Raw genomic sequence first — 56,363 nt, forward strand, 5'->3', positions numbered from 1 at the left:
TTGGGCTTCGTTTCGAACCCCAAAAGTGTTACCTATGTCCCGGTACACGTGTTACCTATGTCTCAGGTCTATACAGCGAAGCAAAGAAAGTGAGCGGCTGCCGGGCCGCCCCCGGCGCTCCCCTCCGACCGAAGAGACAACCCAATAAAGCCAGAGCACCAGAACGCAGCAAAACCAGACTACCCAGAAACAAAAAACTTCAGTTAGTCGCCGCCCCCGCCTCAAACCACTTCCCAATCAACGCCCGTTCCTCATCAGTGATATTGGTCATATTCCCCAAAGGCATGGCCTTGCCCACATACGCCTGCTGATAAATCTGCTGCGCATGTTGTGCAATATGCTCCCGGCTATCGAGCAACACCCCCTTGCCCGGCACCGGCATCAGCGTGGACTTCTCCGCATGGCACTGGATGCAGCGCGCCTGGATCACCTGCTGCACCTGCGCGAAACTCACCCCGCCCGCAGGCGCAGGCTCCGCCGCGGCGCCATCGGCCGCTACCGGTTTCGCCTCTGCCGCGTGATGCAAGGCCGCCGGCACCGGCTTGCTGCGCATCATCGGACTCAGGCCGATCGCCACCGCCAGCAACAGCGCCACCGCCACACCCGGATACCACCAGTTATTCCCCCCCTTGTGCCGCAACACGAAGAACTGCCGGATCAGCGCGCCGGCCGCCATGATCATCAGCAGCACCACCCAGTTATGCGGCGCGGCGTAGGTCATGCTGTAGTGGTTGGACAGCATGGCGAACAGCACCGGCAGCGTGAAGTAGGTGTTGTGCACGCTGCGCTGCTTGCCGCGCTTGCCGTGGATCGGGTCGGGCGCCTGGCCGGCGCGCATGGCCGCCACCATCTTGCGCTGCCCGGGAATGATCCACACCAGCACGTTGGCGCTCATGATGGTCGCCATCGATGCGCCGCTGATCAGGAACGCGGCGCGGCCCGAGAACAGGTGGCAGGCGGCCCAGACCGACACGATCACCTGCAGCCCGACCAGGATATTGACCAGGCGCTCGCCATTGGGACGGTCGCCGATGGTGCTGCAGATGGCGTCGTAGATCAGCCAGTTGAAGATCAGGAAAGCGATCGCCGTGCCGCCGGCCATGGAGCCCGACATGTCGAACACGTTCTTGTCGACCAGGAAGACGTTGGCATTGAACAGGTACAGCAGCGAGAACAGCGCGAAACCGGACAGCCAGGTGCTGTACGACTCCCAATAGAACCAGTGCAGATGCTCGGGCACTGCCTTGGGCGCCAGCAGGTATTTCTGCGGGTTGTAGAAACCGCCGCCGTGCACCGCCCACAGCTCGCCCCCTACGCCCTTTTCCTGCAGTTCCGGATCGCTGGGCTTGACCAGGCTGTTGTCGAGCCAGACGAAATAGAAGGAGGAGCCTATCCAGGCAATCGCCGTGATGACGTGCAGCCAGCGCAGCAGCAGGTTGAGCCAGTCAAAGATATAGGCTTCCATGTTCGGATCGGTTTCCTCAGGGTTGTGATGCGGCCCGCCATGCGCGGCCGCTGGATGTTGTCGGTTCTAGCATAAATAGTGCCGGGTCACGAACACGATATCCGACAAGCGCCGCGCCGGATCGCCGACAGGCGCATGGCCCCGTGCCCATGGCGAATAATGCGCCATTGCCGCCCCGATGATACGGGCAGGGCGGTATTCTCATCATGATTCGCCACAATCGTCGAAAACTCTGTCGACAATATTTTCCAACAGGATCAAGCCGCAAGCGCTCATGATAACTCCCGAATAACCAGTATTGGCGCGGCTTTTCGGCGCGGCCTTGATTCCCGCGCGCAACCGGCGCCTCTCCGGTTTTAGTGCACCGCGTCAAATTCAGTGCATGCAAAGCACCAAGTTGTTGCAAATGGAAAAAATCATTGTCAACAAAATGAGCTTGCGTTGGCAACCCGCAACAAGCGCTATTGTCGAGGAAAAACAACCCGGCCCACGCCGCCCCCGGCAACTGCGCGTCAGCCGGCGCGCCGGAGGCCGCCATCCGGCGCCCGCCCTTACCCGCCAGCCCGCTCCAGCCCTGGATCTTTACATTCACTGCATGGCGCCCGCACCGGCCTCGGCCGCCGGCATGGCGCCAGCGCGCGGCCCGGCTCCGGAAATGGCGCGGGAAATCCCCCCAGCAAACGAAATGGCATTGGCACGATATCTGCTAAACATCCGTTCTGAATCCGTAGCGACGAACGGAACGGGAGAGCAGTAACGCCGTTCGCCTGCGGTGAAGTGATCTGAACTTGCCGGGCAATTTTGTTCGGCGTCTTTTTTAAACAGGGGAGCGTAATGAAGAAAACTCGTTTGGCACTGGCCTTGGCATCCTGCCTGATGGCCGGCAGCGCAATGGCGCAGTCCAGCGTCACCATCAGCGGCCTGGTCGACGCCTTTGTCGGCAACATGAAAAACAGCGGCGACAGCGGCGGCAAGGCGTCGGTCGGTTCCGGCGGCATGACCACTTCGTGGATCGGCTTCAAGGGCACCGAAGACCTCGGCGGCGGCCTGAAGGCGGAATTCGCCCTGACCTCGTTCTTCCAGACCGACACCGGCGCCTATGGCCGCTTCTCGGGCGACAACCTGTTCTCGCGCGACGCCAACATCGCGCTGGCCGGCAGCTACGGCCGCGTGATGCTGGGCCGCGGCCTGGCGCCGAGCTTCCTGCCGACCGTCCTGTTCAACCCGTTCGGCGACTCCTTCACCTTCTCGCCGCTGGTGCTGCACGTCTACACGCCGTCGGGAAACTTCGGCGCCCGCAGCTGGGTCCAGGCCAACGCGGCCGACAGCGGCTGGAGCAATGAAATCATCTACACCACGCCCAACTTCAGCGGCCTGCAGGCCAACCTGCACTACCAGCTGGGTGAAGTCGCCGGCCAGACCGGCAAGAAGAACATCGGCGTGAACGCGCTGTACTTCAACGGCGGCCTGGCCCTGACCGGCCTGTATTTCGACGCCCAGGTCAGCAACCCGAACTCGGGCAGCGCCATCATCGACGCCACCGCGCCGTTCGCCTCGATCACCCGCCAGAAGACTTACATGGTCGGCGCCACTTACGACTTCAAGGTGGTCAAGCTGTACGGCACCTACCAGTCCAGCAAGGACACCACCGCAGGCAGCCCGCAAGCCAAGGACAAGGTCTACAGCGTGGGCCTGTCGGCGCCGGTGGGCAACGGTTCGATCCTGGCCGGCTTCGCCCGCACCAAGCGCACCGGCGACCTGCTGGCCAGCACCAGCGGCGACGTCTCGCGCAACACCACTTCGATCGGCTACGACTATTTCCTGTCCAAGCGCACCGACGTGTATGCGATCGTCATGAACGACAAGATCTCGACCCAAAGCAACGCCGCCTCCTTCGGCGTCGGCATTCGCCATCGTTTCTGATGCGCGGGCAGTGTTGAAGCGCCCCGGCGACGAGGCGCTTTCAACGGGGCCTGCCGCGCGGTCTTCCTTCCCGCGCGGCAGGTTCCGGCAACAGCAGCAACGTAGTGTGCAGTACGGCGAGCCGGCGACTCCTTCTGGGCCGGCAAGCCAAGTCTTGAGGCTGTACTTCGGTGGAAACCGTATTACCGGAATGCGTCGCGAGCCGTTCTGTTTTGCTCGGCCGATCTCCTCCTTGGTGTTGCGCGCATTGCGGTTTCCACCTTCTTTTTCTTTCAATCGCTTTTCGGGAGACTTCCCCATGCGTTCATTCCGCTTCCTCGGCTGCTCGGCGGCACTGCTGCTCGGCCTGGTATCGGCATCGTCCTCCTTCGCGCAAGAGACCAAGATCAAATTCCAGCTGGACTGGCGTTTCGAAGGCCCGTCCGCGCTGTTCCTGGTGGCCAAGTCCAAGGGTTACTTCACCCAGGAAAAACTCGACGTCACCATCGATGCCGGCAACGGCTCGGGCAACGCCGTCAACCGCGTCGCCTCCGGCACCTATGACATGGGCTTCGCCGACATGGCCGCGCTGATGGAGTTCTCCGCCAACAATCCTGACGCGCCCTCCAAGCCGGTCGGCGTGATGATGGTCTACAACGACACCCCGGCGGCGATCTTCTCGCTGAAGAAGTCGGGCATCAGGAAACCGGCCGACCTGGCGGGCAAGAAACTGGGCGCCCCGGTGTTCGACGCCGGCCGCCGCGGCTACCCGATCTTCGCCAAGGCCAACGGCCTGGATGCCGCCAAGACGCAATGGACCAGCATGGACCCGCCGCTGCGCGAAACCATGCTGGCGCGCGGCGACGTGGATGCCATCACCGGCTTCTACTTCACCTCGCTGCTGAACCTGAACGCGCGCGGCATCAAGGATGAAGACATCAGCGTGATGATGTTCCCCGACTACGGCGTCAAGCTGTACGGCAACGCCATCATCGCCTCGGACGCCATGGTCAGGCAGAAGCCGGAAGCCATCAAGGCTTTCTTGCGCGCCTTCGCCAAGGCCACCAAGGATGTGATCGCCAACCCCGAGGCCGCCATCAAGGTGCTCAAGGAACGCGACGGCCTGATCGACGAGAAGCTGGAGCTGCGCCGCCTGAAGCTGGCCATTGCCAGCGCCATCGCCACGCCGCACGCCAAGTCGGAAGGCTACGGCCAGGTGTTCGGCCCGCGCCTGACGCTGATGGCCTCGCAGGTGTCGGATGCCTACGGCACCAAGACCCGCGTCAACGCCGACAAGGTCTGGAACGGTTCCTTCCTGCCGTCCAAGGCCGAGCTGGATGTCTTGCCGAAGTAACGCGCCATGCCATACCGGCCGGCCGCCGCAACGCGGACGGCCGGAAGTTGCAACCCGCGGCGCCTGCCGCAAACACGTACATAAGAACCACCACCCATGAGCGATACCTTCGTCGATTTCCGCCACGTCTACCTGGCCTATGACGGCGCCGCCGAGTTCGCGGTCGAAGACATCGACCTGCAGACCCGGGCCGGCGAATTCATCGCCATCGTCGGTCCCTCGGGCTGCGGCAAGTCGACCTTCATGAAGCTGGCCACGGGCCTGAAGCAGCCCAACCGCGGCAGCGTGGTGATCGACGGCCAGCAAGTCACCGGCCCGCTGAAGTTCGTCGGCATGGCGTTCCAGGCGCCGACGCTGCTGCCCTGGCGCACCACGCTGGAGAACGTGCTGCTGCCGCTGGAAATCGTCGAACCGTATCGCCGCGACTTCAAGCAAAAGAAAACCGAATACGCCGAGCGCGCCCTGAAGCTGTTGAAGACCGTGGGCCTGGACGGCTATGCCGACAAATACCCCTGGCAGTTGTCGGGCGGCATGCAGCAGCGCGCCTCGATCTGCCGCGCGCTGATCCATGAGCCCAAGATGCTGCTGCTGGACGAGCCCTTCGGCGCGCTCGACGCCTTCACCCGCGAGGAACTGTGGTGCGTGCTGCGCGACCTGTGGGCCGAGCGCAAGTTCAACGTCATCCTGGTCACGCACGACTTGCGCGAAGCGGCTTTCCTGGCCGACACCATCTACGTGATGAGCAAGCGCCCGGGGCGCATCGTGGTGCGCCGCGAGAACCCGCTGCCGCGCCCCTGCGCGCTGGAAACCACCTATACCGATGCCTTCAACGCCCTGGTGCACGAGCTGCGCGAGCATATCGGCCACGTGCGCAACACCTGACCCGGCGGAGAACACGACATGAAAACCCCGTTCAACGGCAAACTCAACAAGGCCGCCACCACGCTGGCGCCATGGATCCTGCTGCTGGCCATCCTCGGCGTCTGGCAGTTCATCTGCAGCGTGTGGCAGGTTTCCGACTTCATCTTCCCCAGCCCGATGTCGATCATCCAGGCCATGGTGGAATTCTCCGGCCCGATCACCCACCATGCGCTGTCGACCTTCTGGGTCACCATGGTGGGCTTCGCCATCGCCGTGGCGGTGGGCGTGGCGCTGGGCTTCATCGTCGGCTCCTCGCCGCTGCTGTATGCCGCCGCCTATCCGCTGATGACCGCCTTCAACGCCCTGCCCAAGGCGGCCTTCGTGCCGGTGCTGGTGGTGTGGTTCGGCATCGGCGCCGGCCCGGCCATCCTGACCGCCTTCCTGATCTCGTTCTTCCCGATCATGGTCAACATCGCCACCGGCCTGGCCACGCTGGAGCCGGAACTGGAAGACGTATTGCGCGTGCTGGGCGCCAAGCGCATGGACATCCTGCTCAAGGTCGGCCTGCCGCGCTCCATGCCGTATTTCTTCGCCTCGCTGAAGGTCGCCATCACGCTGGCTTTCGTCGGCTCCACCGTGTCCGAGATGAACGCCTCCAACGAAGGCATCGGCTACCTGCTGGTATCGGCCGGTTCCTCGATGAAGATGCCGCTGGCCTTCGCCGGGCTGGTGGTGATCGGCGCCATGGCCATGGCGATGTATGAATTGTTCGCCATCATCGAACGGCGCACCACGGCCTGGGCGCATCGCGGCAAATAATAGAGACGTTGAGCGACCGTGCAAAAGCGGTTTGCGGCCGGCGCCAATTTGTCTATGATGACGCGCGTGCCGGCAATTCGTTAAAGGCCTTACAAAACTCAGGGGAGCGCGCCGCCGCACAGGCAGCCGCCCATCATGAAACAAGCGAACCACAGGGAAAACACGTGAGCGCAGCTCCACTCCGTCTGGAAATCAAGCATGTGCGCAAGGCCTATCCGGGCGTGCTGGCCAATGACGACGTCAGCCTGTCCGTGGCGCCCGGCGAGATCCATGCCGTGCTCGGCGAGAACGGCGCCGGCAAGTCGACGCTGATGAAGATCATCTTCGGCGCGGTCAAGCCCGACGCCGGCGAAATCCGCTGGAACGGCGAGGCGGTGCAGATCGCCAACCCGCAGGCGGCGCGCCGGCTCGGCATCGCCATGGTGTTCCAGCACTTCTCGCTGTTCGACACGCTGACCGTCACCGAAAACATCGCGCTCGGCCTGGATGCGAAAACCGACCTGAAGGAACTGGCCGCCCGCATCACCCAGACCGGCGAGAAATACGGCCTGGAACTGGAGCCGCACCGCCATGTGCATACGCTGTCGGTGGGCGAGCGCCAGCGGGTGGAAATCGTGCGCGCGCTCTTGACCGATCCGCAGTTGCTGATCCTGGACGAGCCGACCTCGGTGCTCACGCCGCAGGCGGTCGAGAAACTCTTCGTCACCCTGCGCCGCCTGGCCGACGAGGGCTGCAGCATCCTCTACATCAGCCACAAGCTCGACGAGATCCGCGCGCTGTGCCACAGCGCCACCGTGATGCGCGGCGGCCGCGTGACCGGCAACTGCGACCCGCGCAATGAAAGCAGCGCCAGCCTCTCGCGCATGATGATCGGCGACGAACTGGTGCGCCTGACGCGCGAGCGCAATCCGGAATCCCTGCGCAACGAGCGCAAGCTGCACGTCAACCGCCTGTCGCTGCCCAAGGCCCACCTGTTCGCCACCGAGTTGAAGGACATCGAATGCGAGGTGCGCGCCGGCGAGATCGTCGGCATCGCCGGCGTCTCGGGCAATGGCCAGCAGGAACTGCTGGCGGCGCTGTCGGGCGAAGACCAGCGGGCCGCGCCCAACATGCTCATCCTGGGCGGCAGCCCGGCCGGCCACCTCCCGCCCAACCCGCGCCGCGCGCTGGGGCTGGGCCTGGTGCCGGAAGAGCGCCTCGGCCGCGGCGCCGTGCCGACGCTCTCGCTCACCGCCAACATGCTGCTGTCGCACCAGAAGACGCCTTATGTGAAGCGCGGCATGATCGATTTCGGCTTCACCCGCCGCGCCGCCGCCTCCATCATCGAACGCTTCAAGGTCAAGGCGGCCGGCCCCGATGCGCCGGCCAAGAGCCTGTCGGGCGGCAACCTGCAGAAATTCATCGTCGGCCGCGAGATGGAACGCAAGCCTGCGGTGTTCGTGGTAGCCCAGCCGACCTGGGGGGTGGACGTGGGCGCCGCCGCCCAGATCCACGGCGAAATATTGAAACTGAAACAGGAAGGCTGCGCGGTGCTGGTGATCTCGGAAGAACTGGATGAATTGTTCGCGCTGTGCGACCGCCTGCATGTGATCGCCAAGGGGCGGCTGTCGCCCTCGATCCCGATCGAGCAGGCCACGCGCGAACAGGTCGGCGTGTGGATGAGCGGTCTCTGGGATGAGCCCGCTTCCGCCAGGGAGGCCGGCCATGTCTAAGCTGCTGTCGTTGCCCTTCCGCCTTGAGCTGCGCGGCGCGCCTTCGCGCGCGATGACCTACTGTTCGCCGGTGATCGCCATCGCGCTCACGCTGTTGCTGGGGGCCCTGCTGTTTTTGGCCTTGGGCAAGGATCCGCTGGCCGGGCTCAAGGTGTTCCTGGTCGACCCGTTCGCCAGCAAGCGCGCCATCAGCGAGCTGCTGTTGAAATCCATCCCGCTGATCCTGTGCGCGCTGGGGCTGGCGGTGTGCTTCCGCGCCAGCATCTGGAATATCGGCGCCGAGGGCCAGTTCACCGTCGGCGCGCTGACCTCCGGCGCCATGCTGGTGTGGCTGGACGTGCCGGGCCACGGCATCTCCGGCGGCGCCGGCCTGCTGCTGATGATCGCCGCCGGCATCGTGGGCGGCGCCTTCTGGGCGGCCATCACCGCCTTCCTGCGCGACAAGTTCAATGCCAACGAGATCCTGGTGTCGCTGATGCTGACCTATGTGGCGCAGCTGCTGCTGATGTGGGCCGTGAACGGCCCGCTGAAGGATCCCAACGGCATGAACTTCCCGCAGTCCAAGGTGTTCTCCGACGAGTTCATGCTGCCCATGCTGGTGGCCGGCACGCGCCTGCACGTAGGCTTCGTGGTGGCGGTGGTGGCGGCGCTGCTGATGGCGGTGTTCATGCTGCGCAGCCTGCGCGGCTTCTCGCTAACGGTGGGCGGCGTGGCGCCGCACGCGGCGCGCTATGCCGGCTTCTCGGCACGTTCGGCGCTGTGGGTGTCGCTGCTGATCTCCGGCGCCTTCGCCGGCCTGGCCGGCGCCTTCGAGATCGCCGGACCGATCGGCCAGTTGCTGCCGTCGGTGTCGCCGGGCTATGGCTTCGCCGCCATCATCGTGGCCTTCATCGGCCGCCTGCACCCGGTCGGCGCCATCCTCGGCGGGCTGATCATGTCGCTGCTATATCTCGGCGGCGAGCTGGCGCAGTCGCGCCTGGGACTGCCCTCGGCGATCACCGGCGTATTCCAGGGCATGCTGCTGTTTTTGCTGCTGGCCTGCGACACCCTGATCGATTACCGCCTGGCGTGGAAGAAGAAAGCCTAAGACCATGGAACAACTCGCTCCCCTCATCGCCGCCTCGATCAACGCCGGCACCCCGTTGCTGCTGGCGGCCATCGGCTTGCTGATCAACGAACGCTCCGGCGTGCTCAACCTCGGCGCCGAAGGCATGATGCTGGTGGCCGCCATCGCCGGCTTCGCGGTCGGCTATTCGACCAGGAGCCCGTTGCTGGGCTTCATGGCCGGCGCCGTGTGCGGCATGCTGATGGCCACGCTGTTCGCCTGGCTGGCGCTGCGCCTGGCCACCAACCAGGTGGCCACGGGCCTGGCGCTCTCGATCTTCGGCGCCGGCCTGTCGGCCTTCGTCGGCCAGCGCTTCGTCGGCCTGGCGCTGCCGGCGCAAGCCAATTCGGTGCCGCTGCTGGGCGACATTCCCTTCATCGGCCCGGCGCTGTTCCATCAGCACTGGATGAGCTATGTGGCCTTCGCGCTGTGCCTGGCCAGCATCTGGTTCCTGTACCGCACGCGCGCCGGCCTGGTGCTGCGCGCGGTGGGCGAGTCGCCCGAGTCGGCGCATGCGCTGGGCTATTCGGTGCGCGGCATCCGCTACGCGGCGCTGCTGTTCGGCGGCGGTTGCTGCGGCCTGGCCGGCGCCTACATGTCGCTGGTGTACACCCCGATGTGGGTGGAAGGCCTGGTGGCCGGGCGCGGCTGGATCGCGCTGGCCTTGACCGCCTTCGCCACCTGGCGCCCGGCACGGGTATTGCTCGGTTCGCTCCTGTTCGGCGGCGTCACCATCGCCCAGTTCTACCTGCAGGGCATGGGCGTGACGGTGCCGTCGCAGATCCTGTCGATGGCGCCGTATATCGCCACCATCGTGGTGCTGGCGCTGATTTCGCGCAATCCGGACTGGATCCGGCTGAACATGCCGGCGTCGCTGGGCAAGCCGTTCCGTCCTGGCTCCGCATGAACGGCCGGACCGCTGCGCTGGCTAGGCGTGCCGCCGCAGACAGTACGTTCGGTACGGCAAGGCGGTACAACGACGCCAGCACAGCGGTCCGGCCGTTCATTTCGAGTAGATACTTTTCGTAGTCGCAATACGCATTTCAACCAACCTGAGGGAGAACACAATGATCATTTCGCGCAGAGCCTCGCTGGCGATGCTCGCCACCCTGGCCGCGGCAACCCTGATCGGTTGCGGCAAGAAGGAAGAAGCCGCTCCGGCAGCCCCGGCTGCGGCTCCTGCCGCCGCCGCGCCCGCCGCCGATCCGCTGAAGGTGGCCTTCGTCTACATCGGCCCGGTCGGCGACGCCGGCTGGACCTTCGCCCATGACAAGGGCCGCAAGGCGGTCGAAGAGAAGTTCGGCGACAAGGTCAAGACCACCTTCGTGGAGAACATCCCCGAGTCGGCCGCCGATGCCGAGCGCGTGTTCCGCCAGCTGGCCACCGACGGCAACAAGCTGATCTTCGGCACCACCTTCGGCTACATGGAAGCGATGCTGAAGGTGGCCAAGGAATTCCCGGACGTGAAGTTCGAACACGCCACCGGCTTCAAGACCGCCGACAACCTGGCGCAGTACGACGTGCGCACCTATGAAGGCGCCTACCTGGCCGGCGTGGTGGCGGGCAAGATGAGCAAGTCCGGCAAGCTGGGCGTGGTGGCCTCGGTGCCGATCCCCGAAGTGGTCCGCAACATCGACTCCTTCACGCTGGGCGCGCGTTCGGTGAACCCGAAGGCGACCACCGCTGTGGTCTGGGTCAACAAGTGGTTCGACCCGGGCAAGGAACGTGAAGCCGCCACCACCCTGATCGGCCAGGGCGTGGACGTGCTGATGCAGAACACCGACTCCGCCGCCGTGGTGCAGACCGCGCAGGAAAAAGGCGTGTACGCCTTCGGCTGGGATAGCGACATGACCAGCTTCGGCCCCAAGGCCCACCTGGCAGCGTCGATCATCAACTGGGGCGTGTACTACACCGCGCGCGTGCAGGCGGTGCTGGACGGCTCCTGGAAGAGCAGCACCAGCTGGATCGGCCTGAAGGAAAACGGCATCGACCTGGCCGCCTTCAACCCGGACCTGCCGGCCGACGTGAAGGCGCTGGTGGAAGAACGCAAGAAGGGCATCGTCGACGGCAGCGCGCCGATCTGGAAGGGTCCGATCAAGGACAACGCCGGCAAGGAAGTGCTGGGCAAGGACGCCGTGGCTGACGACGGTTTCCTGCATGGCATCAAGTTCTACGTCGAAGGCGTGGACGGCAAGGTGCCGGGCTAAGAACCGGTTCACGATCTCGTTCGGGGCCGTGAACAGGTTCTAATGGCTGAAGATTGATAGCCCCGGCGCGCGTGAGCGCGCCAAGGCAGCCGGCAAGCCAACGGCCGGGAGTGTCGCCAGACGCTCCCGGCCGTTTTTCATGGGCCCGTGCATTTGGCCGCGGCGCCAGGCCGCGATGGAGGGATAATGGCGCATCGCCCCTTCTGGAGAACGCCATGTCCGCCCCGCTGCCGGTTCTTGTCTTGCATGTGACGCTGCCCGTGGCGGCAGCGCAGGCCTACGCCTTTCTGGCCGATCCGCGCAACATGGCGCAATGGGCCTCGGGCCTGGGCCAGGGGCTGGTGCAGGAAGGCGGCGCCTGGGTGGCCGAGGGGGAAACGGGCAAGGTGGCGATCCGTTTCGCCGAGCCCAATCCCTACGGCGTGCTGGACCACGAGGTGACGCTGCCCGACGGCGCGCGGGTGGCCGTGCCGATGCGGGTGGTGGCCAATGGCGACGCGGCCAGCGAACTCACCTTCACCCTGTTTCGCCAGCCCGGCATGGATGACAAGAAATTCACCGAAGACGCCAAATGGGTGATGCGCGACCTGCAGACCCTGCAACAGCTTCTGTCGCCCCCGGCCGACTCCGCGGGGCAAGCGGCCGCACCGGCCCCCTGATCCCGCCGAAAAGCCCTGTCGGCCGCTATCGCAGCGCCGGCCTGCCTGTATAATGCACAGCCAATATTTAAGGGAAACGATGTCCCCCGTTCCAGACCAGACGATTTATGCAAAAAGCCCGCAAACCGATCGAAATCAAGATATCCACCGTCGTTGCCATCTCGGCAATCCTGCATGAAACCGATCCTGCCGCCCTGGAAAAGGCGCTCAAGGACATGACCGGCGGCGTATCCGACTTCTTCGAGGATGAGTTTGCGGTACTCGACATCGGCGCGCTGGAAGGCGCGGCCGCTGCCGATATCGACTGGCAGGCGCTGGTCGGCCTGTTCAAGGCGTTCCGCCTGAACACCGTGGCCGTGCGCAATGCGCCGCAAGACTTGCACGCAGGCATCGTGGCCCATGGTCTGGCGATCGACAGTTCGGCCGTGGCCGGCGCCGGCGCGGCCAATGCGCGCGCCCAGGAAACTGCTGAGCACAAAGCCCCGCCCGCCAAGCCCGCGCAGCAGCCCGAACCTGCTGCTGCGCCCGTGCCCGCTCCCTCAGCCGCAGCCGCCCCGGCGGCCCGCACCATGATCGTCGACACCCCGGTGCGCGCCGGCCAGCGCATCTATGCGCGCGGCGCCGACCTGGTGGTCATGGCGGCAGTCAACAACGGCGCCGAGATCATCGCCGACGGCAGCATCCACGTCTATGCGCCGCTGCGCGGACGGGCGCTGGCCGGCGCCTCGGGCAACACCGAGGCGCGCATCTTCGCCGCCTCGCTGGAAGCGGAACTGGTTTCCATCGCCGGGGTCTATCGAACCTTCGAGAACGGCCCTCCGGCGGAGATCGCGGGCAAGCAGGTGCAGGTACGCCTGAACGGCGAACGCATCGACGTGCTGGCGATGCAGGCGGCCTGAACGCAATACCGAATTAGGCAATACAACCCAATAGGCTGAATCGCATCAGCGCATCTGTTTTTCTTAAGGAGTTTTTTGTGGCAAAAATCATCGTTGTGACTTCCGGTAAGGGCGGCGTCGGTAAAACGACGTCGAGCGCCAGTTTCGCATCGGGCCTGGCAATGCGAGGCCACAAGACGGCCGTGATCGACTTCGACGTCGGCCTGCGCAACCTGGACCTGATCATGGGCTGCGAACGCCGCGTGGTGTACGACCTGATCAATGTCATCAACAAGGAAGCCACGCTGAACCAGGCGCTGATCAAGGACAAGCACTGCGACAACCTGTTCATCCTGCCGGCCTCGCAGACCCGCGACAAGGACGCGCTGTCCGAAGAAGGCGTCGAACGCGTGCTCAACGACCTGTCCAAGATGGACTTCGAATACATCATCTGCGACTCGCCCGCCGGTATCGAACACGGCGCCGTGATGGCGCTGACCTTCGCCGACGAGGCGATCGTGGTGACCAACCCGGAAGTGTCCTCGGTGCGCGACTCCGACCGCATCCTCGGCATCATCCAGGCCAAGTCGCGCCGCGCATCGAGCGGCGGCGAACCGGTCAAGGAACACCTGCTGATCACCCGCTACTCGCCCAAGCGCGTGGAGGGCGGCGAAATGCTGTCGCATACCGACGTGCAGGAAATCCTGCGCATCCCGCTGATCGGCATCATCCCCGAGTCGGAATCAGTGCTGGCGGCGTCCAACCAGGGCAGCCCCGCCATCCACATCAAGGACAGCGACGTGGCCCTGGCCTACCAGGATGTGGTGTCGCGCTTCCTTGGCGAAAATGTCGAGCTGCGCTTCACCAACTACGAAAAGCCGGGTTTCCTGCAGCGCATTTTCGGAGGTAAGTGACATGTCCCTGCTTTCATTCCTGTTCCCGACCAAGCCCAAGAGCGCGGTTGCAGCAAAGGAACGGCTGCAGATCATCATCGCCCGCGAACGCTCCAACGGCCGCCAGGGTCCGGACTTCCTGCCGGCCCTGCACAAGGAACTGATCGAAGTCATTTCCAAGTACACCAAGGTCAATGCGGATGACATCAAGATCTCGCTGGACCGCCAGGGCAACCTGGAAGTGCTGGACGTGAACGTGGTGCTGCCGGACGCCGATTCGGCGCCGGTCTGAGTTGCCTTAAGGCCTCGCATCCCGGCCGTCGTCCTGGCCAGGCTCGGGACGACGGCGACCACGTCCCGGTACGCTGTTTTTCTTTCTTCCTTCCCTGATGCGATGAAGATCGGGATCCTCTCCTCCTCTACCGACTGCGTGGCCCTGCTGCGCCAGCTGCCCGCCGCGCGCAACTGCGCGGCCTATGCCGGCGCGGATGGCTTGCTGGCCGCGCGCATGGAGGGGGTCGTCGTACTGGTCATCGATCTGGACGGACTTGAGGCACAGGCCGCGCCGCTCGAAGCCGGCTTGCGCGCCTGGCGCGAACCGGCGCCGCAAGAGGGCGGCGTCGCGCCCGCCGTGCTATTGCTGGCCGCCCCGGCGCAAAAAACCTTGCTGCAAACGTTGCGCGCCGCCGGCGCCAACGATTACCTGATCAGACCCATCCGCCGCAACGAACTGGCGCTGCGGCTGGAATTGCTGTTGCATGCGGCCGATCCGCAGGCGGTGGGCTGCGTGGTGCACAGCGGCGGCTTCGTGTTCGACCTCGACCGCCTGCGCGTCTCCTGCCCGGGCCGTCCGTCGCTGGATGCCGCGCTCACCCGGAAGGAGTCGGAACTGGCGCTGCTGCTGCTGGAACACCTCGGCCGCCCGCTGTCGCGCGCTTTCATCCAGGAGCGCATCTGGGGCGCCGAGCCCGAGGTGCCCACGCGCACCATCGACACCCACGTCTCGCGCGTGCGCGGCAAGCTCGGCCTGAAACCGGAGCATGGCTACAAGCTGGCCACGGTCTATGGCTACGGCTACCAGCTGGAGCGCATCGAGGTCGGGGTCGGCTGACATGGCCGGCGCCCGGCTGGATCACCTGCTGGCCGCACTGTCGCACCGCCTCGCCGGCGTGCGCGTGCAGACACTGGCCACCCGCGCCGGCCCGCTGCATGTGGCCGATACCGGCGCGCCAGCCGCCCATCCCCTCTCCCCCTGCATCGTCCTCACCCCGGACGGCCCCAATGTCGTCGCCCACTATGCCGAACTGATCGGCCTGCTGGCGCCGCACTACCGGGTGGTGTGTTTCGACATGCCGGGCTTCGGCCATTCGCTGCCAGGGCCGCACTACCGCCATTCACTGGACGAGGGCGCCGATGCCGTGCTGGCGTTGCTGGTAGCATTGGATATCGGGCGCGCGACACTGGCCTTCAGTTGCGCCAACGGCCTGTATGCGCTGCGCGCCGCCCAGCGTTCGCCGCGCGTGGCCAGCCTGATCCTGACGCAAACGCCCTCGCTGCCGGCGATGCAAGCCTGGGCTTATCGCATGATCCCGCGCCCGCTGCGGGTGCCGGTACTGGGCCAGGCGCTGGCCTGGATGGCGCGCCGCAAGATGGCGCACCTGTGGTATCGCAGCGCGCTGCCGCCGGGACGAGATGCGGCATTCCTGCAACAAACGGCAAGCGCCGCGTTCGCCCAGGGAGGATGTTTCTGCCTGGCAAGCGTAGTGCAGGGCTTGTTGCAGGAAAACCAACTGCTGCAATGCACGACCAACCTGCCCTGCACGCTGGTATGGGGCACACGGGACCGCTCCCATCGCGCCACGCCGCCGGATTCGCTGCAGCCATTGCTGCAGCAAGCGGAACTGGTCCGCTTCGACGACTGCGGGCATTTCCCCGACCTGGAGCAACCCGGGCGTTACGCTGCGGTGGTGCTGGCGCATATGTCAAAGCATGATCCATATCAGGGATGAATACCGACTATCGGCCCGTCGCCAAACCCCTTATTGCGCAGCGGGTATAATAGCCGTGTCGTAGAAGGCCGATTTTGGCCCTGAATTCAAGCCCAGCGGCATCGAAAGCCGCGTCATTCCATGCATTTGCTCGCCGTCGGACTCAACCACACTACCGCGCCGGTTTCATTGCGCGAAAAAGTGGCCTTCCCCGCTGACCAGATCGGTCAGGCGGTGGCGGCGGCGCGCGCCTGGTTCGGCGGCAACGACCGCATCATCTCGGCCGGCGAAGCGGCCATCCTCTCCACCTGCAACCGCACCGAGCTGTATGCCGCCGCGGCGGCCGGCCGGGATGGCGTGGATTTCGCCATCGACCGCACCGCGCAGTTCCTGGCCGAGTACCACAAGATTCCCTACGCCGACCTGCGTCCCTTCCTTTATGCGCTGCCGCAGGACAATGCCGTGCGCCATGCCTTCCGCGTCGCCTCCGGGCTGGACTCGATGGTGCTGGGCGAACCGCAGATCCTGGGCCAGATGAAGGATGCGGTGCGCCAGGCGGACGCCGCCGGCGGACTCGGCACCTACCTGCACCAATTGTTCCAGCGCACCTTCGCGGTGGCCAAGGAAGTGCGCACCACCACCGAGATCGGCGCGCATAGCGTGTCGATGGCGGCGGCCGCGGTGCGGCTGTCGCAGCGCATCTTCGATTCCATCTCGGGCCAGAACGTGCTGTTGATCGGCGCCGGCGAAATGATCGAACTGTGCGCCACCCACTTCGCGGCGCAAAACCCCAAGACCCTGACGGTGGCCAACCGCACCATGGAGCGCGGCCAGACGCTGGCGCACCGCTTCAACGGCAGCGCGATCCGCCTGGCCGACCTGCCGGCGCAACTGTCGCGCTTCGACATCGTGGTGTCGTGCACCGCCTCTTCGCTGCCGATCATCGGCCTCGGGCTGGTCGAACGCGCGGTCAAGGCGCGCCGCCACAAGCCCATCTTCATGGTCGACCTGGCCGTGCCGCGCGACATCGAATCCGAAGTCGCGCGCCTGGACGACGTCTTCCTCTACACCGTGGACGACCTGGCCTCGGTGGTGCAAAGCGGCGTCGAGAACCGCCAGGCCGCGGTGGCGCAGGCCGAAGCCATCATCGAGACGCGCGTGCAGTCCTTCATGCACTGGATCGACACGCGCGCCATGGTGCCGCTGATCCAGGACCTGCACGAAACCGGCGAGGCGCTGCGCCTGGCCGAACTCGACCGCGCCCGCAAGATGCTGGCCAAGGGCGACGATGTCGAGGCGGTGATGGAAGCCCTCTCCAGGGGCCTGACCGCCAAGTTCCTGCACGGCCCGCAACAGGCCCTGCATCACGCCCAGGGCGAGCAGCGCAGCCAACTGGTCGAACTGCTGCCGCAACTGTTCCGCACCAAGCGTTAGCGCCCCTCCTCTTCGCGCCCGTGCCCCGCGCATGGGCCACCGCCTTGCCGTCGCCCTGCTTTCCGGCGCGACGGTTCCGCAAGACAGCTTTTCACCCTACCCAAGCACATGAAACCATCGATGCTCGCCAAACTCGACCAGCTCGCCGAACGGCTGGAAGAGCTCAACAGCCTGTTGGCGCAGGAAGACGCCACGGCCAATATGGACAACTATCGCAAGATGACGCGCGAGCATGCCGAACTGGGCCCGCTGGTGGCGCTCTACCTCGACTACGTGCAGTCCGGCCACGACATCGGAACCGCGCAGGAACTGCTGGCCGACCCCGACATGAAGGACTTCGCGCAGGAAGAAATCAATACCGCCAAATCGCGCATGGAAACGCTGGAAGGCGACCTGCAGAAGATGCTGCTGCCCAAGGACCCGAACGACGAGCGCAACATCTTCCTGGAAATACGCGCCGGCACCGGCGGCGACGAATCGGCGCTGTTCGCCGGCGACCTGTTGCGCATGTATACGCGCTATGCCGAGCGCAACCGCTGGCAGGTGGAAATCGTCTCTTCCTCCGAATCGGAACTGGGCGGTTACAAGGAAGTGATCGCGCGCATCGCCGGCTTCGGCGCCTATTCACGCCTGAAGTTCGAGTCCGGCGGGCACCGCGTGCAGCGCGTGCCGGCCACCGAAACCCAGGGCCGCATCCACACCTCGGCCTGCACGGTGGCCGTGATGCCGGAAGCCGACGAGGTCGAGGACGTGGAGATCAACCCGGTCGACATCCGCATCGACACCTTCCGCGCCTCCGGCGCCGGCGGCCAGCACATCAACAAGACCGATTCGGCGGTGCGCATCACCCACCTGCCGAGCGGCATCGTGGTGGAATGCCAGGATGACCGCAGCCAGCACAAGAACAAGGCTTCCGCGTTGAAGGTGCTGGCCGCGCGCATCAAGGACGTGCAATTGCGCGAACAGCAATCCAAGGAAGCGGCCACCCGCAAGTCGCTGATCGGCTCGGGCGACCGCAGCGAACGCATCCGCACCTATAATTTCCCGCAGGGGCGCATGACCGACCACCGCATCAACCTGACGCTGTACAAGCTGGATTTCATCATGGACGGCGACCTGGAAGAACTGACCAATGCGCTGATCACGGAACACCAGGCGGAGTTGCTGGCGGAACTGGGCGATGGCTGAAGCGACGCTCTGGCTGACATTCCGCTGACGTTTTGCAAGGCGCGGGATGCGGCTGCCATGCCAGCCATGGCGGGTATGGAACCAATTGCAGCGGCGGCGGTTCTGAGCAACTGCCACGCACCAACCGCCATGAGGGTGACGGCGTGCAGGCAATCCGATCCCTCACTACAATCCATGCTTGCGTGCGGCAAATGCCGCATGCAACGGTGATGCATTACTCATAACAAAGCGAGCAACTCATGAAATCATCCAAATCCGTTTTCCTGCTGGTGGCGCTGGTCTGCATCGCGCTGCTCGGTTTCGCCATGTACCTGCAGATCGTCGAAGAGATGCAGCCCTGCCCCTTGTGCGTGATCCAGCGCTACATGTTCGTGCTGGTCGCGGCCTTTTCACTGATCGGCTATTTCATGCCGGCCCCGGCACGCCGCGCCAGCGCCGCGCTGGGCTTGCTGGCCGCGCTGGGCGGCGCCGGCACCGCCATCTGGCACCTGTATGTGAAGGCGCATCCGGGCGTGTCCTGCACCACCGACCCGCTGGAAACCGCGCTCAACCAGTTGCCCACCGCCAAGCTCCTGCCGCAGGTGTTCACCGCCGACGGCTTTTGCTCGGCGCCGTGGCCGCCGGTGTTCGGCCTGCAGATCCCGACCTGGTCGCTGATCTGGTTCGTGGTGCTGGGCCTGGTGCTGCTGCGCCCGATGTTCAAGCGCAACTGAACCCCCTTCCCATGAGCGGACATGCATCCAACCTGGCCGGCTGCAGCCTGGCGACGGTGTTGAAGGTAGCGCCGCTGGATGCGCTCGAAAACCGTATCCTGCTGTGCCACGCGCTCAAGCTGACGCGGGTGCAGCTGATCACCCAGTCCGGACGGCGGCTGGACATCGCCGAGGCCGCTGCGCTGGCAACCCTGTTCGAGCGCCGCTTGCGTGGCGAACCGATTGCCTACATCGTCGGCGCGCGCGAATTCTACGGGCTGGATTTTCGCGTCACGCCGGATGTATTGATTCCCCGTCCCGATACCGAACTGCTGGTGGAACTGGCGCTGGAACGCCTGCCGCACAATGGCCGATTGCTGGACATGGGCACCGGCTCGGGCGCCATCGCGGTGGCGGTCGCGCATACCCTTGCGGATGCCGGCGTCACCGCGCTCGATGCCAGTCCGGCGGCACTGGAGGTAGCGCGCGGGAATGCCGCCGCCAATGGCGTCAATGTCCATTTCATATTGAGCGACTGGTATCGGGGACTGGATGCATCCACACCGGCCTTCGATGTCATCGCATCCAATCCTCCCTACATCGTCGACGGCGACGCGCATCTCTCGCAAGGGGACTTGCGCTTCGAACCCATCGACGCGCTGACCGACCATGCCGATGGCCTGTCGGCCCTGCGCAGCATCATCGGCGGCGCACATGCACACCTCAGGCACGGCGGCTGGCTGCTGATGGAACATGGTTACGATCAGGCGGCCGCGGTGCGGGCATTGCTGTCCGGGGCCGGTTTTTCCGAGGTGCAAAGCTGGCGGGATCTGGCGGGGATTGAACGGGTAACCGGCGGCAGGCTGGCTTAGAACCTGTTTACGATCCCGTCCGGGGTCGCTCAAATGCCCTTTCAGGCGGTCTGCGGCGTTGCCAAGCCTCGCCGGGCCCTGGCTTGCGTCAGGGCCCGGCGGCGTTCAACAGCGCATCAAGTCCTCACGCCGCTTTCTTTCCGCCCCCATCCGGCCCGGCCGGCGCATCCGTTACCGCGATGTCCTGCAACGCCGGCTGCTCGATCATCTTCAGCAGCGACGCCTCCTTCTGCTGCGCCGCCTTGAGGTGGCGTTCCTTCACATGGCCATAGCCGCGGATGTCTTCCGGAATGCGCGCCACCGCGATGACCTGCGCCAGGTTGCCCGCAGTGAGCTTGCCCAGCAGCCGCAACATGGTCGCGCAGTATTCCTCGATCAGGGCCCGCTCCTGCTTGCGCTCGGCGGTGTAGCCGAAGGGATCGAAGACGGTGCCGCGCAGGAAACGCAATTTCGCCAGCACGCCGAAGGCCGGCATCATCCATGAGCCGTACTGCTGTTTGACCAGGTGGCCGTTATCGTCATGCCTGGCCAGCAGGGGCGGCGCCAAATGGAATTTGATCCGGTAGTCGCCTTCGAACATGGAAGCGATCTTGTCGCGGAAAGCGCCATCGGTGTAGAGCCGCGCCACCTCGTATTCGTCCTTGTAGGCCATCAGCTTGAACAGGTATTGCGCCACGGCCCGGGTCAGCTTCAATCCGTTCCCCGCCTCGCCCAGCAAGCTTTCCGCCATCTGCACCTGCTGCACGAAGTCGCTGTAGCGGCGCGCGTAGGCGGCGTTCTGGTAAGAGGTCAGGAAGCCGATACGGCTCTCCAGCGTCTCCTCCAGCGTGGGCGCGCGTTTGAACTCGATCACCTGCGCCGTCATGCCGTTGCGCCTGGCGGCATTCAATACCGTATCGATGTCGTGCGCCGCCACGCGGCCCCAGGCGAAGGCTTGCTTGTTGAAGTCCACCTGCAATGCATTGAGCTCGATGGCGCGCAGCAAGGCCGCTTCCGACAACGGTACCCAACCCTTCTGCCAGGCGTAGCCGAGCATGAACATGTTGGTGGCGATGGCGTCGCCCATCAGCGCGGTGGCGATGCGGCCGGCATCGACCAGCGCCAGGTTGTCGCGCCCGCAGGCTTTGGCAATCTCGCCTTCGCTGGAGGCGGCCGGGAATTGCCAGTCGGGATTGCGCACAAAAGCGGCGGTGGGCATCTGGGTCGAATTGACGGCCGCATGGGTGCGTCCTTCGCCCATGCGCGACAAGGCGTCGCGCCCGGCGGTGACGATCACGTCGCAGCCGATCACCAGGTCGGCCGCGCCGGTGCCCACGCGGGTCGAATAAAGATGGTCGGGGCTGTCGGCCACGCGCACGTGCGACATCACCGGCCCGCCCTTCTGCGCCAGCCCGCTCATGTCCAGCACCGAGCACACTCGCCCTTCCACATGCGCGGCCATGGCGATGATCTGGCCGATGGTAATGACGCCGGTGCCGCCCACGCCGGTCACCAGGATGCCGTAGGGATCGGCCAATGACGGCAGCGACGGCTCCGGCAGTTGGGGCATGGCCGGCGCCGCGTCGACGCCCGCGCCCGGCTGCATCCGCGCCGGCTTCTTCAGCTTGCCGCCTTCGACGGTGACGAAGCTGGGGCAGAAGCCGGTGACGCAGGAGTAGTCCTTGTTGCACGAGGACTGGTTGATCTGGCGCTTGCGGCCGAACTCGGTTTCCAGCGGCTCCACCGACAGGCAATTGGACTGCACGCTGCAGTCGCCGCAGCCTTCGCATACCGCCTCGTTGATCACGGCGCGCTTGGCCGGGTCGGGATAGGCGTTGCGTTTGCGGCGGCGGCGCTTTTCCGAGGCGCAGGTCTGGTCGTAGATCATGGCCGACACGCCGGCCACTTCGCGCAATTCGCGCTGCACGGCGTCGAGTTCGCTGCGGTGGCGGATGGTGACGCCGTCGGCCCATTTGATATCGTCCGGATACTTGTCCGGCTCGTCGGTGACGACGATGATCGGGTTGACGTTCTCCGCCGCCAGTTGCCGCGAGATCATCGCCGGATCGAGCGGGCCGTCGAACTCCTGGCCGCCGGTCATGGCCACCGCGTCGTTGTAGAGGATCTTGTAGGTGATGTTGACCTTGGCCGCGACCGAGGCGCGCACCGCCAGCAAACCCGAATGGAAATAGGTGCCGTCGCCGAGGTTGGCGAACACGTGCTTCTCGCTGGTGAACGGCGCCTGCCCGACCCAGGTCACGCCCTCGCCGCCCATGTGGGTGAAGATGCTGGACTCGCGGTCCATCCAGGTCACCATGTAGTGGCAGCCGATGCCGGCCAGGCCGCGGCTGCCGTCGGGCAGCTTGGTCGAGGTGTTGTGCGGGCAGCCCGAACAGAAATGCGGGATGCGGTCTTTATTCGGATCCGGCTTGCTGCTGATGTTGAGCGTGGCTTCCTTGGCTTCGAGGAAGGCGATGCGGGCGCGCACGCGCTGCTCGACCGGATGGCCGGCGAAGTAGCGCGAGATGCGCGTGGCAATCGCGCGCGCGATCTGCGCCGGGTTCAGCTCGTAGGTGGCCGGCAGCAGCCAGTTGCCGTGGCCTTCGCGCTGCGAGCCGCTCCATTCGCCGGTGTCGTCGAACTTGCCGACCACGCGCGGGCGCACGTCGTCGCGCCAGTTGTAGAGTTCTTCCTTCAACTGGTATTCGAGGATCTGGCGCTTCTCTTCCACCACCAGGATCTCTTCCAGTCCCTGGGCGAACTCGCGCACGCCTTCTGCTTCCAGCGGCCAGGTCATGCCGACCTTATAGAGGCGAATGCCGATGTCGCGCGCGACCTGTTCGTCGATGCCGAGGTCGTCCAGCGCCTGGCGCGTGTCGAGGTAGGACTTGCCGGCGGTGATGATGCCGATCTTGGCGTGCGGGCTGTCCCACACGATCTGGTTGAGCTTGTTGACGCGCGCGTAGGCCAGCGCGGCATACCACTTGTAGTTGTTCATCCGCGCTTCCTGCGCGAGCACGCTGTCGGGCTGGCGGATGTTGAGGCCGTCCGGCGGCAGCGCGAAGTCTTGCGGCAACTGGATCTGCACGCGGTCCGGGTCGATCATCACCGACATGCCGGACTCGACCAGGTCGGTCACGCATTTCATCGCCACCCACAGGCCGGTGTAGCGGCTCATGGCCCAGCCGTGCAAGCCGTAGTCGAGGTATTCCTGCACCGAGGACGGATACAGCACCGGGATGCCGCAGGCCTTGAGGATGTGCTCGCTCTGGTGCGCGGTGGTGGAGGACTTGGCGGCGTGGTCGTCGCCGGCGATCACCAGCACGCCGCCGTGCGCGGAGGTGCCGGCCATGTTGGCGTGCTTGAAGACATCGCCGCAGCGGTCCACGCCCGGCCCCTTGCCGTACCACAGCGAGAACACGCCGTCGTGCCGCGCGCCGGGGAACAGGTTGACCTGCTGCGTGCCCCACACACTGGTGGCGGCCAGGTCTTCGTTCATGCCCGGATGGAATTTGACCTGGTGGGCGTCGAGGTATTTCTTCGCCTTCTCGGCGGTCTGGTCGACCGAGCCCAGCGGCGAGCCGCGATAGCCGGTGATGAAGCCGGCGGTGTTGAGGCCGGCGCGGCGGTCGGCCTCACGCTGCAGCATCGGCAGGCGCACCAGCGCCTGGATGCCGGTCATGAAGACACGGCCGCGTTCAAGGGTGTATTTGTCGTCCAGCGAGACGTCGTCCAGCAACAGCCGCTGGCTGGATGGTAGGGGTGCGTTCATGCGGTCTCCGTGCCAAAAATCGTGTTCTTGGTTTCACATGCGCCTGTGCCGCTGAGCTTGGTGTGGGCCTGGCTTCACGGGCGGTCAAAACGCCGGCGCCTTGTGGGCGCAGGTTTGTTTCTATTTATTAATCAAGGTAGCACAACGATGGGTAGCCCGCTACGCGCGTCGCAGCAGGGTTTCCGGCGTTTTTTGGGGTTCTTTTGGCAAGCCGGAAACAATTCCGCACGTCCTGCGGGAAGAGGGAGTTTGCAAAGAAGAAAATGCCGGAAAGAGAAAAACAACAATATTTCCGGCTGTGAAAAAAGAGGCGAGTTGTTACAAGCAAGACGTGAATGTAACAACCGGTAAAAGACATTGGACGGGCTGCGCGGCTGGCGTTTAATAAGAATCACTTGAACAGCGATTGAATGGTATCCACTCCCTGTGCAAGGTTCCTCCCCTCTAGTGTTGAAAGCACCACTAGCTCGCGGATCTGGCCTCCCCTGTCAGATCCGCTTTTTTATTCCCGCTTCCTTTCTGTTCCTTTCCTGCGCGCTCCCGGATCAGCGGTTCGGCGGCAAATCGGTCTCGCCCGCCAGCAGCGTGTCGGCCGGCAGCGCTTGCTGCGTTTTCAGCTGTTCGTAGAACGGCGTGAAATCGGGCTCGGTATCGTTGAACAGTTGCTCGAAATCACGGATCACGAAATAGGTTTCCTGGTACGAGTCGATCTTGTACTGCGTACGCATGATGCGCTCGACCTGGAACGGGATGCGGCGCGGCTGGTCGCTGGACAGGCAATACTCGACCTCGCCGCCCGAGGACAGGATGCCGGCGCCGTAGATGCGCAACCCCTGTTCGCTCTGGATCAGGCCGAACTCGATGGTGTACCAGTACAGGCGCGCCAGATAGGCCAGGCCATCCAGCTTGAGCGCCTTCAGCCCGCCCTTGCCGTATTCCTGCAGGTGGTCGGCGAAGATCGGGTTGAACAGCAGCGGCACGTGGCCGAAGAAGTCGTGGAAAACGTCCGGCTCGACGATGTAGTCGAACTCATGCTCTTCGCGCAGCCAGACGGTGACCGGGAAGCGACGGTTGGCCAGGTGTTCGAAGAAGGTCTGGTCCGGCACCAGGCCGGGCACCGCCACCAGCTGCCAGCCGGTCGCCTGGTACAAGGCTTCGGTGGTGCGGTCGAAACGCGGGATGCCTTGCGAGACATCGAGCGCCTTCAGGCTGTCGATGAAGACATCGCAGGCGCGGCCGGGGATCAGTTTGGCCTGGCGCTCATACAGGCGCCGCCAGCGGGCGTGCTGCTCCGGCGTGTAGCTGTCCCAGTTCTGCGCCACCACGTAGTTGGCGTCGGCCTGGCTGTAGTCGCCGCGCAATGCGCCGCTGTCGGATTTTGTCGCGACCGTGGCGAAAAAGTCGTCGGTGTTGGGATTGGTGCTCATGGCAAATCCGTTGTCAAAGTCAGACGCATATTATGCGCCGCATTGCGCCGCCGGTCATGCCGGCATGCAATGCGCGGGCCGGCTCAGGGCTGGCCGCCGCTCCCTTTGCCCTTGCCGCCGAGGCCAGTCACGCGCGCGCCCCATTTGAGCAAGGCCTTGAAATTGGCCTTGACGATGTAGTCCAGCATGGCGGCCTGTTCTTCCATCGCCTCCTGGAACACGGTGGCCGAATTGGCGGGGCTGATCTTGAGGTAGGCGTCGGCCTCGCCATAGTCGCGGTGGATGTCCATGCCGGCCTTTTTGGCGATATGCATCATCACCTTGTTGGACGACAGGCAATGCATGTAGAGCGTATCGACATCGGCATTGCGGCAACGCATGGCGGCCCGCAGGAACAGCTTGGTGCCCACGCCCAGGCCGCGCGCGGCGGCCGAAACGGAGACGCCGAACTCGGCCACCACCGGCTTGATGGTGGCGCCGCTGATGCGCGAACTCTCGCGCGGCGCGAATGCCAGGTGGCCGACCCCGAGGAGGCGCAACCTGCGGTCATACACGCCGAACACGGTGTCGCGCGCGAAGTCGATGTGCTCCACGTAGCGGGTCACCATGTCGTCCGACAGCTTGGAGCCGAAGCGCAACAGCCGGTCCTTGTCTTCCAGCGCCAGGAAATGGCGCAGCAGGTGGCGGCGCGACTTCGGCGACAACTCCTTGACGAACACCATCGGCCGTTCGGCCTTGTGCTGCGAGTCCGGATGCGGCGCATCGCCGCCGGCCTCCGGCTTGCCGCCCCGACGTTGCAGCCAGGAGAAAAAGGAATTGGCCATCTCTCAACCCTGCGCCGGCGGCCGCCGGGCGGCAACGAAAATCGCCACCTTCTCGCTGCGCGCGGCATGGATCGCCTCCGGGATCTTCTGCGGCTGCGCCTGGTACTGGCCGGCGATGGCGCCGGCATCGATGTCTTGCGCCGCCTTCAATGCCCCTTCCAGATAGGCGGCCTGCGGGAAAGGCCTGGCTTCGAAACCGGTGCGGCCACGGTGGTCGCATTCGGAAGCGTGCAACATGTCGACGAAGCGCTGCGGTTTGCGGAAGGCGTCGCAGCGCGAAAACAGCGTCACCAGCGTGGCCGGGCGCATCTCGAAAGCGCGGCCGACATTGCCATGCTCGCGCGCGGTCATCAGCGCCAGGTCGCGGCAATCGCCCGGCACCTTCAGGCGTGCGCATACCTGCTCTGCCAGCTGTACGCTGCGCGCTTCATGGCCATGGTGGCGCGGCCACATTTCGGGCGGCGTGGCGCCCTTGCCGAGATCGTGCATCAATGCGGCGAAACGCACCGGCAAGGCATGGCCTTGCCCGGCAGCCCAATCGATGACCAGCATCACATGCACGCCGGTATCGATCTCGGGATGCCATTGTTCCGGCTGCGGCACGCCCCACAACGCATCCAGCTCGGGCATGATGCGCGCCAGCGCGCCGCAGCCGCGCAATACCTCGAACATGCGCGAAGGTTTTGCCTCCATCAGGCCGCGCGCGATCTCTTGCCAGACGCGCTCGGGCACCAGCGCGTCGACCTCGCCATCGTCGACCATCCGGCGCATCAGGGCATTGGTTTCAGGGGCTACGCTGAAATCGGCGAAGCGGGCGGCGAAACGCGCCAGGCGCAGAATGCGCACCGGGTCTTCGATAAAGGCGTCGGAAACATGGCGGAAGATGCGGCGCTCGATATCGGCCTGGCCATGATAAGGATCGACCAGCGTGCCGTCCTGGTCCTGGGCGATGGCGTTGATGGTGAGGTCGCGCCGCGCCAGGTCGTCTTCCAGCGTGACGTCGGGCGCGGCATGGAAAGCGAAGCCCTTGTAGCCGGGCGCGGTCTTGCGCTCGGTGCGCGCCAGCGCGTATTCCTCATGGGTATCCGGATGCAGGAACACCGGAAAATCCTTGCCCACCGGGCGGAAGCCCTGGGCCAGCATTTGTTCCGGGGTAGCGCCGACCACCACATGGTCGCGATCCTTCACCGGCAGGCCCAGCAGGCCGTCGCGCACTGCGCCGCCGACGGTGTAGGTTTTCATCATTTGTGGTTGGGAAGGATTTCCTTCTCGGCCAAGGCTTCGGTAATCCAGCGCGCCACGGCGGGATGGGCCTTGACGCGGTCGGCATAGGCTTGCAGCGCCGGCGCCAGCGGCACCTGGTAACTGGTGAAGCGCATCACCACCGGCGCATAGAAAGCGTCGGCAATCGAGAAGTCGCCGAACAGGAATTCATGGTGGCCGAACTGCGACAGGCATTCTTCCCAGATTTCGCAAACGCGGCCGATGTCGGCCTGCGCTTCGGGGGTGCGCCCCTGGCCCGGGTAGCGGCCGCGGATGTCCATGCTCATGGCGCTGCGCAGGCCCATGAAACCGGAATGCATTTCGGCGCTGATGCTGCGCGCGATGGCGCGCGCGTCGGTGCGCTCGGGCCACAGGCCGCGGTCGGGGAATTGCTCGGCCAGGTATTCGCAGATGGACAGCGAATCCCAGATCGCGATATCTCCGTCCAGCAGCACCGGTACCCGGCCGGAACCGGTATAGCGGGCGATCTCGGCGACGGTGTCGGGCTGGTCCAGCAGCACGCGCACTTCCTTGAAGGGGATATCGAACGCGGCCATCACCACCCAGGGACGCATCGACCACGACGAGTAGTTCTTGTTGCCGATCACCAGCGTGGGCAGATGGCGCCCGGCCTTGCGCAGCGTGGCGGACAATACCGGATCGAGTTCTGTATCTTGCATAGGGGCTCTTTTCTTTGGATCGGAACTTTGGATCGGAAAACGGCGCAAATGGAGCGAACGTCTCAGCGCCTTGCGTTGCTGCGGAAAAGGTCGAATTGGCGCTGGGCGTCGCGCGGCGCAAGGCAGGCCGGCGCGACGTCTTCCAGCGCCGTGGGAATCAGTTCCAGCTCCGGCGCGATGGAGCCGGACATGACATTGTCCACCCGCATCGAAGCGACATTGTCGCGGCTCATCAGCTTGCCTGGCAAGTGTTCCAGCGCCCAGGCCTGCAACAGGCCAAGCGCCGGCGGCAAGGCGACGATGGGGCGCATATGCCCGCCATACCAGCCGGCCAGTTGCACCAGTTCGCGCAGGCTGTATTGCGTCGGCCCGGCCAGTTCATACACCTTGCCGCCGATGTGCGGCAGCACGATCGCCCTTTCGAAAGCCTGCGCCACATCGCCCACGTAAATCGGCTGGAAGCGCGCCTCGGCGCTGCCCAGCGGGACCACCGGAAAACGCCGCTGCAGGCCGGCGAACAGGTTGAGAAAACGGTCGTCCTCGCCGAATACGACAGAAGGACGGAAGATGGCGACCTCCAGGCCGGACGCCGCCAGCGCCTCGCGCTCGCCGGCCGCCTTGGAGCGCAGGTACATCGAGGGGCCGTGCGCATCGGCGCCCAGCGCGCTCATGTGCAGGTAACGCGGCACGCCGTGCCGCACGCAGGCGGCGACGATGCGGCGCGGCAGGATCACATGCTGCCGTTCGAAATCCGGGCCGTAGGGCTGGCCGCGGCGCGCCGGCCGCGAATGCAGGATGCCGACAAGGTTGATCACCACGTCCGCCTCGGCCACCAGTTGCGACAGCACGGCATCGTCGTGGATATCGGCCTGCACCACCGATACCACCGGCGACACCAGCAGGCGCTTGGCGCGCTCGTAGCGGCGCGTGGGCACCATGACGCGATAATCGGTGGTGCTGCCCAGCCGCCGCACCAGCCGCGTGCCGATGAAGCCGGAGCCGCCAATCACGAGGATCTTGCGTACTGCCATGTTGCGCCTCCTGTATCCTGTGCCGCCTGCGTTAGCTACATGACAGCGGCCGGTTCGAATCAGGGCAGGTCAGTGGCGACGTTGGAGTTGGGCGCCACCGTGCCCATGCGTTGCTTGAGCGATTGCGGACGGTTCTCGAACATGGCCGCATAGTACGTCGCATTGGACATCACGTTCTTGACATAGCCCCGGGTTTCGTTGAATGGGATGATCTCGGCGAAGATCGCCCCTTCGACCGTGCGCGGCAAGGTCGCGCGCCAGGTGCGCGGGCGTCCCGGCCCCGCGTTGTAGCCGGCGGTGGCCAGGGTTTCGGAACCGTCCAGGTTGTTGAGCACCATGCTCAGATAGCTGGTGCCCAACAGCAGGTTGGTGTTGATGTCGTTGACCTGGTCCGCGGTGAATTCGGTCATGCCGATCTTCTTGGCGACAAACTTGGCGGTGGCCGGCATCAGCTGCATCAGGCCGGAGGCGCCGACATGCGAGCGCGCGCTCTTGATGAAGCGCGACTCCTGGCGGATCAGGCCGTAGATCCAGGCATTTTCCATCCCCTGCGGACGCGTCGCCGCGTTCATCTCCGACAGATGCGGCGCCGGGAAACGCTGGGTGAAGTCGAACTCGGCGCGGGTGCGGTCGGAGGTGTTGACCATGCGATCCAGCACGTCACTCTGGCGCGCGTATTCGGCCGCGGCCAGCAGCTGGCGGTCGGTCATCTTGCGCAGCTCCCAGTTCCATTCGCGGATCGCCTCGAAGCGCAGGTTGAGCTGGTAGAACCGGAGCGAACGCTGGAAGCCGGCATTCTGCGAATAGAGGGCGATTTCGCCGGCCGTCGGCGGCGTCGGCCCCGGCGGAATGGTGATCTTCTGGCCCAGTTCTTCCAGCGCCAGCTGGCCATAGAAGCTGAAGTTGGCGGAGATCGATTCGAACAGGCGGCGCGCGGCGTCGTGCTGGCCGTCTTCCTTCAGCGCGCGGCCGAGCCAGTAGGTCCAGGTGATATCGTTGCGCAGCGCCACCGGCATGCTCTCGATCGTCGTGCGCACGCTCTTCCAGTCGCCCGCGCGCAGCGCCATGCGCACCTTCCATTGCAGCGCATCCTGCGTCAGCAGCGCATCCCTGGTCTTGCGCCAGTAGTCCATGGCTTCCGGCGCCAGCTTGTAGGAAGCGGCCAGCGCGATCTGCGCCCAGCCTTGCGCGACTTCCTGCGCCGTCATCTGGCGCGCGCGGTCGCTGAGAGAGGTGGCGGCCTGGGCCGGATTGCTGCGGGCGACGCGGCCCAGTGCAATGATGTAGAGCTGGTGGTTGGCAACGCCGCTGCCGGGCCCCTTGGCCAGCATCAGCGCCGGCTTGTCCATGACCTGCTGCACGGTGACGTCGCCATTGTCGACCAGCACCGAAGCGCGGCGCGCGACCGTCGTGTTGCCATTCTCGGCAGCCTGGCGGATCTGGAACCAGACATCGGCCTCGGTGAACTGGCCGTTCTGCGCCAGCGTGGCGATCAGGTCGCTGCAGCCCTGGCCGTAATCCTTGGGAGAAACCAGCAGCGCGCGCGCCTCGTCGGCGACGTTGGCGCCTTTGAGCGCGCGCGAGTTGAGGGCGAAGCATTTGACCTGGACGTCGTCGTCCAGGACGAACTTGGGATACTGCTCGTCGAACAGCGCCCAGTTGCCGGTCTTGCCCAGCGCCAGCAGCCAGTCGTTGCGCAGACGGTCGACCAGGGCCTGGCCATCGTAACGGGCCATGAAGTCGCGGATCTCCTGCTCGCTGGCGGAATAGTCACGCACGCGCGGTTTGAGCCGATAATAGTCGACATACGACGGCAGGTCGTAGCCCGACAAGCGCCCTGCCAGATCCTGCGCCAGCGCGCCATTGTCGCTGGCGGCCGCTTGCCGCAGCGCAAGGAAGATGTCATCCGGAGCGGCATCGGGCGCCAGGCGCTTTTGCGCCTGGGCCGCGGGCGCGATGCTCAACCCCGCGCCGATGGCCACGACCAGTGAAACTGCCAGCGGACGCAGGCATTTGCCGAGCAAATAATTCTTCAGGCGCATTCTTGTAGAACCTAGTGTGAATGAAACAGACAACGGAACAGATGACGAAACAGATGACGACGCCAAGCATAGCATGCGACATCCACGCGCCGAACCGGGAAGACGCCTTGGACAAACAGCTGAAAAAGGCCCTGCGCGCCGACCTGCTGGCGCGCCGCAAAGCGCTGGACGCGCATGGCAAGGCGGTCTCGGATGAACTGATCGGCCACCGCGTGCTGGCCTGGTGCCTGGCGCATGGCATCGCCAGCATCGGGGTCTATCATCCCATCCGCAAGGAGCCGGATCTGATTGCCGCCTATAACGCGCTGGCCGCGCGTGGCGTGCACCTGTCCTTGCCGGTGGTGACCGCTAACGATGCGCCGCTGGAGTTTCGCCGCTGGCGGCCGGGCGATGCGCTGCGCAAGGAGGCGCTGGGAACGCTGGTTCCGGGCGAGGAGGCGCCGGTAGTGCAGCCGCAGGCCCTGCTGGTGCCCTGCGTCGGCTTCAATGCCGCCGGCATGCGGCTGGGCTATGGCGGCGGGTTTTACGACCGCACGCTGGCCGGCCCGCACCGGCCGCTGGCCGTGGGGGTGTGCTATGCCTTTGGGCTGGTGGAGTTCGCGGCCGAGCGGCACGACATGCCGCTGGATCTGGTGCTGACCGATGCCATTGAATAAATACAATACATTGAATAAATACTATGCATTGAATAAATACTATGCATTGAATAAATACGATCGCGCCACACCAAGATGTTCCGCACAAACGTAGCGGATCGACAATAAAAAATCCGGATATATGTGTATATCCGGATTTTTTATTATTGCGGCTTTCCAGCCAAGCTTACTTGACCAAGCGCTGCCACACCGCCTGCGTCGGCCCGGCCTGGTTGAGCGAATAAAAATGCAGGCCAGGCGCGCCGCCGGCCAGCAGGCGTTCGCACAATTGGCTGACCACATCCAGCCCGAAGGCGCGGATGGAGTCGACGTCGTCGCCGTAGCTGGCCAGCTTCAGGCGCACCCAGCGCGGGATTTCGGTGCCGCACATGTCCGAGAAACGCAGCAGTTGCGAGTAATTGGTGATAGGCATGATGCCGGCGATGACCGGCACATCGACGCCCAGTTTGGCGGCATCGTCCACGAAGCGGAAATAGGCGTCCGCGTTGTAGAAGTATTGGGTGATGGCCGAATCGGCGCCGGCCTTCACTTTGCGCGCGTAGTTCTGCACATCGTCCTGCGGCGACTTGGCCTGCGGATGCATCTCAGGGTAAGCCGCCACTTCGATGTGGAACCAGTCGCCGGTTTCCGCCCGCACGAATTCGACCAGCTCGTTGGCATAGCGGAATTCGCTGGAGGCCTGGTCCATCGCGCCATAGCCGCTGGGCAGGTCGCCGCGCAGCGCCACCAGGCGCTTGACGCCGTTGGCCTGGTAGTCGTCCAGGATAGCGCGCAGGCTGGCGCGCGAACTGCCGATGCAGGACAGGTGCGGCGCCGCCTCATGGCCTTCGGCGGTGATTTCCAGCACGGTATCGCGCGTGCCCTGCTGGGTCGAACCGCCGGCGCCGAAAGTCACCGAGAAATACTTCGGCTGCAATTCGGCCAGCCTGGCGCGCGTGGCGCGCAGCTTCTCCGTTCCCTCCGGCGTCTTGGGCGGGAAGAATTCAATACTGAAATTATGCTTACTCATTATTTGGACTTCAGCAATAGTGTGGACAAGGCCCAGGACACGATGCTGTAGAGCAGTGCGCCGCCCACCGCCGACCAGAAACCGCCGACATGGAAGCCGCCCACCAGTTGCGCCACCACCCAGAACATCAGGCCGTTGATGATGAGGATGAACAAACCCAGCGTGAGCACGGTCACCGGCAGGGTCAGCACCACCAGCACGGGGCGCACGATGGTGTTGACGAAGCCCAGGATCAGCGCGGCCACCAGGGCGGAGCCGAAACTGTCAACCTGCACCGAGTGCATCAGGTAGGGAACGGCCAGCAAGGCCAGGGCATTGATCAGCCAGGTCAGCAATAACATAAACATGGCACTTCCTTTCGGGCCTTGTCTGAATGGGGCGGGCTGCCGCACGCGCAGCGGCAACGTAACGACAGCCCGGATGGTGCAGGCACGGCACGATCAGGCAGGAGCCCGACCGTGCGCCGCCGATCAGTAACGGTAGTGATCGGCCTTGTACGGACCTTCGGTCTTCACGCCAATGTAAGCCGCCTGTTCTTCGGTCAGCTTGCTCAGTTGCGCATTGAGCTTCTTGAGCTGCAGGCGGGCGACCTTCTCGTCCAGATGCTTGGGCAGCGTGTAGACGCCGATCGGGTAGTTCTTGGTGTTCACGAACAGCTCGATCTGGGCGATGGTCTGGTTGGCGAAAGACGAGCTCATCACGTAGGACGGGTGGCCGGTGCCGCAGCCCAGGTTCACCAGGCGGCCTTCGGCCAGCAGGATGATGCGCTTGCCGTCCGGGAAGATGATGTGGTCGACTTGCGGCTTGATGTTTTCCCAGGTGTATTGCTTCAGCGCGGCGACTTCGATTTCATTGTCGAAGTGGCCGATGTTGCAGACGATGGCCTGGTCTTTCATCTTCTTCATGTGGTCATGCGTGATCACATGGTAGTTGCCGGTGCAGGTGACGAAGATGTCGCCGTGTTCGGCGGCGTAATCCATGGTCACCACGCGGTAGCCTTCCATGGCGGCCTGCAGTGCGCAGATCGGGTCGATCTCGGTGACCCAGACTTGCGCCGACAGCGCGCGCATGGCCTGTGCCGAGCCCTTGCCGACGTCGCCGTAACCGGCGATGACGGCGATCTTGCCGGCGATCATGACGTCGGTGGCGCGCTTGATGCCGTCCACCAGCGATTCGCGGCAGCCGTACAGGTTGTCGAACTTGGACTTGGTGACCGAGTCGTTGACGTTGATCGCCGGGAAGGCCAGCTTGCCTTCCTTGTGCATCTGGTACAGGCGGTGCACGCCGGTGGTGGTTTCTTCGGTGACGCCCTTGATTTCCTTGAGGCGCTTGGAGTACCAGCTGGCATCCTTGGCCAGGTAGCGCTTGATGGAGTTGAACAGGCAGACCGCTTCTTCCGAATCCGGCTTGTCCAGCACCGAGATGTCCTTCTCTGCGCGCACGCCCAGGTGCAGCAGCACGGTGGCGTCGCCGCCGTCATCCAGGATCATGTTGGAATAGCCGCCGTCGGTCCATTCGAAGATGCGGTGGGTGTAATCCCAGTATTGGTCCAGGTTCTCGCCCTTGACCGCGAACACCGGGGTGCCGTTGGCGGCGATGGCCGCGGCGGCGTGGTCCTGGGTCGAGTAGATGTTGCAGGAAGCCCAGCGCACCTTGGCGCCCAGCGCTTCCAGCGTCTGGATCAGCACCGCGGTCTGGATCGTCATGTGCAGCGAGCCGGTGATGCGCGCGCCCTTCAGCGGCTGGGCAGCGGCGAACTCTTCACGGATCGCCATCAAGCCCGGCATTTCGGTCTCGGCGATCTTGATTTCCTTGCGGCCCCAGTCGGCCAGGCCGATGTCGGCGATGATGTAGTCTTGGGATGCGGTAGTAGACATGGCAACGGCGTTGTTCACGCCCTCCTTTCATAGAATCAGAAAAAAAGTAACGTGAGCGCGGTTGCCAGGCGCCCTGGCGGGCGCCTGTTCACCGCAAGCAAGCCTGGCAGGATTTCCCTGTCGCAACGCTCCTTGCCGCGGTGAGGCATTGTGCAATCTTGCTGCCGCCCCCTGCATGCAATGCCAACGTGCAGGAACGGTGCGGAGGAAACCCCGCGGGAGGTGCATTCTAGCGCGCCGAAGGCGATTGGGAAACCCTTGCGGGCTCCCAATTGCGGCGCACCAAGAAGAATTACAGTCCGGCGGCAGCGCGCAGTGCGGCGGCCTTGTCGGTGCGCTCCCAGCTGAATTCCGGCTCTTCGCGGCCGAAGTGGCCGTAGGCGGCGGTCTTGGCGTAGATCGGGCGCAGCAGGTCCAGCATCTGCACAATGCCCTTCGGACGCAGGTCGAAATGCTCGCGCACCAGGTGCCCCAGTTGTTCGTCGCTGATCTTGCCGGTGCCGAAAGTGGTCACCATCACCGAGGTCGGCTTGGCCACGCCGATGGCGTAGGACACCTGGATCTGGCAGCGCTCGGCCAGGCCGGCGGCGACGATGTTCTTGGCCACGTAGCGGCCGGCGTAGGCGGCCGAACGGTCGACCTTGGACGGATCCTTGCCGGAAAACGCGCCGCCGCCGTGCGGGGCGGCGCCGCCGTAGGTATCGACGATGATCTTGCGGCCGGTCAGGCCGCAGTCGCCCTGCGGGCCGCCGATGACGAAGCGGCCGGTCGGGTTGATCAGGTAGCGGGTGTTCTTCAGCCACTCGGCCGGCAGCACCGGACGGATGATCTCTTCGATGGCCGCTTCATGGATAGCGCTTTGCTGCATGTCCGGCGAGTGCTGGGTCGACAGCACCACGGTGTCGATGGCGACCGGCTTGCCATCGACATACTTCAGCGTAACCTGCGACTTGGCGTCCGGACGCAGCCATGGCAGGCGGCCGTCCTTGCGCAGTTGCGACTGGCGCTCGACGATGCGGTGCGCATAGTAGATCGCGGCGGGCATCAGTTCCGGGGTTTCGTTGCAGGCATAACCGAACATCAGGCCCTGGTCGCCGGCGCCTTGCTCCAGATCGACGCCGCGGCCCTCGTCAACGCCCTGGGCGATGTCGGGCGACTGCTTGTCGTAGGCGACCAGCACGGCGCAGCTCTTGTAGTCGATGCCGAAGTCGGCGTTGTCGTAACCGATGCGCTTGATGGTTTCGCGGGCGACATCGATGTAGTCAACATTGGCGCGCGTGGTGATCTCGCCGGCCAGCACAACCAGGCCGGTGTTGCAGAGGGTTTCTGCAGCAACACGGGATTGCGGGTCTTGGGCCAGGATGGCGTCCAGGATCGCGTCGGAAATCTGGTCGGCCACCTTGTCGGGATGGCCTTCGGAGACGGATTCGGAGGTGAAGAGAAATTCGTTGGACATGCTGCAGCCCCTAACAAAAAGTGATTAAACCCAGTCGCGGCCAATCATTTGTCGAGCCTGCGACGCTTTAGCGATATTTATACCCCGTCTCGCAAGTTGTCATTAACTCGACGGCATGTGCTATTTTACGCCTCTTGCAATTTTCTGCAAATTGACGCTTGTTTCTACGGCCCTGTCCCTGTTATCGGCAAGTATGCTCGTTTCTTTATTCCGCCTGTTGTCCTTTTTGCCCTTGCCGGTTTTGCACGCCATCGGGCTGGCAATGGGTTGGCTGGTCTTTCTGGCTTCGCCCGCCTACCGGCGGCGTTTCATCGACAACATCGAACGTGCCGGCCATCGCGCCCATTTATATAAGGCCGTCGGCGAAGCCGGGAAAGGCATGTTCGAATTGCCCTTCATCTGGTGCGCCAACCCGGGCCGGGTGTTGCGCACGGCCCGCGTCGAGGGCTGGGAATTCGCCCAGCAGGCGCTGGATGCCAAGTCCGGCCTGATTCTGCTTACCCCGCACCTGGGATGCTTCGAGATCACGGCGCAAGCCGTGGCGCAGCGCACCCGGCTCAGCGCGCTGTATCGCCCGCCGCGCAAGGCTGCCCTCAAGCCGCTGATCGAGGGGGCCAGGGCGCGCGCCAACCTGCACCTGGCCCCGGCCAGCCTGGCGGGCGTGCGTATCCTGCTCAAGGCCCTGAAGAACGGCCAGGCGATCGGCCTGCTGCCCGACCAGGTGCCGCAGAACGGCGAAGGCGTATGGGCCGATTTCTTTGGAAAACCGGCCTATACGATGACCCTGTCGGCCAAGCTGCACCAGATGAGCGGCGCGCCCATCGTGCTCGTCTATGCCGAGCGGCTGTCGTGGGGGCGCGGTTACGCCGTGCGCTTCGTGCCCTTTGAGAGCGAACTGGGCGATACCCCGCAGCAACAGGCGCGCGCCATCAATGCCGCCATGGAAGCGCTGATCGCCCAATGCCCGGCCCAATACATATGGAGCTATAACCGCTACAAGGTGCCGCCGGGCGTGGCAAAACCGGAGGAGATGCCATGAGGGCCCTGATCGGGCTCATGTGGCTGCTGCATTGGCTGCCGCTCCCCATCCTCGGCCGCCTTGGCGAAGCGCTGGGCTCGCTGCTCTATATGTATATGCGGCCGCGCCGGCGCATCACGCTGATCAACCTGCGGCTGTGCTTTCCTGAAAAAACCGAAGAAGAGCGCCGGCAAATTGCCCGCCGGCATTTCCAGTCCTATGCCCGCAGCGCGCTGGAGCGCGGCATCCTGTGGTGGGCCTCCGAAGCGCGCCTCAAGCGCCTGATCCAGGTCGAACCCGGCGTCCCGTTCGATACGATCGACAGCGGCCCCACCATCCTGCTGTGCCCGCACTTCGTGTGCCTGGAGATTCCCGGCATCGCCCTGGTGCTCAACTCGGATTATTCGGTCTGCACCATCTACGCCCGCCAGCAAAACAAGATCGTCGACGATGCGCTGCTCAAAGGCCGTTCGCGCTTCCGGCCGGTGACGCTGCTGTCGCGCGAGAAGGGCGTCAAACCCATCATCCGCGCCATGCGCGACGGCCTGCCCTTCATCATGCTGCCGGATATGGATTTCGGCATCCGCGACGCCGAGTTCGTCCCGTTCTTCGGCGTCCCCGCCGCCACCTTGACCTCCACCGCGCGCATTGCGGCCGCCACCGGCGCCAACGTGGTGCCTGTCATCACCACCTTCCTGCCCGGCTACCGCGGCTGGAAGACCACCTTCTATCCGGCCTGGACGGATTACCCGGGCGACGACATCGCCGCCGCCACCCGCCGCATGAACGCCTTCATCGAAGAGCGCGTGCGCGAAACCCCTGAGGAATACTTCTGGGCCCACAAGCGCTTCAAGACCCGCCCGCCCGGCGAACCCGATCCTTACCGCCGCGATGCGGCCGGCTGAACAATCTTTCAGCCGGCCCTCCTGTAAAGAAGCGGCTCTGTCCATATAATGTCTTCATGAAGATCAAATTCACCAAGATGCATGGCGCCGGCAATGACTTCGTCGTGCTGGACGCCATCAACCAAGCCATTTTCCTCAGGCCCGACCAGTGGAAGTTCATTGCCGACCGCCGCTTCGGCATCGGCGCCGACCAGATGCTGGTGGTCGAAAAGGCCCGCGGCGATGGCGTGGATTTCCGTTACCGCATCTACAACGCCGATGGCGGCGAAGTTGAGCAATGCGGCAACGGCGCGCGCGCCTTCGTGAAGTTCGTGACCGACAAGGGCCTGACCGACAAGCGCGCGATCCGGGTGGAAACCATGTCGGGCATCATCGAACCCCGGCTGGAAGACGATGGCCGCATCACCGTGGACATGGGCGCCCCGATCCTGGCGCCGGCCGAGGTGCCGTTCGACGGCGCCGGCCTGGAGAGCCGCACGGAAGGCCTGGACAGCCTGTGGCCACTGGAGGTTGCCGGCAAGACCAACTGGATTTCGGTGGTATCGATGGGCAATCCGCATGCCGTGCAGGTAGTGGCCGACACCGAAGCGGCCCCGGTCCTGCAGGATGGCCCGCTGATCGAGCATCACCCGCGCTTCCCGCGGCGGGTCAACGCCGGTTTCATGCAGATCGTCGACCGCCATCATGTGAACCTGCGCGTGTATGAGCGCGGCGCCGGCGAAACGCTGGCCTGCGGCACCGGCGCCTGCGCGGCGGTGGTGGCTGGAATTCGCCGCGGCCTGCTGGATTCGCCGGTCGCGGTGCAAACGCATGGCGGCGTACTCAGCATCGCCTGGCAGGGCGCCGGCCAGCCGGTGCTGATGACCGGCCCTGCGATATCGGTGTTCGAAGGCGAAATCGACTTGCCCGATTGATGCCGGCACCGATGGCCGAAGTCGTCCTGAATAAAAAATGGCTTGCCGGGTGGCAAGCCATTTTTACGCAGGGGAGCGCTTAGCGCTCATTAAACGTCCACACCCCGCTCCTCGGTCTCTTCAACGCCCGATGCAGCATCGGGCACCGCGGCCTTCAAGCGATACAAGCGCTGCCGATAATTGCCCTCGGGACCGGAAGGCCCGCAGTCCACGTCTTCGAACAGGCGGCTGATGCGGTTGAGCGCGCCGCGCTCCTCGCCCGTCTCGACCATGATCAGGCGACGCTTGCTGCGTGCGTACTGGGCGCGGATGTCCACCACCAGGCAATGGCCGCAGTCGGCCTGCTTGAGGTCGAGCAGCAAGGCCTCCGGCCGCGTCAGCTTGAACAGGGTCGCCAACTCGATGCGCGCCGCCAGGAACGGGTAGGCATTGACCAGCTCGCGGGTCAGTTGCGCGCGCGCCTGCAGCGCCCACGGCGCCGTGCCGGGACGGTCGGCGACTTTCTCCAGCAAGGACTGCGCCTGGACGCTGCCTTGGGTAGCCGCCTTTTGCAGCCAGTAAAGGGCGCGCACATCGTTGGCCGGATCATCGCGGCGATTGCGCCAGGCCGTGACGCCGCACTCCAGCTGCGCCGCCATGTGCCCCATCTCCGCCGCGCGCTCCAGGTAATGCTGCACATCGGCCAGGTTGCGCTGGGAAAATTCCGGCTTCAGGTAAATGCGCGACAAGGCATACCAGGCCGCCGCCATGCCCTGCTCCCCTGCCAGCGTCAGCCAGCGGATCGCCTTCTTATAATTAGCCGACCCCCGCCCCGGGAACAGCCGTTCGCCCTGTTCATCCATCCGCCCATATAACAGCCCCAACCCCAATTGGGCATCGCGGTCTCCGGCCAAAGCGGCCAGTTCCAGCAATTGCTGGACATACAGCAGGTTGGGCTGCGCCTCTCCCAGCCGCACCTGGGCCAAACGCCTTAACAGTCGTATGTTCTGCCCACCGAGGCTGGAAGCCAGCATCTCGGCCGGCGCATTCAGTTGGCTGGCCACCGCCTCATACTGCCTGAGCAATACATCGGCCAGAGGCTGGGCGCGCTGCAGGAATCCCGGCATGTCCGATTGGCTCCACGCGGCATCGGCCAAGGCATGCTGGGCCTGCTCGATGCCGGCGTCGGCAGCCCTTTGGGTCCACTGGCGGATTTCATCCTGCGGCCGAACCGCCTGCTGCGCCAGCTCCGCACCGGCAGCAGCCACAGCCTCGCCGCCTTGGGCCAGTTGCTGTTGCACCTCAGGGCTTTGCTGGGCCAACAACCATTGGGCATCGGGGTTGCCCTCGCGCGCCACCACCTCCAGCGCCCGGATCGCCTTCTTTTTAAGATCGGCGCTGATCTGCGCAACATTGCCCAGCACCAGCCTGGCAAACACCAGCCCGGCCTTGCTCAGTCCGGCGTCGAATGCCCGCTCGTACCATAAGGCCGCATCCTGCGGCTTGGCCAGGGGCATGACCACTTCATAAGGAATGTGCTGGGCGATCAGCATCCACGCATCCGCCAGCCCTTGGCGCGCGGCGCGCTCCAGCCAGTGGAATGCCGTCCCCAGACTTTGGGGCAAGCCGTTACCGCCAAACAGGTAACGTTTGCCCAGGGTGAGCTGCGCCTCGGCCTGGCCGGCCCGCGCGGCACGGATGATTGCGAGATCTTCTCGATTTGCCATTAGCCTTCTGCGATAGATCAGAAAACCAAAATTATGCCCTACAAATCACATTTTTTTAAAATTGAGTACAAAACACCATAAATGCATCGTTTTAACAACAATTCAGCACATAAGACGGATAGGATCAAGCTTCTTCTCCAGCGGCCGATAACAGGGTGTACTCCACAAGCGCGAATCTGCCGCACGGCACCCTTCGCATGGAAAGCGTTTGAAAAAAACAACACTCGACAACGAGTTTGACGCTTTCAACCAAAATTCCAGCCGCCAAACGACCAATCTGCGGCCATGCCAAATGAGAACCCTTAATGTCTCACCATCCGACTAGAAGTACGGATCCTCAAGACTATTTTTATAGAAGGATGTCAAATGAAAAAATCTCTGCTGGCACTGGCCGTTCTCGGCGCGTTCGCAGGTGCTGCTCAAGCACAAAGCTCCGTCACTATCTACGGTATCGTTGATACCGGTGTTGTTTACACCAGCAAGGTTGCTAACACCACCACTGGTAACACTGGCAGCAAGTTCAGCCTGAATTCGGGCATCATCCAAGGTTCGCGCATCGGCTTCAAGGGCGTTGAAGATCTGGGCGGCGGTCTGTCGGCAGTGTTCAACCTGGAAGCTGGCTTCAAGAACGACACCGGCGCTCTGGATGACTCCAAGTCCACCAACACCCTGTTCCGTCGTAAGTCTGTCGTCGGTCTGGCTGGCGGCTTTGGTACCGTTTTGCTGGGTCGTCAAACCGACTTCGCTGACACCATCTCCGCATACACCTCGGTTGCCGACTTCGGTGGCGTCACCGGCACAGTCGGTCACAACCTGGATCGCTTGGAAGGTACCCGCACCAACAACTCCATCAGCTACACCACTGCTAACCTGAGTGGCTTCACCGGTAACCTGATCTACGGTTTCGGCGAAACCGCTGGTCAAACTTCGGCCGGCCAAGCTTTCGGTATCGGCGGCAAGTACGACAATGGTCCTCTGGGTCTGGGTCTGAACTACTACCAATCGAAGCAAGGCTCGACTCCTGCAGACACCTCGCTGCTGGTTGGCACTACCGGTGCAGGCGTTGCAGCTAACGCAGGTAACAGCGCTGCTAAGGTTCTGAACGTGGTTGCCAGCTACCAGTTCGGCCCAGCACGCGTGTACGCTAACTACTCGCGTGTCAAGCAAGACCTGAACACTGCCGCGCTGACTGTTGCTACCGCAACTCTGGCTAATTCGAAGAAGGCAGATATCTATGAACTGGGTACTGCTTATTCGCTGAGCCCATCCCTGAAGCTGCTGGCTAGCGTTCAACACACCCGTGCTGATCTGGCTGGCTTCGGTAACAAGGGCAAGCTGACCCAAATCAACCTGGGTACAGACTACTGGCTGTCGAAGCGTACTGACTTGTACGCCTTCGTCTCCAACCTGCGCGCAACCGACATTCAAAACCCGGGCGTGTATGGCGATGCAACTGGCTCTGACGCCAGCCAAACCGCTGTTGCAGTTGGTATCCGCCACAAGTTCTAATTTAAGGATTTGATGCCCGGCATGTAAATGTCGGTCTTCAATACTTGAGTTAAAACCGATTCGGGCTTGCATGAGCAATCATGCAAGCCCGTTTCTTATTCCGCGTCGCTTTTCCGGACTTGTCTCTTCAGCTTTGGCTCTGCATGGCCCCCGCCCCCCCCCATAGACCGCCGGTAAAGCCAGAAGAAGCACTCTCAGCGATTGTCAGCCTTTCCGATAGCGAGGATAATCTCGCGATACTTCAGGCATTGCCTGGTGGCATGGAGCAAACATGATCCCGCCTGACAACACTGCCGTGACACTCATACAAACACACTAGCGATGACCACCCAACTGGACTCCGATCTGATTGCCGAATACCTGCTCGATCACCCTGGCTTCTTCGAAGAGCATGCAGAGTTGCTGTCGAAAATCAAATTGACCAGTCCGGTCATGGGCCGCGCCGTTTCCCTGCAGGAACGCCAGATGGAAATCCTGCGCGAAAAGATCAAGGTGCAGGAGCTGCACATGGCCGACCTGATGCGCATCGCCCAGGAAAACGATGAGATCACCAACAAATTCCAGGCGTGGACACGCGCCCTGCTGTTGGCGCGCAATGAGACCGACCTGCCGCGCACGCTGGCCGATCAGTTGAAAGAAACCTTCCATGTGCCGCAAGTCACCCTGCGCCTGTGGAATGTGGCCGAAACGCATGCCGCGCAATGGTTCACGCAGTCGGTGTCGGAAGATGCGCAGATTTTCGCCAACGGCCTCTCCGCGCCATTTTGCGGCCCCAACAAGGACTTCGAAGCGGCCTCATGGCTGGAAGACGCCGCCTCGGTCAAGTCGGTCGCGATCCTGCCGCTGCGCGGCGGCGCCTCGCCGGACTCGTTCGGCCTGCTGGTGCTGGGCTCGGGCGATCCCAATCGCTTCACTGCGGAGATGGGCACCGACTTTCTCACCCGCATCGGCGAAACTGCCAGCGCGGCATTGGCCTGCCTGCTGCGCTGAAAACGGGCCGCCTGTGCGGCCTTTATCCGCCTCCGCCTTATTTCGCCGCGTCCGGGCAACGCGACACAGCATGAAGAATGAGCGCCGATGGATACCGCCCCGCACTCGCTGATTCAGCACTACCTCTCCACGCTGCGCACCCAGCGCAAGCTGTCCGCCCATACCACGGAAAACTACGGCCGCGACCTGCAGGAACTGCTCGGCCTGCTGTCCACGGCGAGCAATCCGGCCAGCGGCGATGGCGCCCTTGATTTCCGCAAAACCGGCCAATCCCAGATCAGAAAATGCGCGGCGCAATTGCACGCGCGCGGCCTGAATGCCCGATCGATTTCGCGCAAATTGTCGGCATGGCGCGGCTTTTTCGCCTGGCTGTCGATGGAAGTCGAATTGCAGGCCAATCCGGTGGACGGCGTGAAGCCGCCCAAGAAAAGCAGGCCGCTGCCCAAGGCGCTGGCCGCCGATGATGCCATCCGGCTGGTGTCGCAGGGCAATCCGGGCAAGGATCCTTCTTCCACGATGGCCGCATGCAACCGCGCCATGTTTGAACTGCTGTACTCCAGCGGCCTGCGCGTGTCCGAACTGGGAACGATCGACATCGCCGACACCCGGGAAGGCGCTTATGAATCGGCCGGCTGGATCGACCTGGAGAACGCCGAAGTCACCGTCACCGGCAAGGGCGACAAAAAGCGCAAGGTGCCGGTGGGGCAAGCCGCCCGCCAGGCCATCGCCGACTGGCTGCCGATCCGCGCATCGCTGGTGAAAGCGGATGCCGGGCCCGAGCGGCATGCGTTGTTCCTGACCGAGCGCGGCACGCGCATGTCCGCCCGCGTCACCCAATTGCGCCTGAAGATCCACGGCCAGGCGTTGGGCATGGCCAGCGATGTGCACCCGCACATGCTGCGCCACTCCTTCGCCTCCCACGTTCTGCAAAGCTCCGGCGACCTGCGCGCGGTGCAGGAAATGCTGGGCCACGCCTCCATTACCGCTACCCAGGTTTATACCGCGCTCGACTTCCAGCGCCTGGCGCAGGTCTACGACCAGGCGCACCCGCGCGCCAAGAAGAACGGCCCCAAATAGGATCCCTCGGCCTCTGCTGCAAGGCGACAGGAAACCCCACCATGCATCGGCTAGAATAGAGGCTGAATCACCACGTTGATGCCGCCCATGAAAGCCAAAGCCGCCGATATTCCAGCCAGCAGCCACAGCGCCCAAGCCGCCGCCATGACCGCGCTGGCCCAGGCGCAGTTGCGCGAGGCCGGCGTACGCGTGACGCAGGCGCGCGTGAACGTATTGGGCGCCTTGCTGGAAACCCGCAGCGCGGCCTCGCACCAGGATATCCAGGACCGCTTCGCCGGCATGGACCGCGTCACCCTGTACCGCGCGCTGGATTGCCTGACCGAGGCCGGCCTGGCGCACAAGATCTCCAGCGACGACCGCATCTTCCGTTACAGCGCCGGCGCCGACCATCCGGAACACGGCCTGCACGACCACTCGCACGGCAAACAGCACCAGCACGGGCATTTCAAGTGCACGCGCTGCGCGCGCGTATTCTGCCTGGACGCCAGCGACGGCACCGACTTCCTGGCCACCGTGCTGCCGGACGCCGACAAGCACCGCTCCACCGCCGCGCAACTGCAATCAGCCCTGCGCAAGACGCTGGGCAAGGGCTTTCAAAGCCACGAAGTGGAATTGACCATCAAAGGCTGGTGCGCGGACTGCGCGGACTGAGTCCGGCGGCCAACGCCCAATCCCCATCCCCTCGCTCAGCGCCGTGAACGCGCAGCGCCCAGCTTGGCCAGCCGCCGCGGCAGTTGCCGCACCGAACTCACCTTGACGTCGACATAGGAAGGAAGACGGCTGCGCACGCGCTGCGCCGCCAGATGCCCCAGCATCGCATTGCCGATCAGGTACTGGGTCACCCAGGCGGTACGCACGCCCAGCTCGCGGGCGGCCTTCAGGTTGTCCACCGTGTCTTCCACCAGGATGCAGCGGCGCGGGCTGATCTTCTCGCGCGCCAGCAGCTTGCGCAGCATCAGGCGCGAAGGCTTGGGGCGCAGCTGGCGGTGCACGTGCATGGACTCGATCGAGATATGGCGCGAGAAATGCCGGTGCAGCCCAAGATGGCGCAACAACTCGCGGGAATAGCGGCGCGGTGCGTTGGTCAACAGGATCTTGCGCCCAGGAAGCTGCTGCAGCCAACGCCCGATGCCGCGCTCGGCGCGCACCATCCCCGGCAAATCATCGAACAAATGGGCCTCATGCAAGAAGTCTTCGAGGCGCACGTCATGGTGGCGCACCATTCCCAGCAGCGTCGCGCCATACAGTTTCCAGTAATGGCGGCGCAGATGGTTGACCGCCGCCTCGTCGCACGGGTGGCCGCCCTGCTCCAGCACGCGCGTCATATACCGGTTCATGTTGGCATTGATGGCGGGGAAGATCGCGTGCGACGCGTTGTGCAGGGTATTGTCGAGATCGAACAGCCAGAGCGGTGTAGTATTGGGCGCCATAAATCAAACCATCCGCGCCCCGCACCGGGTCGCGGCGATAACGATGCAAGAAAAGAAAGGCAAGCAGTGAAAGGCTTTGCGGGACGACTGATTATAGTGACATTGGCTTTGCTGTCCTGTTTTTATCTGCCGCAGGCGCATGGCGCCGCGCCTTCAGCTGCGGCCGGCCAGGAGCCGCCCAACCGCGGCGCGCTCTACCGGGTTTCCGATGGCCGCCACACGCTGCACCTGTTCGGCACCATCCACGTCGGCGCCAGCGATTTCTATCCGCTGGAACAGCGCATCGCGCAGGCGTTGGGCCAAGCCCCCGTCCTGGCGCTGGAACTGGATCCGCAAAACGCCGGCGCCTTGCAGGCGGCGGTGCAAAAATACGGCATCTACCCGTCCGGCCAGCGCTTCGACGATCATCTCGATCCGGCACTGGCCCAGCGCACGATGGCCGCACTCAAGCGCTACCAGTTGCCCGCGCAACAGATGCAAGGCTTGCGGCCATGGATGCTGGCCATGGCGCTGACCGTACAGGAATACGCCAGCAGCGGCTATCGCCCCGAACTGGCGGTGGACAGCTACCTGGCCGGCGCCGCCCGCGCGCATGGCGCAACCGTGGTGGAACTGGAAAGCGCCAAGCGGCAGATGTCGATCTTCGCCCGGCTCGATGCCGCGCACCAGGCGCAATTCCTGGGCGACACGCTCGATGAGATGGATGACGCCGACACCACCCGCAAGCTGACTGAACTGGTCGACGCCTGGCGCCATGCGAACAGCCGGGGTTTCGAAAACGCCTTGCAGGAAATGGAGCAAGACCCATCCTTCGCCGGCACCTTCACCCGCCAGGCGCTGCTGGACGAGCGCAATCCGGATCTGGCCGACGGCATCGCCGCGCTGCTGGCCGGGCATGACAAGGCGGTTGCCGCCATCGGCATCCTGCACCTGGTCGGCCCGCGCAGCGTGCCCGCGCTGTTGAAAGAAAAAGGGCTCAAGGTGGAGCAGCTTTACTGAACGGCGTGGCACTCAAACCCGCCAGCCGGAAAACGAAAAAGGATGAGCAAGCTCATCCTTTTTCATTCCCGCAACCATTGCACATTGACGCCGGCCGCCGCCAGCGCCTGTGCGTTCCGGTTAGTGCGAACGGATCATCGTGCCGAAAGCCTGTTCGGTCAGCACTTCCAGCAGCAGCGAGTGCTCGATGCGGCCATCGATGATGTGCACGGTGTTCACGCCCGACTTGGCCGCGTCCAGCGCCGAGGAAATCTTCGGCAGCATGCCGCCGGAAATGGTGCCGTCGGCGAACATTTCGTCGATCTCGCGCGCCGACAGGTCGGTCAGCAGGTTACCCGCCTTGTCCTGCACGCCGGCGATGTTGGTCATCATGATCAGCTTTTCGGCATGCAGGATCTCGGCGATCTTGCCGGCCACCACGTCGGCGTTGATGTTGTAGGCCTGGCCGTCGTCGCCGAAGCCGATCGGCGAGATGATGGGAATGAAGGCGTCATCCTGCAGCGCCTTGACCACTGCCGGATTGATCGCCTCGATCTCGCCCACAAAACCGATGTCGAGGAACTGGCCCGGCTTCTCCTTGTCCGGCATCTGCATGCGGCGCGCGCGGATCAGGCCGCCGTCCTTGCCGGTCAGGCCCACCGCCTGGCCGCCGTAGTGGTTGATCAGCATCACGATATCCTGCTGCACTTCGCCGCCCAGCACCCATTCCACCACTTCCATGGTCTCTTCGTCGGTAATGCGCATGCCCTGCACGAAGGTCCCCTGCTTGCCGATCTTCTTCAGCGCGGCATCGATTTGCGGGCCGCCGCCGTGCACCACCACCGGGTTCATGCCAACCAGCTTCAACAGGATCACATCGCGTGCGAAACCGTGCTTCAGGCTTTCTTCGGTCATCGCGTTACCGCCATATTTGACGACGATGGTCTTGCCGTGGAATTTGCGGATGTACGGCAGCGCTTCAGCCAGGATTTCGGCTTTGATCTGTGGTGCAACATTGGTGAGGTCGGTGGTCATGGCGGTGTCCTGTGGCTGGAGGTGGGTTCTTGGGAACGCGATTTTACATGGAAAGAAGGATCCGTTTGCGAAGGCTGTGCGTTAATGGCAACGTGCCTGCAGCGGAATGATCAGGCTGAACAAGCGCGGATTTCCTGGTCCGGGAAGGCGCTCTTGATCTGGTCGAGCGCGGCGCGCGCATCCGGACTCAGGTCGTGCAGCTGGAACACCTGCTTGCCGGCGCCGGAACGGCGGGCAATGATGCGCGCGCTGCGCACGCCCTGCGAAATCAACTGGCCGATGTAGGCCTTGGCCGCTTCCTCGGTACGGAAGATGCCCAGCGAGACGCCGTAACGCAGCGCCGGATTGGGGAAGCTATCGGGAATCACATAGAAGTCGCCGATGCCCAGGCGGCGCAGTTCGGCCGTACGGCGCTCGGCGCCGTCGCGGCCGTCCTGCGGCGGGATGTAGACCATATGGCTGGTGACGTCCTGCGTCAGCTTCTGGACCGCCTTGTCGCCCAGGTTGAGGCTGGCCAGTTGCGACGAAAAGCGGCGCGCATCGGCGGCGCTGAAATTGCCAACCTCAGTGCAGGAAGGCGCGACTGCCGCCGCAGCCCGTTGGGGTGCAGCCGGCGGCGCCCCAGCCGGAGCGGCGGTGGCGAGCGCCGGCGCGGCAGGCGCGGCGCCGGATGCGGGTTCAGGGGTGGGAATGGAGGTGGCGGGCTGGGCCGGCGCGTCCTGTGTACGGACCGGCGGCACCAGCTTCTGGCTGTTGGGCGGCAGGATGGACAGCAACTCCGGATGCAACTGTTCGGCCAGGCGCTGCGGTTCGCGGCGCTCGGAAGCGGTGGCACCCAAATAACCGTGCTGCAATCCGAACAGGATGCCGTTGCCGATCAGCAGTAGCCAAAAAAGCAATTTCAGCTTCATCCGCGCTTCCGTCTTCCTTTGCCTTGTCCAGTGAGACAGCCGGCCGTTCAGCCGCTGTAGACCATGGCCGCATGCAGGCCGGCCAAAACCAGATTATCCACCTTTTCCAGCGGCGTATCGCCCAACTTCAGATGCGCAACCAGCACCGCGCCGGCGCCGCCGGACAGCACGCAGCGCAAGGCGCGCCCCGGCGCCAGGCGGCGGCGCTCGTCCAGCGCATGCTCGATGGCGCCGGCCTGGGCCGCGATGCAGCCGGAGACGATGGCATCCACCGTGTTGTCGGCAAATGGCTGCGCCAGCGGCGAAATGGCTTCGATCTGCGGCAACTGCGCGGTCGACAACGCCAGTGAAGTGGCCATCGTGCCCAGCCCCGGCAGGATCATGCCGCCGACGAACACCCCTTCCGCGCTCACGGCGTCGATCGTGGTTGCCGTGCCGCAAGTCGCAACCACCAATTCCTGCCCCGGAAACAAGGCGCGCGCCCCGATGGCTGCGGCGAAACGGTCGCAACCGAGCTGGCCGGGATTGCGGTAAGCATTGCGCAGTCCGGCGCGCTCCGGCACCGAGGCGAACCATTCGACCGCGACATCGGCGCCGAAGGCCTGCGTCAATATCTCGTCCAGCGTCTCGCGCAAGGCCGGCCCTGCGACATTGGATACGCACACGCGCTTCACCGCCAACCCCGCTTGCTGCCATGCGGCCGCCAGCGACGCGGCCGCGCCGCGCGCCACCGCGCCCTGGTGCAGCCAGCGGCTGGCGCCCCCTGCGGCCGGAATCGCCCATTTGATCCGGGTATTGCCGGCGTCGATCAGCAGCATGTCAGAACTCATGCGTTCTATCCCTGCTTATTCCTGCAACCGCAACGACAGGTCGCCGGCCAGCACCACCACCCGGCCTGCATCGGTATCGATCAGGAAACGTCCCATCGCATCCACGCCGGCAGCAATGCCCTCATGCACGATACGGCCGTTATCGAGTATCTTCACCGGCTGCCCGGCATACGCATCGAACGCTTGCCAGCGCGCGATGAACGCACCGAAGCCATGCCGCTCGAACTCCACCAGCGCATCGGCGAGCGAACTGGCGATGATGGCCAGTACCGTCTCGCGCGGCTGCTTTTGCAATTCAGGCGCGGCGCCGATGGCGCGGCCCAGCTCGAACTCCAGATCGGGCGGCACCCCCAGGTTCAGGCCGATGCCGATGACCGCCCAGGTAGCGGCCCCGGTGCCGCCATCGGCGGCAGTCTCGATCAGCACCCCGGCCAGCTTGGCGCCATCGCGCAGCACATCGTTGGGCCACTTCAGTTGTGCCTGCACGCCCAGCACCTGGAGCGCTTCGGCCAGCGCCACGCCTACCGCCAACGGCAAACCCAGCAGCGCATGCAATGGCCGCTCGAAACGCCAGGCCAGCGAAAAGGTCAGCGAAGTCTGCGGCGCGGTGCGCCACGCACGGCCGGCGCGGCCACGGCCGGCGCTCTGGCGGTCGGCCACGCGCAGCACCGGCAGCGCCAGGGTCGGCAGGCGCTGCATCAGGTCGACATTGGTCGAGCCGGTCTGCGCCACGGCCTCGACGACGATGCCTTGGACGTTGGCATTACCGGAACCGGCCAGCAGCTTGGCGACGCGCTCGCCCTGCACCAGCATCTCGCCGTTCCCCTCACCGTGCTCGCGAGGAACCGGTTCGGGCAAGGCCGCAGCCGACAAATTGGAAGTCTTGTTCATAGGCCGCATTGTAACGGCAGACGGCCACAAAGCGCCGCCTGCGGCGCGCAAGAGGCCCGCCGCGCAACACCGCCGCGTCATGTAAAGAGCCGCGCACGCGGCTGTGGCGGCCGGTGAAATCGGTTACCCTCTGCCCCATGGAAGCCAAGCCTAACATGACAGCGGCGCCGCCCGGCAACCCGCCTCCCGCCGCCCCCATCGCCCCCGCCGCCTCGTCCTTCGCGCGCGTGAGCCTCTTGGTGTACACGCTGCTGATCGTCTATGCCAGCTGGTATCCATTCTCGGGCTGGCGCGACATGGGCCTGGGGCCTTTCGATTATCTGTGGTCGCGCCTGCCGTATTACTGGACCGGTTTCGACATCTGGACCAACATCGCCGGCTACGCCCCGCTGGGCATGCTGCTGGTGTTCGCCATGCATCCGCGCATCGCGCCGGCATGGGCGATCTGGCCGGCCACGGCTACCGGCGTATTGTTGTCGGCCTGCATGGAGGCGGTACAGACTTACTTGCCTACGCGCATCCCGTCCAACCTCGACCTGCTGACCAATTCCGCCGGCGTGTTCGTCGGCGCCTTGCTGGGCGCGGCTTGCAGCCGCTATTTCCTGCTGGAGAGCCGCTTCCTGTCCATGCGGCGGCGCTGGTTTTCCGGCGAGGCCAGCCGCGGGCTGGTGGTCGCGGGGCTGTGGCCGCTGGCGCTGATCTACCCGCAGAACCACCTGTTCGGGCTGGGCCACCTGGTGCCGCCGTTGCTGGCCTTCTTTTCCGACCTGCTCGACACCCCGATCGACCTGGCCACCACCTGGATCAACAACGCCCAGCTCAGCGCCGAACAGTACTGGCTGGCCGACGTCATCGTCACCGCCTGCGGCCTGACCGGCGCGGCGCTGCTGCTCTTGCTGCTGTTGCGCAAACAGGCGCCGCGCCGCGCGCTGGTGATGCTCTACCTGTTGGGCTGCATCGCCGTCAAATCCCTGGCCTGCGCGCTGTTTTTCGCGCCGCAGAATGCCTTCGTCTGGGTTTCCGCCAGTTCGGCCGGCGGCATCCTGATCGGCGCCATGATGGTCACCGGCCTGTCGTTCGCCCCGCCCACCGCACAACGGCGACTGGCCGCGCTGGCGCTGATCATGAGCCTGGCGCTTACCAATGCGGTGCCGGCCAACCCGTACTACATCTCCACGCTGGAGACCTGGGTGCAGGGCAAGTTCCTCAATTTCGACGGCGCCGCGCAGTTCCTGTCGGTGCTGTGGCCGTTCCTGGCGATCTGGTTCCTCTACCACCCGGTGCACCGGAAACAAAAATGAGCGGGGTGTATCATTGAGGTTTTGCCGCGACACCAGGCGCATCAAGGCTGACGAGGCGCTGACACGCCACCCGACCACGGACCCATCCGCATCATGAGCGACCAACCATTCTACGAGCACCACGTCTTCTTCTGCCTCAACCAGCGCAAACCGGGCGAGCGCACCTGCTGTGCCGACAAGGGCGCGCAGGCCGCGCAGGAGCATGCCAAGAAGCGCATCAAGCAACTCGACCTGGCGGGAGAGGGCAAAGTGCGCATCAACAAGGCCGGCTGCCTGGAGCGCTGCGAGGAAGGGCCGGTAGTGGTCATCTATCCGCAAGGCACCTGGTACACCTATGTCGACAATGAAGACATCGACGAGATCATCGACAGCCACATCGTCGGCGGCAAGATCGTCGACCGCCTCAAGATCTGAAGCAGCGCCACACACCGCAACCCCGCACACGCAAGCAATGAACGCACATACCCAGAATTTCATGATCGCAGGCAGCAGCGGCCAGCTCGAATGCGCGCTGGACCTGCCCGATCCCGAGACCTTCGCCGCGCCGGCCGGCCTGGCGCTGGTGGCCCATCCGCATCCCCTGTTCGGCGGCACCATGGACAACAAGGTGGCGCAGACGCTGGCGCGCACCTTCCTCGCGCTGGGCTATGTGGCCGTGCGCATGAATTTCCGCGGCGTCGGCAAATCCGAGGGCGTGCACGACCACGGCGCCGGCGAGACCGACGACATGGCGCTGCTGCTCAAGCACATGCGCGCCCAATATCCCGACCTGCCGCTGGCGCTCGGCGGCTTTTCCTTCGGCACCTTCGTGCAGGCGCAACTGCAACAGCGCCTGCTGCAGGACGATCCCGCCGGCGCCGCCGAACGCCTGGTGCTGGTAGGCACCGCCGCCGGCAAATGGCCGATGCCGCCGGCGCCGGCCAACACCATCCTGATCCACGGCGAGCAGGACGACACCATTCCGCTGTCGGCCGTGCTCGACTGGGCCCGCCCGCAGGAGCTGCCGGTGGTGGTGATCCCCGGATCGGATCATTTTTTTCACCGCAAGCTGCAACATATCAGGAACGTGGTGGTCGAAACCTGGCATCGCCGTCCGGCACAAGCACGGGCCTGAACTTCGGAAGCGCCGGCGGCGATGGCGTAAAACGCCGCCGTGCGGGGATCTTCCGGGGAGTCGATCCATTCGAATTGGGACGCAAGCCGCGCGGCGTTTATAATCCCGGGCGTGCGGTTCGTCATGCGACTCCAGCCAATGGTTTTCCACTGCGTGGCAGCAACCGAACCCGCCCATCTTCTTTTCAAACTACAGCAACGATGTTTCCCTCTGCTGGCATTTTCTCTTTGGCACCGATGAAAAAAATACTCGCGGCCCTCGCCGCCACCGTCCTTTCGATTTCCGCCCTGTCCGCCTCCGCGCAGAGCCTGCCGCCGCCGACCGTGGCCGCCAAGTCCTGGCTGTTGCTGGACGCTTCGGCCAACCAGGTGATCGCCTCCGCCGATGCCGACATGCGCGTCGAACCGGCCTCGCTGACCAAGCTGATGACCGCCTACCTGGCTTTCGCCGCCCTGCGCGACAAGCGCCTGAACGAGTCGCAGGAGGTCAACGTCTCGGTCAACGCCTGGAAGGTCGATCCGAGCAGCTCCAAGATGTTCATCGAACCGAACAAGCCGGTGTCGATCGAGAACCTGCTGTACGGCCTGATTTCGGTCTCGGGCAATGATGCGGCAGTGGCGGTGGCCGAAGCCGTGTCCGGCACCGACGACGCCTTCGTGCAACTGATGAACCGCGAAGCGCAGCGCCAGGGCCTGGCCAATACCCACTTCTCCAACCCGCATGGCCTGCCCAGCCCGGACACGTACACCACCGCGCGCGACCTGGCCATCCTGTGCCGCAACCTGATCAACGACTTCCCCGAGTATTACAAGAAGTATTACTCGGTGAAAAAATTCACTTACAACAACATTACCCAGCCCAACCGCAACCGCCTGCTGTGGCTGGACCCGACGGTCGACGGCATGAAGACCGGTCACACCTCCAGCGCCGGCTATTCGCTGATCACCTCGGCCCACCGCCCGGTGCCCAACGGCGAGCGCCGCCTGATCTCGGTGGTGATCGGCACCGTGTCCGACCAGGTGCGCACGCAGGAAAGCCAGAAGCTGCTGAACTGGGGCTTCCAGAACTTCGACGCCGTGAAGCTGTACGCCAAGGGCCAGCCGGTCGACACGCCTGACGTGTGGAAGGGTTCGCAAGGCAAGATCAAGGTCGGCTTCAAGCACGACGTCTACATCACCATCCCCAAGGGCACCGCCGACAAGGTCAAGACCCACCTGGACCGCAACGACCCGCTGATCGCCCCGATCTCGGAAAACGCCAAGGTCGGCACCCTGAAGGTCACCATCGACGACAAGACCGTGACTGAATTGCCGGTGGTCGCGCTGGAATCGGTCGGCCCGGCCGGCTTCCTGGGCCGCGCCTGGGATTCGCTGCGCCTGATGTTCAAGTAATCAGCTACCTGCTTCAAACGAAAACGCCATCGGGATCCGATGGCGTTTTTTTATTCCCAAATGCTTTCCGAATTCAAATAACGCGCTAGTTCCATCGCATCATGCAACATCCGACCGACAACAATCATGCCGGGTTCCGATCGATAAATCAGAAAATGGCGCGGCTGCCTCACAAGGTCGCCCCCAGCGCGAGCACGTTCCCGGCTCAGGCGCAGATGCCATGATCTGACACCCACACCAAGTTTCGGGCGTTCAATACTGCCGGGCCGGTCAGGCTGTTCTGCAATGTCGAGCAATGCAGCAATAATCAATGCTTCATATCGTTTGCGCGCCGCTTCTCCAAACTGCTCATGCGACCAGGCGAGCGTGCCGAGAATATCGGATTGCGCCGCCTCGGATAATCGATATCGCATCAACCCGATGCCTGTATCTTGCGTGCAGCCCGTACGCCCAACTGTCCGATGAAGTCCTCAATCTGCCGGTCATCAAGATCGGTGTATCGTCCCGCTGCGATATCCGCCCAGCCCTGCTTGGCTGCCTGTTGCAACGCCTTGAGCTTGGCGGCTTCGATGCGTTCACGCTCTTCGATCAAACGCAAACCTTCACGCAGCACTTCACTGGCATTCTGATAACGGCCGGACTGCACCAGCGTTTCGACAAAATCGTGCTGGTAGTCGCTTAGAACTACATTGCGTGTTGGCATATCTGCGCCTCCTGATGATAGCCTGCCTAATCGCAGTAATGGCATATTATGCCAATTTATAGGAATGCACAAAAACAAAACGCCATCGGTCTCCCGATGGCGTTTTGTTGTTACAACTCAATACAGAAATGCTTGCTCAGGCTGCAATCGCTTCCTTGGCAACCGGCGCCTCGTCTTCCACCGACGAGCGGATCAGGTGGTCGAAGGCGGACAGTGCGGCAGTCGCACCCGCCCCCACGGCGATCACGATTTGCTTGTACGGCACCGTGGTCACGTCGCCGGCGGCGAACACGCCGGGGAGCGAAGTCTGGCCACGGGCGTCGATCTCGATCTCGCCATGCTTGGACAGCGCAAGCGTGCCCTTGAGCCATTCGGTGTTGGGCACCAGGCCGATCTGGACGAACACGCCTTCCAGTTCGATGTGCCTGAGCTCGCCGGTTTCACGCTCCTTGTAGCCGATGCCGTTGACCTTCTTGCCGTCGCCGGTGATCTCGGTGGTCTGCGCCGAGGTGATGATGGTCACGTTGGACAGGCTCTTGAGTTTCTTCACCAGCACCGCGTCAGCCTTCAGTTCCGCCGCGAATTCCAGCAGCGTGACATGGCTGACGATGCCGGCCAGGTCGATCGCCGCTTCCACGCCGGAGTTGCCGCCGCCGATCACCGATACGCGCTTGCCCTTGAACAGCGGGCCGTCGCAGTGCGGGCAGTAGGCCACGCCGTGGTTGCGGTATTCGCGCTCGCCCGGCACGTTGACTTCGCGCCAGCGGGCGCCGGTCGACAGGATCACGGTCTTGCCCTTCAACACGCCGCCGTTGGCCAGCTTGACTTCGATCAGCTTGTCGCCCGCCACCAGTTGCTCGGCGCGCTGCACGTTCATGATGTCGACGTCATAGGCCTTGACGTGCTGCTCCAGCGCGGTGGCGAATTGCGGGCCTTCGGTTTCCTTGACGGAGACAAAGTTTTCAATTGCCAAGGTATCTAGCACCTGGCCGCCGAAGCGCTCGGCGACCACGCCGGTACGGATACCCTTGCGCGCCGCGTAGATCGCAGCGGCCGCGCCGGCCGGGCCGCCGCCGACGATCAGCACGTCGTACGGTTCCTTGGCGCTCAGCTCCTCGCCCTTGCGGACGGCGGCGCCGGTATCCAGCCTGGCGAGGATTTCCTCGACGCCGGTACGGCCCTGGCCGAACACTTCACCGTTCATGTAGACGGTCGGCACGGCCATGATCTGGCGCTGCTCGACTTCGCCCTGGAACAGCGCGCCGTCGATGGTCACCGAGCGGATGCGCGGGTTGATGATGGACATCACGTTCAGCGCCTGCACGACTTCCGGGCAGTTCTGGCAAGTCAGCGAGACGTAGGTCTCAAAGCTGTAATCGCCATCCAGGTTCTTGATCTGCTCGATCACCTTGTCGTCGAGCTTGATCGGGTGGCCGCCGACCTGCAACAGGGCCAGCACCAGCGAGGTAAATTCATGGCCCATCGGGATCGCGGCAAATTCGATGCTGATATCGGTCCCGGGGCGGTTCAGTTTGAACGACGGGGTACGTCCGTTCGCGGCGTCGCGTTGCTCGACCAGCTTGATGCGGTCCGACAACTGCGCGATTTCTTGCAG

53 protein-coding genes and 1 riboswitch (1 of these 54 running past the window's edge) are annotated in these 56,363 nt (G+C 64.2%); of the genes, 32 read left to right on the forward strand and 21 right to left on the reverse strand.

What is annotated here, in order from left to right; all coding sequences use genetic code 11:
- Positions 1 to 199: 199 nt before the first annotated feature.
- The gene (locus AC07N6_RS12170; RefSeq protein ID WP_494781718.1) at positions 200 to 1,465 is read right to left on the reverse strand and encodes a urate hydroxylase PuuD; all 1,266 of its coding nucleotides are present in this window, start codon (positions 1,463 to 1,465) and stop codon (positions 200 to 202) included.
- A 382-nt stretch (positions 1,466 to 1,847) separates the two neighbouring features.
- On the opposite strand from AC07N6_RS12170, the gene AC07N6_RS12175 reads away from it, so the two are divergent.
- The 19 genes from AC07N6_RS12175 (at position 1,848) to prmC (ending at position 20,029) form a co-directional block, all read left to right on the forward strand.
- Positions 1,848 to 2,222, forward strand: coding sequence for a hypothetical protein (locus AC07N6_RS12175; RefSeq protein ID WP_494781717.1), 375 nt, complete (start codon positions 1,848 to 1,850; stop codon positions 2,220 to 2,222).
- A 77-nt stretch (positions 2,223 to 2,299) separates the two neighbouring features.
- A complete protein-coding gene (locus tag AC07N6_RS12180; protein ID WP_494781716.1) occupies positions 2,300 to 3,388 on the forward strand; it encodes a porin in 1,089 nt (362 codons plus the stop codon).
- Between the two features lie 298 nt (positions 3,389 to 3,686).
- Positions 3,687 to 4,721, forward strand: coding sequence for an ABC transporter substrate-binding protein (locus tag AC07N6_RS12185; RefSeq protein ID WP_494781715.1), 1,035 nt, complete (start codon positions 3,687 to 3,689; stop codon positions 4,719 to 4,721).
- Between the two features lie 96 nt (positions 4,722 to 4,817).
- The gene (locus AC07N6_RS12190; RefSeq protein ID WP_494781714.1) at positions 4,818 to 5,603 is read left to right on the forward strand and encodes an ABC transporter ATP-binding protein; all 786 of its coding nucleotides are present in this window, start codon (positions 4,818 to 4,820) and stop codon (positions 5,601 to 5,603) included.
- An 18-nt stretch (positions 5,604 to 5,621) separates the two neighbouring features.
- Positions 5,622 to 6,401: an ABC transporter permease gene (locus AC07N6_RS12195; protein ID WP_494781713.1), complete on the forward strand. Its 780-nt coding sequence runs from the start codon at positions 5,622 to 5,624 to the stop codon at positions 6,399 to 6,401.
- Positions 6,402 to 6,565: 164 nt separating this feature from the next.
- Positions 6,566 to 8,113, forward strand: coding sequence for an ABC transporter ATP-binding protein (locus tag AC07N6_RS12200; RefSeq protein WP_494781712.1), 1,548 nt, complete (start codon positions 6,566 to 6,568; stop codon positions 8,111 to 8,113).
- Complete coding sequence (locus AC07N6_RS12205; protein ID WP_494781711.1) at positions 8,106 to 9,200, forward strand: ABC transporter permease; 1,095 nt, start codon at positions 8,106 to 8,108, stop codon at positions 9,198 to 9,200. Before AC07N6_RS12200 ends, AC07N6_RS12205 begins: the two co-directional genes overlap by 8 nt.
- Before the next feature lie 4 nt (positions 9,201 to 9,204).
- Positions 9,205 to 10,125, forward strand: coding sequence for an ABC transporter permease (locus tag AC07N6_RS12210; protein ID WP_494781710.1), 921 nt, complete (start codon positions 9,205 to 9,207; stop codon positions 10,123 to 10,125).
- Between the two features lie 160 nt (positions 10,126 to 10,285).
- Positions 10,286 to 11,425, forward strand: coding sequence for a BMP family ABC transporter substrate-binding protein (locus AC07N6_RS12215; protein WP_494781709.1), 1,140 nt, complete (start codon positions 10,286 to 10,288; stop codon positions 11,423 to 11,425).
- A gap of 215 nt (positions 11,426 to 11,640) precedes the next feature.
- Complete coding sequence (locus tag AC07N6_RS12220) at positions 11,641 to 12,084, forward strand: SRPBCC family protein (RefSeq protein WP_494781708.1); 444 nt, start codon at positions 11,641 to 11,643, stop codon at positions 12,082 to 12,084.
- Positions 12,085 to 12,191: 107 nt separating this feature from the next.
- Positions 12,192 to 12,983, forward strand: coding sequence for a septum site-determining protein MinC (gene minC / locus AC07N6_RS12225; protein ID WP_494781707.1), 792 nt, complete (start codon positions 12,192 to 12,194; stop codon positions 12,981 to 12,983).
- 77 nt (positions 12,984 to 13,060) lie between these two features.
- Positions 13,061 to 13,876, forward strand: coding sequence for a septum site-determining protein MinD (gene minD / locus AC07N6_RS12230; RefSeq protein WP_494781706.1), 816 nt, complete (start codon positions 13,061 to 13,063; stop codon positions 13,874 to 13,876).
- A gap of 1 nt (position 13,877) precedes the next feature.
- Complete coding sequence (gene minE, locus AC07N6_RS12235) at positions 13,878 to 14,147, forward strand: cell division topological specificity factor MinE (protein WP_050470573.1); 270 nt, start codon at positions 13,878 to 13,880, stop codon at positions 14,145 to 14,147.
- A gap of 102 nt (positions 14,148 to 14,249) precedes the next feature.
- Entirely contained in the window at positions 14,250 to 14,966 is a 717-nt protein-coding gene (locus tag AC07N6_RS12240; protein ID WP_494781705.1) for a winged helix-turn-helix domain-containing protein, read from the forward strand.
- Positions 14,920 to 15,864 (forward strand): alpha/beta fold hydrolase, encoded by a 945-nt coding sequence (locus AC07N6_RS12245; protein ID WP_494781704.1) that lies wholly within the window; start codon positions 14,920 to 14,922, stop codon positions 15,862 to 15,864. The genes AC07N6_RS12240 and AC07N6_RS12245 overlap by 47 nt, the downstream gene beginning before the upstream one ends.
- Before the next feature lie 120 nt (positions 15,865 to 15,984).
- Positions 15,985 to 17,277, forward strand: coding sequence for a glutamyl-tRNA reductase (gene hemA / locus AC07N6_RS12250; RefSeq protein ID WP_494781703.1), 1,293 nt, complete (start codon positions 15,985 to 15,987; stop codon positions 17,275 to 17,277).
- 108 nt (positions 17,278 to 17,385) lie between these two features.
- Entirely contained in the window at positions 17,386 to 18,465 is a 1,080-nt protein-coding gene (gene prfA, locus AC07N6_RS12255) for a peptide chain release factor 1 (RefSeq protein WP_494781702.1), read from the forward strand.
- Between the two features lie 239 nt (positions 18,466 to 18,704).
- Complete coding sequence (locus tag AC07N6_RS12260) at positions 18,705 to 19,178, forward strand: disulfide bond formation protein B (RefSeq protein ID WP_494781701.1); 474 nt, start codon at positions 18,705 to 18,707, stop codon at positions 19,176 to 19,178.
- Between the two features lie 11 nt (positions 19,179 to 19,189).
- A complete protein-coding gene (gene prmC / locus AC07N6_RS12265; RefSeq protein ID WP_494781700.1) occupies positions 19,190 to 20,029 on the forward strand; it encodes a peptide chain release factor N(5)-glutamine methyltransferase in 840 nt (279 codons plus the stop codon).
- Positions 20,030 to 20,153: 124 nt separating this feature from the next.
- Here the strand turns inward: prmC and AC07N6_RS12270 are convergent, their stop codons facing one another.
- The 7 genes from AC07N6_RS12270 to AC07N6_RS12300 all read right to left on the reverse strand — a co-directional run bounded on the left by AC07N6_RS12270 (position 20,154) and on the right by AC07N6_RS12300 (position 31,047).
- Positions 20,154 to 23,780, reverse strand: coding sequence for an indolepyruvate ferredoxin oxidoreductase family protein (locus tag AC07N6_RS12270; protein WP_494781699.1), 3,627 nt, complete (start codon positions 23,778 to 23,780; stop codon positions 20,154 to 20,156).
- 545 nt (positions 23,781 to 24,325) lie between these two features.
- Complete coding sequence (gene phhA, locus AC07N6_RS12275) at positions 24,326 to 25,207, reverse strand: phenylalanine 4-monooxygenase (protein WP_494781698.1); 882 nt, start codon at positions 25,205 to 25,207, stop codon at positions 24,326 to 24,328.
- A gap of 83 nt (positions 25,208 to 25,290) precedes the next feature.
- The gene (locus AC07N6_RS12280) at positions 25,291 to 26,031 is read right to left on the reverse strand and encodes a GNAT family N-acetyltransferase (RefSeq protein WP_494781697.1); all 741 of its coding nucleotides are present in this window, start codon (positions 26,029 to 26,031) and stop codon (positions 25,291 to 25,293) included.
- A gap of 3 nt (positions 26,032 to 26,034) precedes the next feature.
- Positions 26,035 to 27,273 (reverse strand): multifunctional CCA addition/repair protein, encoded by a 1,239-nt coding sequence (locus AC07N6_RS12285; protein WP_494781696.1) that lies wholly within the window; start codon positions 27,271 to 27,273, stop codon positions 26,035 to 26,037.
- Entirely contained in the window at positions 27,273 to 27,974 is a 702-nt protein-coding gene (locus AC07N6_RS12290; protein ID WP_494781695.1) for a glutathione S-transferase family protein, read from the reverse strand. The genes AC07N6_RS12285 and AC07N6_RS12290 overlap by 1 nt, the downstream gene beginning before the upstream one ends.
- A 62-nt stretch (positions 27,975 to 28,036) precedes the next feature.
- Positions 28,037 to 29,005 (reverse strand): complex I NDUFA9 subunit family protein, encoded by a 969-nt coding sequence (locus tag AC07N6_RS12295; protein ID WP_494781694.1) that lies wholly within the window; start codon positions 29,003 to 29,005, stop codon positions 28,037 to 28,039.
- Between the two features lie 59 nt (positions 29,006 to 29,064).
- On the reverse strand, positions 29,065 to 31,047 hold the full coding sequence (locus tag AC07N6_RS12300) for a lytic transglycosylase domain-containing protein (protein ID WP_494781693.1): 1,983 nt from the start codon (positions 31,045 to 31,047) through the stop codon (positions 29,065 to 29,067).
- A 107-nt stretch (positions 31,048 to 31,154) separates the two neighbouring features.
- On the opposite strand from AC07N6_RS12300, the gene AC07N6_RS12305 reads away from it, so the two are divergent.
- Positions 31,155 to 31,703: a 5-formyltetrahydrofolate cyclo-ligase gene (locus AC07N6_RS12305; protein ID WP_494781692.1), complete on the forward strand. Its 549-nt coding sequence runs from the start codon at positions 31,155 to 31,157 to the stop codon at positions 31,701 to 31,703.
- A gap of 166 nt (positions 31,704 to 31,869) precedes the next feature.
- Here the strand turns inward: AC07N6_RS12305 and metF are convergent, their stop codons facing one another.
- From metF to metK, 4 genes are all read right to left on the reverse strand, one after another.
- Positions 31,870 to 32,712 carry a methylenetetrahydrofolate reductase [NAD(P)H] gene (gene metF / locus AC07N6_RS12310; RefSeq protein ID WP_494781691.1) on the reverse strand — a complete coding sequence of 281 codons (843 nt, stop codon included), beginning with the start codon at positions 32,710 to 32,712 and terminating at the stop codon, positions 31,870 to 31,872.
- Positions 32,712 to 33,059 (reverse strand): phage holin family protein, encoded by a 348-nt coding sequence (locus AC07N6_RS12315; protein WP_494781690.1) that lies wholly within the window; start codon positions 33,057 to 33,059, stop codon positions 32,712 to 32,714. Before AC07N6_RS12315 ends, metF begins: the two co-directional genes overlap by 1 nt.
- Before the next feature lie 123 nt (positions 33,060 to 33,182).
- Entirely contained in the window at positions 33,183 to 34,607 is a 1,425-nt protein-coding gene (gene ahcY, locus AC07N6_RS12320; RefSeq protein WP_494781689.1) for an adenosylhomocysteinase, read from the reverse strand.
- Between the two features lie 28 nt (positions 34,608 to 34,635).
- Positions 34,636 to 34,729, reverse strand: a riboswitch (S-adenosyl-L-homocysteine riboswitch).
- A gap of 152 nt (positions 34,730 to 34,881) precedes the next feature.
- The gene (metK, locus tag AC07N6_RS12325; protein ID WP_494781688.1) at positions 34,882 to 36,045 is read right to left on the reverse strand and encodes a methionine adenosyltransferase; all 1,164 of its coding nucleotides are present in this window, start codon (positions 36,043 to 36,045) and stop codon (positions 34,882 to 34,884) included.
- A 193-nt stretch (positions 36,046 to 36,238) separates the two neighbouring features.
- Between metK and AC07N6_RS12330 the strand changes: the two genes are divergently transcribed.
- The 3 genes from AC07N6_RS12330 to dapF are packed head-to-tail and all read left to right on the forward strand — an operon-like array spanning position 36,239 to position 38,882.
- The gene (locus AC07N6_RS12330; RefSeq protein WP_494781687.1) at positions 36,239 to 37,084 is read left to right on the forward strand and encodes a lysophospholipid acyltransferase family protein; all 846 of its coding nucleotides are present in this window, start codon (positions 36,239 to 36,241) and stop codon (positions 37,082 to 37,084) included.
- A complete protein-coding gene (locus AC07N6_RS12335) occupies positions 37,081 to 37,968 on the forward strand; it encodes an LpxL/LpxP family acyltransferase (RefSeq protein ID WP_494781686.1) in 888 nt (295 codons plus the stop codon). The genes AC07N6_RS12330 and AC07N6_RS12335 overlap by 4 nt, the downstream gene beginning before the upstream one ends.
- A gap of 56 nt (positions 37,969 to 38,024) precedes the next feature.
- The gene (gene dapF / locus AC07N6_RS12340) at positions 38,025 to 38,882 is read left to right on the forward strand and encodes a diaminopimelate epimerase (protein ID WP_494781685.1); all 858 of its coding nucleotides are present in this window, start codon (positions 38,025 to 38,027) and stop codon (positions 38,880 to 38,882) included.
- Between the two features lie 89 nt (positions 38,883 to 38,971).
- Here the strand turns inward: dapF and AC07N6_RS12345 are convergent, their stop codons facing one another.
- Positions 38,972 to 40,588 (reverse strand): tetratricopeptide repeat protein, encoded by a 1,617-nt coding sequence (locus AC07N6_RS12345; protein WP_494781684.1) that lies wholly within the window; start codon positions 40,586 to 40,588, stop codon positions 38,972 to 38,974.
- A 366-nt stretch (positions 40,589 to 40,954) separates the two neighbouring features.
- On the opposite strand from AC07N6_RS12345, the gene AC07N6_RS12350 reads away from it, so the two are divergent.
- The 4 genes from AC07N6_RS12350 to AC07N6_RS12365 all read left to right on the forward strand — a co-directional run bounded on the left by AC07N6_RS12350 (position 40,955) and on the right by AC07N6_RS12365 (position 44,815).
- Positions 40,955 to 42,097: a porin gene (locus AC07N6_RS12350; RefSeq protein ID WP_494781683.1), complete on the forward strand. Its 1,143-nt coding sequence runs from the start codon at positions 40,955 to 40,957 to the stop codon at positions 42,095 to 42,097.
- Positions 42,098 to 42,418: 321 nt separating this feature from the next.
- The gene (locus AC07N6_RS12355; RefSeq protein WP_494781682.1) at positions 42,419 to 43,087 is read left to right on the forward strand and encodes a DUF484 family protein; all 669 of its coding nucleotides are present in this window, start codon (positions 42,419 to 42,421) and stop codon (positions 43,085 to 43,087) included.
- 87 nt (positions 43,088 to 43,174) lie between these two features.
- On the forward strand, positions 43,175 to 44,164 hold the full coding sequence (locus AC07N6_RS12360) for a tyrosine recombinase XerC (protein ID WP_494781681.1): 990 nt from the start codon (positions 43,175 to 43,177) through the stop codon (positions 44,162 to 44,164).
- A gap of 78 nt (positions 44,165 to 44,242) precedes the next feature.
- Complete coding sequence (locus tag AC07N6_RS12365) at positions 44,243 to 44,815, forward strand: Fur family transcriptional regulator (protein ID WP_494781680.1); 573 nt, start codon at positions 44,243 to 44,245, stop codon at positions 44,813 to 44,815.
- 35 nt (positions 44,816 to 44,850) lie between these two features.
- Here AC07N6_RS12365 and AC07N6_RS12370 read toward each other — a convergent pair whose 3' ends face one another.
- On the reverse strand, positions 44,851 to 45,594 hold the full coding sequence (locus AC07N6_RS12370; protein WP_494781679.1) for a pyrimidine 5'-nucleotidase: 744 nt from the start codon (positions 45,592 to 45,594) through the stop codon (positions 44,851 to 44,853).
- Positions 45,595 to 45,690: 96 nt separating this feature from the next.
- On the opposite strand from AC07N6_RS12370, the gene AC07N6_RS12375 reads away from it, so the two are divergent.
- A complete protein-coding gene (locus AC07N6_RS12375; RefSeq protein ID WP_494781678.1) occupies positions 45,691 to 46,593 on the forward strand; it encodes a TraB/GumN family protein in 903 nt (300 codons plus the stop codon).
- A 120-nt stretch (positions 46,594 to 46,713) separates the two neighbouring features.
- Here the strand turns inward: AC07N6_RS12375 and argB are convergent, their stop codons facing one another.
- The 4 genes from argB to AC07N6_RS12395 form a co-directional block, all read right to left on the reverse strand.
- A complete protein-coding gene (gene argB / locus AC07N6_RS12380) occupies positions 46,714 to 47,607 on the reverse strand; it encodes an acetylglutamate kinase (protein WP_050467787.1) in 894 nt (297 codons plus the stop codon).
- A gap of 110 nt (positions 47,608 to 47,717) precedes the next feature.
- Complete coding sequence (locus tag AC07N6_RS12385) at positions 47,718 to 48,518, reverse strand: hypothetical protein (RefSeq protein WP_494781677.1); 801 nt, start codon at positions 48,516 to 48,518, stop codon at positions 47,718 to 47,720.
- A 47-nt stretch (positions 48,519 to 48,565) separates the two neighbouring features.
- The gene (locus tag AC07N6_RS12390) at positions 48,566 to 49,348 is read right to left on the reverse strand and encodes a type III pantothenate kinase (RefSeq protein ID WP_494781676.1); all 783 of its coding nucleotides are present in this window, start codon (positions 49,346 to 49,348) and stop codon (positions 48,566 to 48,568) included.
- Between the two features lie 15 nt (positions 49,349 to 49,363).
- Entirely contained in the window at positions 49,364 to 50,248 is an 885-nt protein-coding gene (locus AC07N6_RS12395; RefSeq protein ID WP_494781675.1) for a biotin--[acetyl-CoA-carboxylase] ligase, read from the reverse strand.
- A 146-nt stretch (positions 50,249 to 50,394) separates the two neighbouring features.
- Here AC07N6_RS12395 and AC07N6_RS12400 point away from each other — a divergent pair, with 146 nt between their 5' ends.
- From AC07N6_RS12400 to AC07N6_RS12415, 4 genes are all read left to right on the forward strand, one after another.
- Positions 50,395 to 51,540: a VanZ family protein gene (locus tag AC07N6_RS12400; protein WP_494781674.1), complete on the forward strand. Its 1,146-nt coding sequence runs from the start codon at positions 50,395 to 50,397 to the stop codon at positions 51,538 to 51,540.
- A 93-nt stretch (positions 51,541 to 51,633) separates the two neighbouring features.
- Positions 51,634 to 51,954, forward strand: coding sequence for a (2Fe-2S) ferredoxin domain-containing protein (locus AC07N6_RS12405; protein ID WP_494781673.1), 321 nt, complete (start codon positions 51,634 to 51,636; stop codon positions 51,952 to 51,954).
- Between the two features lie 37 nt (positions 51,955 to 51,991).
- Complete coding sequence (locus tag AC07N6_RS12410; protein ID WP_494781672.1) at positions 51,992 to 52,654, forward strand: alpha/beta hydrolase; 663 nt, start codon at positions 51,992 to 51,994, stop codon at positions 52,652 to 52,654.
- A gap of 236 nt (positions 52,655 to 52,890) precedes the next feature.
- Entirely contained in the window at positions 52,891 to 54,045 is a 1,155-nt protein-coding gene (locus AC07N6_RS12415; protein ID WP_494781671.1) for a D-alanyl-D-alanine carboxypeptidase family protein, read from the forward strand.
- A 50-nt stretch (positions 54,046 to 54,095) separates the two neighbouring features.
- On the opposite strand, the gene AC07N6_RS12420 is transcribed toward AC07N6_RS12415, so the two are convergent.
- The 3 genes from AC07N6_RS12420 to ahpF form a co-directional block, all read right to left on the reverse strand.
- The gene (locus tag AC07N6_RS12420) at positions 54,096 to 54,458 is read right to left on the reverse strand and encodes a type II toxin-antitoxin system RelE/ParE family toxin (RefSeq protein ID WP_494781670.1); all 363 of its coding nucleotides are present in this window, start codon (positions 54,456 to 54,458) and stop codon (positions 54,096 to 54,098) included.
- Positions 54,458 to 54,748, reverse strand: a complete 291-nt coding sequence (locus AC07N6_RS12425) for a type II toxin-antitoxin system ParD family antitoxin (RefSeq protein WP_494781669.1) — start codon at positions 54,746 to 54,748, stop codon at positions 54,458 to 54,460. Before AC07N6_RS12425 ends, AC07N6_RS12420 begins: the two co-directional genes overlap by 1 nt.
- Before the next feature lie 136 nt (positions 54,749 to 54,884).
- On the reverse strand, positions 54,885 to 56,363 hold the 3' portion of the coding sequence (gene ahpF / locus AC07N6_RS12430) for an alkyl hydroperoxide reductase subunit F (RefSeq protein WP_494781668.1). 117 nt of this gene lie beyond the right edge of the window; only the last 1,479 of its 1,596 coding nucleotides appear in the window; its start codon lies off the right edge, out of view — the gene reads right to left on this strand; it ends in the stop codon at positions 54,885 to 54,887.

The organism is Herbaspirillum sp. GW821-FHT09A12 (assembly GCF_059418325.1).

Excerpts from the sequence above, each read along its gene's own strand:
- AC07N6_RS12170 (WP_494781718.1), bottom strand. The coding sequence starts at position 1,465 with ATGGAAGCCTATATCTTTGACTGGCTCAACCTGCTGCTGCGCTGGCTG.
- AC07N6_RS12175 (WP_494781717.1), top strand. The coding sequence starts at position 1,848 with ATGCAAAGCACCAAGTTGTTGCAAATGGAAAAAATCATTGTCAACAAA.
- AC07N6_RS12180 (WP_494781716.1), top strand. The coding sequence starts at position 2,300 with ATGAAGAAAACTCGTTTGGCACTGGCCTTGGCATCCTGCCTGATGGCC.
- AC07N6_RS12185 (WP_494781715.1), top strand. The coding sequence starts at position 3,687 with ATGCGTTCATTCCGCTTCCTCGGCTGCTCGGCGGCACTGCTGCTCGGC.
- AC07N6_RS12190 (WP_494781714.1), top strand. The coding sequence starts at position 4,818 with ATGAGCGATACCTTCGTCGATTTCCGCCACGTCTACCTGGCCTATGAC.
- AC07N6_RS12195 (WP_494781713.1), top strand. The coding sequence starts at position 5,622 with ATGAAAACCCCGTTCAACGGCAAACTCAACAAGGCCGCCACCACGCTG.
- AC07N6_RS12205 (WP_494781711.1), top strand. The coding sequence starts at position 8,106 with ATGTCTAAGCTGCTGTCGTTGCCCTTCCGCCTTGAGCTGCGCGGCGCG.
- AC07N6_RS12210 (WP_494781710.1), top strand. The coding sequence starts at position 9,205 with ATGGAACAACTCGCTCCCCTCATCGCCGCCTCGATCAACGCCGGCACC.
- AC07N6_RS12215 (WP_494781709.1), top strand. The coding sequence starts at position 10,286 with ATGATCATTTCGCGCAGAGCCTCGCTGGCGATGCTCGCCACCCTGGCC.
- AC07N6_RS12220 (WP_494781708.1), top strand. The coding sequence starts at position 11,641 with ATGTCCGCCCCGCTGCCGGTTCTTGTCTTGCATGTGACGCTGCCCGTG.
- minC (WP_494781707.1), top strand. The coding sequence starts at position 12,192 with ATGCAAAAAGCCCGCAAACCGATCGAAATCAAGATATCCACCGTCGTT.
- minE (WP_050470573.1), top strand. The coding sequence starts at position 13,878 with ATGTCCCTGCTTTCATTCCTGTTCCCGACCAAGCCCAAGAGCGCGGTT.
- AC07N6_RS12240 (WP_494781705.1), top strand. The coding sequence starts at position 14,250 with ATGAAGATCGGGATCCTCTCCTCCTCTACCGACTGCGTGGCCCTGCTG.
- AC07N6_RS12245 (WP_494781704.1), top strand. The coding sequence starts at position 14,920 with ATGGCTACGGCTACCAGCTGGAGCGCATCGAGGTCGGGGTCGGCTGAC.
- hemA (WP_494781703.1), top strand. The coding sequence starts at position 15,985 with ATGCATTTGCTCGCCGTCGGACTCAACCACACTACCGCGCCGGTTTCA.
- prfA (WP_494781702.1), top strand. The coding sequence starts at position 17,386 with ATGAAACCATCGATGCTCGCCAAACTCGACCAGCTCGCCGAACGGCTG.
- AC07N6_RS12260 (WP_494781701.1), top strand. The coding sequence starts at position 18,705 with ATGAAATCATCCAAATCCGTTTTCCTGCTGGTGGCGCTGGTCTGCATC.
- prmC (WP_494781700.1), top strand. The coding sequence starts at position 19,190 with ATGAGCGGACATGCATCCAACCTGGCCGGCTGCAGCCTGGCGACGGTG.
- AC07N6_RS12270 (WP_494781699.1), bottom strand. The coding sequence starts at position 23,780 with ATGAACGCACCCCTACCATCCAGCCAGCGGCTGTTGCTGGACGACGTC.
- phhA (WP_494781698.1), bottom strand. The coding sequence starts at position 25,207 with ATGAGCACCAATCCCAACACCGACGACTTTTTCGCCACGGTCGCGACA.
- AC07N6_RS12280 (WP_494781697.1), bottom strand. The coding sequence starts at position 26,031 with ATGGCCAATTCCTTTTTCTCCTGGCTGCAACGTCGGGGCGGCAAGCCG.
- AC07N6_RS12285 (WP_494781696.1), bottom strand. The coding sequence starts at position 27,273 with ATGAAAACCTACACCGTCGGCGGCGCAGTGCGCGACGGCCTGCTGGGC.
- AC07N6_RS12290 (WP_494781695.1), bottom strand. The coding sequence starts at position 27,974 with ATGCAAGATACAGAACTCGATCCGGTATTGTCCGCCACGCTGCGCAAG.
- AC07N6_RS12295 (WP_494781694.1), bottom strand. The coding sequence starts at position 29,005 with ATGGCAGTACGCAAGATCCTCGTGATTGGCGGCTCCGGCTTCATCGGC.
- AC07N6_RS12300 (WP_494781693.1), bottom strand. The coding sequence starts at position 31,047 with ATGCGCCTGAAGAATTATTTGCTCGGCAAATGCCTGCGTCCGCTGGCA.
- metF (WP_494781691.1), bottom strand. The coding sequence starts at position 32,712 with ATGAGTAAGCATAATTTCAGTATTGAATTCTTCCCGCCCAAGACGCCG.
- AC07N6_RS12315 (WP_494781690.1), bottom strand. The coding sequence starts at position 33,059 with ATGTTTATGTTATTGCTGACCTGGCTGATCAATGCCCTGGCCTTGCTG.
- metK (WP_494781688.1), bottom strand. The coding sequence starts at position 36,045 with ATGTCCAACGAATTTCTCTTCACCTCCGAATCCGTCTCCGAAGGCCAT.
- AC07N6_RS12330 (WP_494781687.1), top strand. The coding sequence starts at position 36,239 with ATGCTCGTTTCTTTATTCCGCCTGTTGTCCTTTTTGCCCTTGCCGGTT.
- AC07N6_RS12335 (WP_494781686.1), top strand. The coding sequence starts at position 37,081 with ATGAGGGCCCTGATCGGGCTCATGTGGCTGCTGCATTGGCTGCCGCTC.
- dapF (WP_494781685.1), top strand. The coding sequence starts at position 38,025 with ATGAAGATCAAATTCACCAAGATGCATGGCGCCGGCAATGACTTCGTC.
- AC07N6_RS12345 (WP_494781684.1), bottom strand. The coding sequence starts at position 40,588 with ATGGCAAATCGAGAAGATCTCGCAATCATCCGTGCCGCGCGGGCCGGC.
- AC07N6_RS12350 (WP_494781683.1), top strand. The coding sequence starts at position 40,955 with ATGAAAAAATCTCTGCTGGCACTGGCCGTTCTCGGCGCGTTCGCAGGT.
- AC07N6_RS12355 (WP_494781682.1), top strand. The coding sequence starts at position 42,419 with ATGACCACCCAACTGGACTCCGATCTGATTGCCGAATACCTGCTCGAT.
- AC07N6_RS12360 (WP_494781681.1), top strand. The coding sequence starts at position 43,175 with ATGGATACCGCCCCGCACTCGCTGATTCAGCACTACCTCTCCACGCTG.
- AC07N6_RS12365 (WP_494781680.1), top strand. The coding sequence starts at position 44,243 with ATGCCGCCCATGAAAGCCAAAGCCGCCGATATTCCAGCCAGCAGCCAC.
- AC07N6_RS12370 (WP_494781679.1), bottom strand. The coding sequence starts at position 45,594 with ATGGCGCCCAATACTACACCGCTCTGGCTGTTCGATCTCGACAATACC.
- argB (WP_050467787.1), bottom strand. The coding sequence starts at position 47,607 with ATGACCACCGACCTCACCAATGTTGCACCACAGATCAAAGCCGAAATC.
- AC07N6_RS12385 (WP_494781677.1), bottom strand. The coding sequence starts at position 48,518 with ATGAAGCTGAAATTGCTTTTTTGGCTACTGCTGATCGGCAACGGCATC.
- AC07N6_RS12390 (WP_494781676.1), bottom strand. The coding sequence starts at position 49,348 with ATGAGTTCTGACATGCTGCTGATCGACGCCGGCAATACCCGGATCAAA.
- AC07N6_RS12395 (WP_494781675.1), bottom strand. The coding sequence starts at position 50,248 with ATGCGGCCTATGAACAAGACTTCCAATTTGTCGGCTGCGGCCTTGCCC.
- AC07N6_RS12400 (WP_494781674.1), top strand. The coding sequence starts at position 50,395 with ATGACAGCGGCGCCGCCCGGCAACCCGCCTCCCGCCGCCCCCATCGCC.
- AC07N6_RS12405 (WP_494781673.1), top strand. The coding sequence starts at position 51,634 with ATGAGCGACCAACCATTCTACGAGCACCACGTCTTCTTCTGCCTCAAC.
- AC07N6_RS12410 (WP_494781672.1), top strand. The coding sequence starts at position 51,992 with ATGAACGCACATACCCAGAATTTCATGATCGCAGGCAGCAGCGGCCAG.
- AC07N6_RS12415 (WP_494781671.1), top strand. The coding sequence starts at position 52,891 with ATGAAAAAAATACTCGCGGCCCTCGCCGCCACCGTCCTTTCGATTTCC.
- AC07N6_RS12420 (WP_494781670.1), bottom strand. The coding sequence starts at position 54,458 with ATGCGATATCGATTATCCGAGGCGGCGCAATCCGATATTCTCGGCACG.
- AC07N6_RS12425 (WP_494781669.1), bottom strand. The coding sequence starts at position 54,748 with ATGCCAACACGCAATGTAGTTCTAAGCGACTACCAGCACGATTTTGTC.